32 protein-coding genes and 2 pseudogenes are annotated in these 40,739 nt (G+C 73.4%); 16 read left to right on the top strand and 18 right to left on the bottom strand.

The window, feature by feature from the left end:
* The 5 genes and pseudogenes from OJ962_RS29915 to OJ962_RS29895 all read right to left on the bottom strand — a co-directional run.
* Positions 1 to 766, bottom strand: a pseudogene (locus OJ962_RS29915) (hypothetical protein); the annotation flags it as partial.
* The gene (locus tag OJ962_RS29910; protein ID WP_202953235.1) at positions 754 to 1,101 is read right to left on the bottom strand and encodes a response regulator; all 348 of its coding nucleotides are present in this window, start codon (positions 1,099 to 1,101) and stop codon (positions 754 to 756) included. The gene OJ962_RS29910 and the pseudogene OJ962_RS29915, both read right to left, overlap by 13 nt.
* Positions 1,102 to 1,224: a hypothetical protein gene (locus OJ962_RS29905; RefSeq protein ID WP_255525664.1), complete on the bottom strand. Its 123-nt coding sequence runs from the start codon at positions 1,222 to 1,224 to the stop codon at positions 1,102 to 1,104.
* Positions 1,225 to 1,234: 10 nt separating this feature from the next.
* Positions 1,235 to 2,407, bottom strand: a complete 1,173-nt coding sequence (locus tag OJ962_RS29900) for a murein hydrolase activator EnvC family protein (protein ID WP_202953236.1) — start codon at positions 2,405 to 2,407, stop codon at positions 1,235 to 1,237.
* A 44-nt stretch (positions 2,408 to 2,451) separates the two neighbouring features.
* Positions 2,452 to 2,931: an anthrone oxygenase family protein gene (locus OJ962_RS29895; RefSeq protein ID WP_202953237.1), complete on the bottom strand. Its 480-nt coding sequence runs from the start codon at positions 2,929 to 2,931 to the stop codon at positions 2,452 to 2,454.
* A gap of 201 nt (positions 2,932 to 3,132) precedes the next feature.
* Between OJ962_RS29895 and OJ962_RS29890 the strand changes: the two genes are divergently transcribed.
* A complete protein-coding gene (locus OJ962_RS29890) occupies positions 3,133 to 4,407 on the top strand; it encodes a branched-chain amino acid ABC transporter substrate-binding protein (RefSeq protein ID WP_202953238.1) in 1,275 nt (424 codons plus the stop codon).
* On the opposite strand, the gene OJ962_RS29885 is transcribed toward OJ962_RS29890, so the two are convergent.
* Positions 4,404 to 5,201: an aldose 1-epimerase gene (locus OJ962_RS29885; RefSeq protein ID WP_238931304.1), complete on the bottom strand. Its 798-nt coding sequence runs from the start codon at positions 5,199 to 5,201 to the stop codon at positions 4,404 to 4,406. The two genes, OJ962_RS29890 and OJ962_RS29885, sit on opposite strands and share 4 nt — an antisense overlap.
* A gap of 270 nt (positions 5,202 to 5,471) precedes the next feature.
* Here OJ962_RS29885 and OJ962_RS29880 point away from each other — a divergent pair, with 270 nt between their 5' ends.
* From OJ962_RS29880 to OJ962_RS29855, 6 genes are all read left to right on the top strand, one after another.
* Entirely contained in the window at positions 5,472 to 6,125 is a 654-nt protein-coding gene (locus OJ962_RS29880; RefSeq protein WP_202953240.1) for a hypothetical protein, read from the top strand.
* Positions 6,126 to 6,161: 36 nt separating this feature from the next.
* Entirely contained in the window at positions 6,162 to 7,043 is an 882-nt protein-coding gene (locus OJ962_RS29875) for an inorganic phosphate transporter (protein WP_202953241.1), read from the top strand.
* Entirely contained in the window at positions 7,013 to 7,159 is a 147-nt protein-coding gene (locus OJ962_RS29870) for a hypothetical protein (RefSeq protein ID WP_202953242.1), read from the top strand. Before OJ962_RS29875 ends, OJ962_RS29870 begins: the two co-directional genes overlap by 31 nt.
* Entirely contained in the window at positions 7,156 to 7,398 is a 243-nt protein-coding gene (locus OJ962_RS29865; RefSeq protein WP_202953243.1) for a hypothetical protein, read from the top strand. The genes OJ962_RS29870 and OJ962_RS29865 overlap by 4 nt, the downstream gene beginning before the upstream one ends.
* Positions 7,395 to 7,892 (top strand): hypothetical protein, encoded by a 498-nt coding sequence (locus OJ962_RS29860; RefSeq protein ID WP_202953244.1) that lies wholly within the window; start codon positions 7,395 to 7,397, stop codon positions 7,890 to 7,892. Before OJ962_RS29865 ends, OJ962_RS29860 begins: the two co-directional genes overlap by 4 nt.
* A gap of 116 nt (positions 7,893 to 8,008) precedes the next feature.
* On the top strand, positions 8,009 to 10,771 hold the full coding sequence (locus OJ962_RS29855; protein ID WP_202953245.1) for an alpha-amylase family glycosyl hydrolase: 2,763 nt from the start codon (positions 8,009 to 8,011) through the stop codon (positions 10,769 to 10,771).
* On the opposite strand, the gene OJ962_RS29850 is transcribed toward OJ962_RS29855, so the two are convergent.
* The 8 genes from OJ962_RS29850 to OJ962_RS29815 form a co-directional block, all read right to left on the bottom strand.
* On the bottom strand, positions 10,772 to 12,379 hold the full coding sequence (locus OJ962_RS29850) for an urease subunit alpha (RefSeq protein ID WP_202953246.1): 1,608 nt from the start codon (positions 12,377 to 12,379) through the stop codon (positions 10,772 to 10,774).
* Entirely contained in the window at positions 12,372 to 13,031 is a 660-nt protein-coding gene (ureA, locus tag OJ962_RS29845) for an urease subunit gamma (RefSeq protein WP_202953247.1), read from the bottom strand. Before ureA ends, OJ962_RS29850 begins: the two co-directional genes overlap by 8 nt.
* Positions 13,032 to 14,012, bottom strand: coding sequence for an agmatine deiminase family protein (locus tag OJ962_RS29840; protein ID WP_255525766.1), 981 nt, complete (start codon positions 14,010 to 14,012; stop codon positions 13,032 to 13,034).
* A 51-nt stretch (positions 14,013 to 14,063) separates the two neighbouring features.
* Positions 14,064 to 16,478 (bottom strand): hypothetical protein, encoded by a 2,415-nt coding sequence (locus OJ962_RS29835; RefSeq protein ID WP_202953249.1) that lies wholly within the window; start codon positions 16,476 to 16,478, stop codon positions 14,064 to 14,066.
* The gene (locus OJ962_RS29830; RefSeq protein ID WP_202953250.1) at positions 16,475 to 18,451 is read right to left on the bottom strand and encodes a caspase family protein; all 1,977 of its coding nucleotides are present in this window, start codon (positions 18,449 to 18,451) and stop codon (positions 16,475 to 16,477) included. Before OJ962_RS29830 ends, OJ962_RS29835 begins: the two co-directional genes overlap by 4 nt.
* Before the next feature lie 6 nt (positions 18,452 to 18,457).
* Entirely contained in the window at positions 18,458 to 18,688 is a 231-nt protein-coding gene (locus OJ962_RS29825) for a hypothetical protein (RefSeq protein WP_270006801.1), read from the bottom strand.
* Positions 18,689 to 18,974: 286 nt separating this feature from the next.
* Positions 18,975 to 19,685 (bottom strand): ABC transporter permease, encoded by a 711-nt coding sequence (locus tag OJ962_RS29820; RefSeq protein ID WP_202953252.1) that lies wholly within the window; start codon positions 19,683 to 19,685, stop codon positions 18,975 to 18,977.
* Complete coding sequence (locus tag OJ962_RS29815; protein ID WP_202953253.1) at positions 19,682 to 20,563, bottom strand: ABC transporter ATP-binding protein; 882 nt, start codon at positions 20,561 to 20,563, stop codon at positions 19,682 to 19,684. Before OJ962_RS29815 ends, OJ962_RS29820 begins: the two co-directional genes overlap by 4 nt.
* A gap of 98 nt (positions 20,564 to 20,661) precedes the next feature.
* Here OJ962_RS29815 and OJ962_RS29810 point away from each other — a divergent pair, with 98 nt between their 5' ends.
* Entirely contained in the window at positions 20,662 to 21,798 is a 1,137-nt protein-coding gene (locus OJ962_RS29810; protein ID WP_202953254.1) for a sensor histidine kinase, read from the top strand.
* Positions 21,795 to 22,397 carry a response regulator gene (locus OJ962_RS29805; RefSeq protein ID WP_202953255.1) on the top strand — a complete coding sequence of 201 codons (603 nt, stop codon included), beginning with the start codon at positions 21,795 to 21,797 and terminating at the stop codon, positions 22,395 to 22,397. Before OJ962_RS29810 ends, OJ962_RS29805 begins: the two co-directional genes overlap by 4 nt.
* Here the strand turns inward: OJ962_RS29805 and OJ962_RS29800 are convergent.
* Positions 22,394 to 24,871, bottom strand: a complete 2,478-nt coding sequence (locus OJ962_RS29800; RefSeq protein WP_202953256.1) for an alkaline phosphatase D family protein — start codon at positions 24,869 to 24,871, stop codon at positions 22,394 to 22,396. The genes OJ962_RS29805 and OJ962_RS29800 overlap by 4 nt on opposite strands.
* Positions 24,872 to 25,019: 148 nt before the next feature.
* On the opposite strand from OJ962_RS29800, the gene OJ962_RS29795 reads away from it, so the two are divergent.
* Both OJ962_RS29795 and OJ962_RS29790 read left to right on the top strand, forming a co-directional pair.
* Complete coding sequence (locus OJ962_RS29795) at positions 25,020 to 27,794, top strand: helix-turn-helix transcriptional regulator (protein ID WP_202953257.1); 2,775 nt, start codon at positions 25,020 to 25,022, stop codon at positions 27,792 to 27,794.
* A gap of 59 nt (positions 27,795 to 27,853) precedes the next feature.
* Entirely contained in the window at positions 27,854 to 28,462 is a 609-nt protein-coding gene (locus tag OJ962_RS29790) for a hypothetical protein (RefSeq protein ID WP_202953258.1), read from the top strand.
* Between the two features lie 11 nt (positions 28,463 to 28,473).
* On the opposite strand, the gene OJ962_RS29785 is transcribed toward OJ962_RS29790, so the two are convergent.
* Both OJ962_RS29785 and OJ962_RS29780 read right to left on the bottom strand, forming a co-directional pair.
* Entirely contained in the window at positions 28,474 to 29,397 is a 924-nt protein-coding gene (locus tag OJ962_RS29785; protein ID WP_202953259.1) for an alpha/beta fold hydrolase, read from the bottom strand.
* Positions 29,378 to 29,986, bottom strand: a complete 609-nt coding sequence (locus OJ962_RS29780) for a sigma-70 family RNA polymerase sigma factor (RefSeq protein ID WP_202953260.1) — start codon at positions 29,984 to 29,986, stop codon at positions 29,378 to 29,380. Before OJ962_RS29780 ends, OJ962_RS29785 begins: the two co-directional genes overlap by 20 nt.
* Positions 29,987 to 30,152: 166 nt before the next feature.
* On the opposite strand from OJ962_RS29780, the gene OJ962_RS29775 reads away from it, so the two are divergent.
* Entirely contained in the window at positions 30,153 to 32,861 is a 2,709-nt protein-coding gene (locus OJ962_RS29775; RefSeq protein WP_202953261.1) for an ATP-binding protein, read from the top strand.
* Here the strand turns inward: OJ962_RS29775 and OJ962_RS29770 are convergent.
* Positions 32,797 to 34,206 (bottom strand): DHA2 family efflux MFS transporter permease subunit, encoded by a 1,410-nt coding sequence (locus OJ962_RS29770; protein ID WP_202953262.1) that lies wholly within the window; start codon positions 34,204 to 34,206, stop codon positions 32,797 to 32,799. The two genes, OJ962_RS29775 and OJ962_RS29770, sit on opposite strands and share 65 nt — an antisense overlap.
* A 193-nt stretch (positions 34,207 to 34,399) precedes the next feature.
* Here OJ962_RS29770 and OJ962_RS29765 point away from each other — a divergent pair, with 193 nt between their 5' ends.
* The 4 genes and pseudogenes from OJ962_RS29765 to OJ962_RS29750 form a co-directional block, all read left to right on the top strand.
* Positions 34,400 to 35,095 (top strand): DoxX family protein, encoded by a 696-nt coding sequence (locus OJ962_RS29765; protein WP_202953263.1) that lies wholly within the window; start codon positions 34,400 to 34,402, stop codon positions 35,093 to 35,095.
* A gap of 65 nt (positions 35,096 to 35,160) precedes the next feature.
* Positions 35,161 to 35,745, top strand: a complete 585-nt coding sequence (locus OJ962_RS29760) for a transposase (protein ID WP_202953264.1) — start codon at positions 35,161 to 35,163, stop codon at positions 35,743 to 35,745.
* Positions 35,746 to 35,881: 136 nt separating this feature from the next.
* The gene (locus OJ962_RS29755; RefSeq protein ID WP_202953265.1) at positions 35,882 to 38,980 is read left to right on the top strand and encodes a DUF6603 domain-containing protein; all 3,099 of its coding nucleotides are present in this window, start codon (positions 35,882 to 35,884) and stop codon (positions 38,978 to 38,980) included.
* Positions 38,977 to 40,739 (top strand): annotated as a pseudogene (locus tag OJ962_RS29750) (hypothetical protein); the annotation flags it as partial. The gene OJ962_RS29755 and the pseudogene OJ962_RS29750, both read left to right, overlap by 4 nt.

Genomic DNA, 40,739 nt, shown 5'->3' with positions numbered 1-40,739 from the left:
CCCCCCCAGAGCCCCCCATCCCCCCCGGCGGCGCGGCGGCGGCCTCGCCCCGTTCCCCCGCGGCGGTGCCTTCCCCCGCGGCGGTCGCGGTCACTCGCCAGCCGTCCTCGTCGGGCTCGATCGTGAACGCGGCGAGGCGGTCGGCGGCGGCGAGCACGCGGGCGGCGGCGGCCCAGCCGGCCCCGCCGATGCGCGTCCACGGCGCCTCGTCGGCCGCGACCGTCACGGTCGCGTCCCGGCCAGCGCCCTCGAGCTCGGCGCGCAGCGTGTCGTCGATCCGCTCCGGCGCGCCCGTGGAGCCCGCGGCGAGCACCGTCGCGACCTCGCGGGCCGCGGTCATGCGGCGCTGCGCCTCCTGGCTCGTGCGGCGCAGCTCGGCCGCGACCTCGGCGGACTCGTCGGCGAACACGCCGGTCAGCGCGCCTTCCGCGACCGTCCCGAGCGTCATCACGTCCGTCCGCAGGCGGTGGGTGAGGCGTTCGATCAGGTCGGCGTCGAGCGCGGCCAGCGCCCGCGCGTGGCGCTCCCAGGCCGCGGCGGTCCGGCGCGCGACCTCGACCTCGAGCCACGCGCGCGCGCCCGCGACATCGGCGGGAGCGTGCGGCGCCAGCAGCCAGCCGGCGGCCGCCCCGCAGCGCGCCTCGATCATCCACGCCGCGGCCGGCTCGGCCTCGACGTGGCGCTCCATCACGTCCCCGCCGGCACACCGCACCGCGACGTGGCCGAAGCGGTCGTAGCGCAGCTCGAACGCCGTCAGGCCGAACACACGCGTTCCAGCGCGGCGACCGCGTCGGCCGGGTCCGTCTTGGCCGCGACGGCGTCGACCAGCCCGCGCACCGCGGCGGTGTCCTCGGTCGCGGTGTACAGGATCAGCGGCGTCTCCCCCGCCCGGTCGCGGAACGCGCGCACGAGCTCCGTCCCGCTCGCGTCCGGCAGGTTGAGGTCCAGCAGCACGGCATCGAAGCCACCTTCGAGCAGCCGCAGACCCTCGGCGGCCGTCGTGGCGCCGGCGGCCACCTCGAAGCGCCCGTCGCGCTTGAAGTAGAGCTTGAGCGCGAGCGCCACCGCCGGGTGGTCGTCGACGACGAGGACCCGCTTCATCTACAGCGACGAGCCGTCGTTCTCGTCGAGCCAGCGCTTCGCGAAGAAGCGCGCGATCACGACGAACAACGCGGTCACGAGACAGACGAAGCCGACCCCCGCGAGGACGACCAACAGTTCCATACCGCTCAGGCTACAGGTAGCTCATCGGGTTGACCGGGTTGCCTCCGACCCGCGTCTCGAAGTGCAGGTGCGCGCCGGTCGAGTTGCCCGTGTTGCCGACGTAGCCGATGACTTCGCCCTTGGAGACGTTCGCGCCCAGCGAGGTGCCGTAGCGCGACTGGTGCGCGTAGCAGGTGGACAGCGCGCCGCCGTGCTGGATGCAGGTGTAGTTGCCGTAGCCGCCGGTCCAGCCCATCAACACGACCTTGCCCGACAGCGCGGCGCGGATCGGCGTGCCCTCGGGCGCCCCGATGTCGATGCCGGCGTGCAGGCGGCCCCAGCGCTGGCCGAACGGGGACGTGAACGCGCCGTTGGTCGGCCAGATCATCTCGCCCGAGCCCTGGCGGACGGGGCCGGCATCCACCGAGGAGAAGCCGGCCAGGCGGGCGCGGACCTTCGCCTCCTGCTTTTGCAGGGAGACGAGGTGGCCCTGCAGCTCCTTGCGGTCCGCGCGGGTGGACACGAGCGACTGGCGCTTGTCGGAGCGGACGGACTCGTACTGCTGGCGCCGGTCGACAAGCCGGTTCTTGATCGCGAGGACCTCGAGCCGGCGCTGGGACACGATCTTGGTCACCTTGCGCTGGCGGGCCTCGAAGCGGTCCAGCCGCGCCTCGGCGGCCGTGGCCTCGGCCTTGGCCTTGCGCACGCGGTCCAGGATGCGGGCGTCCTGCTCGGACACGCGCTGCATGAACTCCGTGCGCTGGAGCAGGTCCTCGAATCCGTTGGACTCGAGCACCACGGTGACGACGTCCGGCTCGTCGGCCTTGTACAGGTACAGCAGCCGCTGGCTCAGCGCCGCGCGCGACTCGGCCAGCCGTGCGCGCAGGCGCGTGATCCGCGCCCGCTCCTTGCGCAGGTCGTCCTGGATGCGGTCCAGCTCGGCGCGCTTGGCCGCGAGATCGGCCTCGATCCTGACCTGGCGTTCCTGGAGCGTCGTGATGTCGCCCTGCAGCACGTCGATGCGCTGCGAGTAGCGCTCGATCGTCGAGGTCAAAGTGCGCTCACGCCGCTTCTTGGCCTCGATCTGCCGCTCCTTCTTTGCGATCTTCTCCTGCAGGCTCTGCCCGCTCGACGGCATCGGGAGGAACAACCAGACGGCGAACGGCACCAGGACGATCGCCAGCAGTAGGCGCGACTTAGACATGCGGCGGGCAATCCTAGGAGGCGACTACCAGGGGTTTTGCAGGTTTACGTGCGGTCGTGGACCAGCAGCGCCCACGACAGCGCGACGAACGCGCCGCCGGAGAGGAACGTGCGGACGAGATTCCACGCCACCCAGCGGCCTTCCTGGAAGCGCTCCCGGATGGCGGTGAAGTCGCTGCCCGTGGCGGCCTTGAGCGCGTCGTTGAGCGGGACGTTGACCACCATCGTGATCACGAACACCACGCCGTAGGCGACGAGCGCGGCCACGGCGAACGGGAACGCGTCCTCCCCCAGGTTCACCAGCGTCGCGGCGACGGTGAAGACCAGCGCGCCCAGGAACGCCGTCAGCATGAACCACGGGTTGATGATCGCGCGGTCCATGGCGGCGAAGGCGGTGACGAAGGTCCGGTCGTCGGTGGTCTTCAGGCCAGGCATGATCGAGTGGGCGTAGAGCGCGAAGGCGCCGGTGATCAAACCCATGGTGAGCGTCGCCGCGAGCAACGAGACCGCACGTAACGTGTTCATAACCGGAACTCAACCGGTCTCCGGCGAGCGCGTGAATAGCCCAGGCGCGCTCATCCATACGTGAGCGTCCACGATCTCCATCCGCAATGGTGACCTGGTCCAAAACGGTCCGGATACCGGTGGACCGTGGGTCCCAGATGGGTTGCACATCCGCGCCGGGCGCAAGAAGCTAGGCCCGGCAAACATCCCTGAGGAGGGGTCATGCGGTCACGTGGGATGGCAGCGGCGAGCTGCCTGACGTTGGTGCTGGCGCTGGGGGTCGCCGCCTGCGGAGGCGACGATCCGGAGACCGAAGGGCCATCCGGGAGCGCGCCCCAGGCCGAGGGCAAGACGCTCAAGATCTACTCCTCCGTACCGCTGCAGGGCGCGTCGCGCGTGCAGAGCGAGGCGCTGGTCAACGGCGCCAAGCTCGCACTCGAGCAGGTGGGCGGCAAGGTCGGCCCGCACACGGTCACCTACGAGTCGCTCGACGACTCGACCGCGCAGGCCGGCTCGTGGACGCCGGAGGCCGAGTCCGCCAACGCGCTCAAGGCCTCGCAGGACGACACGACCGCCGTCTACATCGGCACGCTCAACTCGGGCGCCGCGAAGATCTCGATCCCGATCCTCAACGAGGCCGGCATCCCGATGATCTCGCCCGCCAACACGTACGTGGGCCTGACCACGAACGACCCGGGCTCCGAGCCGGGCGAGCCGGACAAGTACTACCCGACCGGGAAGCGCACCTACACGCGCATCGTCCCGAAGGACACGATCCAGGCCGCGGCGCTCGTGACGCTGATGAAGACCGAGGGCTGCACCAAGGTCGCGATGACCAACGACAAGGAGGTCTACGGCGCCGGCCTCGCGCGCGTGGTCGAGCTCTCGGCCAAGGAGCAGGGCCTGACGCTGACCGCCAACGACGCGATCGACAAGAACGCGTCCAACTACCGCTCGCTCGCGCAGAAGGCCAAGCAGGCGGGCGCGGACTGCTTCCTCTACAGCGGCATCACGGCCAACAACGCCGTGCAGCAGTTCAAGGACTTCGCGTCCGCGCTCGGGCCGGACGCCAAGCTCTACGGCCCGGACGGCGTCGCCGAGACCGGCTTCGTGTCCGAGAAGGACGGGGGCATCCCGGCCGGCCTGAACAAGCAGGTCAAGGTCACGATCGCCACCCTCTCCCCCGACCAGTACCCGCCGGACGGCCAGCAGTTCTTCAAGGACTTCACGGCCAAGTACGGCGTCGACAACCCGGACCCGTACGCGATCTACGGCTACGAGGCGATGAAGCTCGCGCTGGACGCGATCGAGCGCTCCGGCACCGCCGAGCGTGACGCGATCACCAAGGCGCTGTTCGAGACCAAGGACCGCACATCCGTGCTCGGCACCTACTCGATCGACGAGAACGGCGACACGACGCTCACCGACTACGGCGTCTACGCCGTCAAGGACGGCGAGCTCGTGTTCGACCAGACGATCAAGGCCGCGGCGAACTAGGCGACGCGGATCGAGAAGGCCGCGCTGTACTGCGTGTGCAGCGCGGCCGTTCCGGTCACGAGCGCGTTCGTCGGCGCGGTCATCGGCTCGAACGCGATCAGCGGGTCCTGCGGCGGCGCGAACACCTGCGCGTACGGGAACCCGTCCTCGAAGGCGAGCTCGATCCGGCGGCCGCCGCCCTCGAGCGCGAACGGCGCAGAGGGCGCCGTGTAGGCGTCGTCAAACGCGCGGTCGCCGAGCGGGCCGGCGGGGACATGGGTCGCGCTGCGCTCGCCGGTCGGGAGCATGTTGTCGTCCAGCGCGAGCTGTTCCGTGACGGGGATCTCGACGTGCCAGTCGGCTCGCTCGACGTTCGGCAGCGTCAGGTACGGGTGCCAGCCGAACGCGATCGGGACCTCCCCGCGCACGATCGTCACGATCCGCAGCATGGTCTCGTCGAGCGTGACGTCGAGCTCCAGCGTGTGCGGGAACGGGAACGTCTCCAGCAGCGCGGGGTGGGCAGCGAAGTCGAAGCGCGCGGTGAGGCTCGTCGCGGTGGCCTCCGCCTCCCAGCCCGGATGCGCGCCGAGCAGGCCGTGCATCGGCAGGCCACTGCCGTCGAGCCGGATCGGCGTGCGCTCCGGGTCGATGTCGACGGTGCGGCCCGCGACCTCGAACCGGCGCGCGGACAACCGGTTCGCCCACGGATACAGCAGCGGGATGCCCATCGTCTTGCGCTCGGCGCGGTAGGCCTCCAGGCCGCCGCGCTGGCCGAGCACCTCCTCGCCGCGGTGCTTGAGCGAAGCGCCGATCATCCCCGCCTCGGGGAAGAACGTCGCCTCGAGGTCGCCGCTGGCGAGCGTGACGGACACGCCGCGAGATTGGCACAAAGTCGTTGCGAGTGCGTCTTGTTCCGTGTGCGGCCGTCGGGCGACCATCCGTTCATGACGAATACGTGGCGGGTTGTCGACGTGGCGGTGGAAACCCAGCAAGCGAGTGGCGGAGCGGGCGGCGCGGCAGCGCGGGGTGGTGACGAACGCCGAGTTGCGCGAGTGCGGCGTGACCTATCGAGAGACGCGCGATGGGTGAAGGACGGGCACCTGCACGAGAAGCATCGCGGTGTCTACGCGGTCGGGCACCGCGAGCTCACGGTCGAAGGGCGGTGGCTGGCGGCGGTGAAGGCGTGCGGCGAAGACGCGGCACTGAGCCACTATGCCGCGGCGGCACTGTGGGGCCTCGTGGAGTGGGACGGCCGGCGGATCGACGTGACCGCGCCGACGCGGCGCGAGCAACAGGGCATCAGCACGCACAGGACGACCAGGCCCGACCGCGTGCTCCCTCACAACATCCCGGTCACGTCCGTGCTGCGCACGCTGGACGCCCTCGCCTCGGTGCTGCCGTTCAAGCCGTTCCGCCGCGCGGTGCGAAACGCGTTCAACCATGACCTGATCACCACCGCCGAGACCGCGCGGGCGCGGTCGAAGGCACTGCGGCAGATCGCCGCCGACATCGTGCCCACGGAGTCCGTCCTCGAGGACCACGTGCATGACCTGATCCGCGCAGCGGGCTTCGAGGAACCGCTCGTCAACGTCCCGCTCGGCGACTACCGCCCCGACTTCCGCTGGCCGCAGCGCGCACTCATCGTCGAGGCCGACGGAGCCGGAACGCACGACAACGTCTGCACGACACGCAGCGCCGGCATCGTCGGCCACACGGCCGCGACGATCACCGCACCATGATGAAGCTCACTTCGCTCTCATCGTGGTGAAGGTTCGGTGACCGGCCGTCTGAACTTCGTCGGCGCGTTCCTGTCGATCTCGGTCGCGGCGACGATCGCCGAGGGCATCGTCGAGCAGGACCAGATCGCGTTGCCGATCATCTTCGCCGGCCTGCTCGGCGCAATCGGGTTCAACCTCACCACGTGGTACCTGGGGCTGCCCTCCTCGTCGAGCCACGCGCTGATCGGCGGCATGGTGGGCGCGATGCTGGCGGCGGTCGGGACGGGCGGCGTCAAGTGGTCCGGGATCGTGGAGAAGGTGCTCATCCCGGGCGTGTTCGCGGTGCTGATCGCGGGCGCGGTGGCGGTGATCGGCACGAAGGTCGCCTACCTGTTCCTGCGCAACGTCGGCAGCGACACGGCCACGCGCGGCTACCGGCTCGGGCAGATCGGCTCGGCGTCGCTGGTCTCGCTCGGCCACGGCACCAACGACGCGCAGAAGTCGATGGGCATCATCGTGCTCGCCCTCGCCGCCAACGGGAACCTCTCCGCGGGCAACTTCACGGTGCCGCTGTGGGTGAAGATCGGCTGCGCCACGGCGATCGCGCTCGGCACGTTCATGGGCGGCTGGCGCATCATCGGCACGCTCGGCAAGAAGGTGGCGGGCGACATCACGCCGCCACAGGGCTTCTCTGCGGAGGCGTCGGGCGCGACGCTGATCCTCGGCTCCTCCTACTTCGGCTACCCGCTGTCCACGACGCAGGTCGTCTCGGGCGCGGTCGTCGGCTCGGGCATCGGACGCGGTGGGAGCGAGACAACTGGGGCATCGCCGGTCGCATGGGTATCGCGTGGGTCCTCACCATCCCCGGCGCGGGAGCGGTCGCCGCCGGCGCCTACGGGCTCGTCTCGTTGCTCGGCGACACGGCCGGACCGATCGTGATCGGCGCGCTCGCGCTGACGGGATCGGTGGCGCTGTTCCTCAAGACGCGCCGCGAGGACGCCACCGACACCGAGCTCACCGACCTCAAGGGCTCCCCGGCCCCGGTGGCGGCATGATCTTCGCGGAGCTGATCGCCTGGGGTGACCTCGGCAAGGTCGTGCTCGTCGGGCTCGCGGGCGGCGTCGGCCTGGTCGTCACCTGGGGCCTGCTGCTGCTCGGCCTCGAACGGACGCAGGAAGTCCGGTCGGGCGCCCGCTCCGGCGGGCTCGCCGCCTATGGCGCGATCGCGCTGGTGGGCGGCCTCTGCACCCTCGCGCTGCTGGTGCTCGGGCTATGGGCGTTGACGCAGAAATGAACGCGCGCGTCCTGCGCCGTCTGCACGAGGTGTACGAGCGCGAGCGCGCGCTGGTCCCGGAGATCCAGGCGCAGCTCGCGGCCGCGCCGCCCGGCGGCTACCGGGACCAGCTCCAGGAGCACCTCGACGAGACGCGGGCGCACATCCGGACGCTCGCTCACCGGCTGGACGAGCTCGGCTACCGCAGCGGGTCGCTGCTCACCGGCCTCGTCTCGCTCGTGCAGGGAACCGTGGCGCAGGCGAACGCGCGCCGCCTCACCCCGCTCGATCTGCTGCGCCCGCGCGACCCGGCCGAGCGGATCCTCCAGCGCGCGCGGCACGCGGCCGCCGCCCACGCGGCGAACATCGCCGACTACCGGGCGCTGGACCGCATCGCCCAGACCGCGGGCGACACCACCACGCAGGCGCTGGCCGCGCGGCTCGGCGCCCAGGAGCAGCACCGCTTCGACGCGATCATCGCCGAGATCCCGACGCTGACCGACGCGCTGCCGTAACAGGAGGCGCGGCGACGGTGCTGGCGGCCTGAGCCGTCGCAGCGGCCGCGTCGAGGAGGTGGTATCACTCGTCTCGGGCCGTGGCTCGGGAGGCCGCGGGAGAGGAGAGACGCGCTATGTCCGCCGTTCGTCGCATGGTGCTCGCAAGCCTGTTCGCCGCGCTGCTGGCCGGCACCGCCCAGGCTCACGACCGTGGCCTGGACGGGCACCCGAGCCTGCGTAACGCCGTCACGGACCAGACCTTCTACTTCGTGATGGCGGACCGCTTCGCGAACGGGTCGACGGAGAACGACCACGGCGGCCTGCCGCCGGGCAAGGACGCCGGGCAGTCGGGCTTCGATCCCACCGGCAAGGGCTGGTACCACGGCGGTGACCTGCGTGGGCTGCTCGGCAAGCTCGACTACGTCCAGGGCCTGGGCGCGACCGCGATCTGGCTCACGCCGTCGTTCAAGAACAAGGCGGTGCAGCCGGAGGACAACTCGGCCGGCTACCACGGCTACTGGATCACGGACTTCACGCAGATCGACCCGCACCTCGGCTCCAACGAGGACCTGCGCGCGCTCGTCGACGCCGCGCACCGCCGCGGCATCAAGGTCTACTTCGACATCATCACCAACCACACGGCGGACGTCATCAAGTACGTCGAAGGCGCCCGGATGCCGTACCGCTCGAAGGATCAGGCGCCGTACCGGACCGCGTCCGGCGCGCCGTTCGACGACCGCGACCACGCGGGCACGAGCTTCTTCCCGCCGCTGTCGGCCACGACCAGCTTCCCGTTCCGGCCGTTCGTGCCGGAGGCCGAGCGGACCGTCAAGGTGCCCGCGTGGCTGAACGACGTGACGCTCTACCACAACCGCGGGGACACGACGTTCGTCGGCGAGAACTCGCTCTACGGCGACTTCTTCGGCCTCGACGACCTGTTCACCGAGCACCCGCGCGTGGTGGACGGGATGGTCGAGATCTACAAGACGTGGATCCGCGAGTTCCGCATCGACGGCTTCCGGATGGACACGATGAAGCACGTCAACGACGAGTTCTGGCAGACGTTCGCGCCCACGATCGAGCGCTACGCACGCTCGCAGGGCATCCGCGACTTCTACATGTTCGGCGAGGTGGCCGAGGACAACAGCCGGCCGATCCTGTCGCACTTCACGACCCACGACCGCGTGCAGGGCGTGCTCGACTTCGCGTTCCAGACGGCCGCGATGCGCTTCGCCGCCAACTCGGTGGGGACGGACGACCTGCGCAACCTGTTCGTCGACGACGACTGGTTCACCGACGGCGACTCCAACGTCTACAACCTGCCGACGTTCCTGGGCAACCACGACCGCGGGCGGGTCGGCATGTTCGTGCGGGACGCCAACCCGGGAGCGACCGAGGCCGAGCTGCTGCAGCGTGACCGGCTCGCGCACGCGCTGATGTACTTCTCCCGTGGGAACCCGGTCGTCTACTACGGCGACGAGCAGGGCTTCACCGGCGCGGGCGGCGACCAGGACTCGCGTCAGGACATGTTCCCCTCGCAGTCGCCGCAGTACAACAACGCCGCGGATCCGATCGCTGGGGACGACGGGGCGGGCAAGAACGACAACCTCGGCTCCGACGAGACGCCGATGGACGACAACTTCGACCCCGGGCATCCGCTGTACCGCGAGCTGGTGCGGCTGGCCGAGCTCACCCGCCGCCACCCGGCGCTGCGCAACGGCACCCAGCAGCACCGGTACTCCTCGCCCGCGGCCGGCGTCTACGCCTTCAGCCGCTTCCACGACCGCGAGTACGTCGTGGCGCTCAACAACGCCGAGACGGCAGCGAGCGCCGCGATCCCGACGTTCATGGCGCGCGGCGACTGGGAGCGGGTGTACGGCGACGGGCCGAAGTGGGCCCGCAGCGGGCGCGACGCCCGGCTGACGCTGACCGTCCCGCCGCTCTCCGCCGTGGTGTACCGGGCGCGTGACCGGATCGAGCGCAGCCGCCGGGCACCCAACGTGTGGCTGACGGCGCCCGCGAGCGGCTCGGACCGGTTGGAGGTGCGCGCGAACGTCGCCGGCAGCTCCGCCTACCACGTCACCTTCTTCGCGCGGGTCGGGCACCGCTGGGTGGATATCGGCACCGACGACAACGCGCCGTACCGCGTCTTCCACGACGTGGCCGACCTCGCCCCCGGCACGCGGGTGAAGTACCGGGCGGTGGTGCTCGACAACGCCCGCCACGAGCGGCGGAGCCAGACCGTGCGGTCGACCGTCGCGCCGCCCACGATCACGCTGGAGGCGCCGACCGAGGGCCAGCGCGTGCGCGGGACGGTCGAGGTCCGCGCGACCGCGGTGCCCGAGCACGCGCACCACGTCGTCGCGTTCGAGCGCTCGGTGGACGGCGGCCCGTTCACCCGCATCGGCAGCGACGACTCGTCGCCGGTCCACACGGCGTTCGACGACACGTCGAGCCTGCCGGACGGCGCGCGCGTGACCTACCGCGCCGTGCTCACCTACGCGCCCGGACGCACCGTCACGAGCGCCGCGCGCAGCGCGACGATCGTGCAGGCGCGCGTGGAGACCGCCGTCATCCACTACAAGGGCGATCTGGCCAAGTGGGGACTGCACCTGTTCGGCGACGGCCTGCCGGACAGCGAGAAGCCCGAGTGGACGAACCCGTTCCCGTTCGACGAGGCCGATCAGTACGGCGGGCTGCGCCGGATCGAGATCAGCGACGACACCAAGCCGGTCGGCTTCGTCGTCCACGGCCGCCCGCCGACCGACCCGAACGTCAAGGACACGGCCAACGACCGCTTCTTCACCCCGCTCGCGACGCCCGAGATCTGGCTCCGCGAGGGCGACGCGCGCATCTACACGTGTGCCGCGGCGAACGACACGTGCGTGGCGAGGTGATCAGCCGAGCAGGAAGCGGCCGGAGAAGGCGAGGCGCTCGACCGGCGGCGCCTCGACCGGCTCGCCGTCGAGCGTGACCGCGGACGTCCGCGGGTCGACGCGGACGTCGCCGCGGCGGTCGTTGTGGAGCATGTCGGCGGCGGTCAGGTCGCGGCAGCCCTCGACGCGGGCGCGCTCGCGGACGGTCGGGAGCTCGGCGTCCATCGCGCAGCCGGCCAGGAACGCGAGCGAGGTGCGGGCGGGCGCGCCGCCGATCCCGCCGACCTGCGGCTGGACGCGCACGGGCTCGGCCAACATCGTGGTCGCGTTGCCGTCGCCGGACGCGCCCCACGCGGCCATCCCGGCCTTGAGCACCAGCTCCGGCCGCACGCCGAACAGTGTGGGCTGCCAGAGCACGGCGTCCGCGAGCCGGCCCGGGGTGAGCGCGCCGACGTGGCCTGCGAGCCCGTGCGTGAGCGCCGGGTTGATCGTGACCTTCGCGATGTGGCGCAACACGCGCGCGTTGTCGTGCGCGCCCTCGCCGCCGCGGACGACCTTCATCCAATCCGCGTTCTGGAACGCGCGGCGGACGACCTCGCCCGCACGGCCCATGCCCTGCGAGTCCGAGGACATCATGTGGATGACGCCGAGGTCGTGCAGGACGCCCTCGGCGGCCATCGTGCGGGCGCGGACGCGCAGGTCGAGGATCGCGAGGTCGCCGCTGCGCCTGCCCGGTTGCAGCAGGTGCACGGCCTCGACCATCGCGCGGCCCTCGGCCTCGGTGCCCGCGCCGAACGGCAGCCCCGGGTTGGTGGAGGACGTGAGCACGCGCTCGCGGCCCGCGAGCGCGAGCAGGTCGGGCGCGTGGCCGCCGCCGCAGCCCTCGATGTGAAAGGCGTGGATCGTCCGGCCGCCGAACGCGCGGTAGGTGTCCTCGACCGACAGCGCCTCGTTGAGCCCGTCGGTGTGGATGGCGAGCTGGACGTCCTCGGCGTCGCAGACGTCGAGCGCCGTCCGGATCTGCTCCGGCCCGGCGGCGACGTCCTCGTGGATCTTCAGCCCGGCGCCGCCCGCGCGCAGCGAGTGCAGGATCGGGTCCTGGCGGGCGGAGGAGCCGCGCACGAGCAGGGCGGCATTGAGCGGGTAGGCGTCGAGCGCGGCCCAGGCGGCGTGCAGCAGCTCGGGTGGGTTGCAGCCGAGGTTCCAGACCGGGCCGGGGTCCTGGATGACGAGCGTCGTGAGCCCGCCCGCGAGCGCGGCGTTCGCGACCTGCGGCGAGAGCCAGTGCACGTGCGTGTCGATGCCGCCGGGCGTGACGATCAGCCCGCTCGCGTCGTGGACGGCGGTCGCGGTGTCGAGCACCACGTCGATGCCGTCCTCGGTGTCCGGGTTGCCGGCCCGGCCGACGCTCACGATCCGGCCCCCGCTCACGCCCAGGCTGGCGAACCGCACCCCAAGCACGGGGTCGATCACGAGACCGCCCGTGATCGCGACCTCCACCCCGCCGCGCTCGGCGCGCGCGGACAGCCCGTCGCGCATCGTGCCGCCCCATCCGGGGACGATCGCGTCCGGCTCGCCCTCGGGCTCGAGCCACAGGTCGCTGTCGGCCAGCCGCACGCGCTCAGGCACCGCGGTACCCCCGTTCCCGCGCGAGCTGGAGCGCCGCGTCCCGCGCGCCCGGGTCGTCCAGCGGCCCGTCCACCAGGCCGCCGTGGCCGCGGACGACGCGCGCGCCGGCGATCGGGACGAGCCGCACGGTGAGCGGCTCGCCCGGGTTGAACACGACCTTGGCGCCGGGGGCGATCGCGAGCCGGTGGCCGTAGGCGGCGGCGCGGTCGAAGCGCAGGACGCGGTTGGTCTCGAAGAAGTGGAAGTGCGAGGTGACGCCGACCGGCACCTCGCCCTCGTTGACGACCTCGAGCGCCAAGCCCTCCGCCAGCCACTCCGGCTCCACCGCCACGGGCTCCGGCGGCGCGCCGCGGCGGATCGGGTCGTGCAAGACGACGAGCCGGTGCCCGTCCTCGAACAGCGGCTCGACCTCCACGCGCGGGATCGCATCGGCCACGCCGTCGAGCACGTCGGCCGGCCCGAGCACCGTGTAGCCGAACGCCTCGACGTCGGCGTAGGAGCGCCCGTCGCGCGCGGCCTCGCACACCTCGTCGGCGATCAGCGCCACCGCCTCGGCCTGCGTGAGCTCCAGCCCGCGCGCGCGGCGCTTGCGAGCCAGCTCGGCGGCCAGGTACAGCAGCAACCGGCTCTCTTCGCTGGGCAGCAGATGCATCTAGGCCGCCGGTTGTTGTTGCGTGATGCAGTGGATGCCGCCGCCGCGGGCGAACAGCGGGCGCGCGTCGACGAGCTCGACGCGCCGGCCCGGGTAGGCGTCGGCCATGATCGCGGCGGCGCGCGCGTCGGCCTCCGGCTCCCCGAAGCCGCACAGGATCACGCCGCCGTTGACGACGTAGTGGTTGATGTAGCTGTAGTCCACCGGCCCGTGCTCGTCGTGGGTGGCGCGCGGCGCGGGGACCTCGACCACCGTCAGTCCTGCCTCGCGCAGCAGCTCGACGATCGTGCGCGAGACGTCATGGTCGGGATGTTCCGGGTCGTCCTGGCGGTGCGCGAGCACGGTGCCGGGCGCGCAGAACGTCGCGACGATGTCCACGTGGCCGCGCGTGCCGAACTCGTCGTAGTCGCGCGTGAGGCCGCGCTCGAGCCAGATGATGCGCTCGGCCCCGAGCGTGCGCCGCAGCTCCGCCTCCACCCGGGCCTGATCCCAGTCCGGATTGCGCCCGGGATCGAGCTGCACCGTGCGGGTGACGAGCACGGTGCCCTCGCCGTCGACGTGGATGCCGCCGCCCTCGTTGACGAGCGGGGAGCTGACGACGGGCACGCCGGCCTGCTCGGCCACGAAGCGGGCGACGTTGGCGTCCTTGTCCCACTGCGCCCACTGCTGCCCACCCCAGCCGTTGAACACCCAGTCGACCGCGGCCGGCGCGTTGCCGTCGAGGACGAACGTCGGCCCGATGTCGCGCATCCAGGCGTCGTTGAGCGGCGCCTCGACAACCTCGACGCGGGGATCGAGGGAGCGCGCGGCCTCGTCGGTCGCATCCGGGTCGACGACCATCGACACCGGCTCGAACTCGACGACCGCGCGCGCGACCGCCGCCCACGTGGCGCGAGCCTCGTCCGGCTGCTCGCCGAGCGTGTAGCCGGACGACGGCCACGCCATCCAGGTGCGCTGGTGGGGCGCCCACTCGGGCGGCATGCGGTACTCGGGCACCGGCGGAGCGTAGTGCAGCGGGCGTCCGCCGCCGTGTCAGGTGTGGAGGGCGGCCGCCAGGACGGGGCGCAGGTCGGGTGGGGCGTCTGCGATCGCCTGACGCAGCACGCCCTGTCCGCCATGGGCGGCCGGTTCGCCCTCGTCGACGAGCCCGAGGAGGAGGCGGACAAGCCCGTCGAGATCGGGGACAGTGGACGTCTCGCGGCCAACGTCGATATCGACAGTCATAGACACCGGCGGGCCCGCCTCCGGGCGCGCGAGCAGCTCGCCGCGCAGCGCCTCGAAGGCGCGCGCCGCGTGCGGCGCGGACTCGTAGGCGAGCGCCAGCGCCGGCAACCACCCGCGTGTCCACTCGCGATGCATGTACGGCCGGACGATCGTGGCTAACGCCTCACGGACCGCGGCGTCCGAGGGCGCACGGCCGCCGGTGGCCAAGTCGACGATGACCTCGCCGCGACGGAGCTCCGGCGGTGCCAACACGCCCGTCTCCCTCGCAGCGGCGAGGTGCCGGCGCGCGCGGGCCGGGTCACCGAGCATCAACGCACAATCTGAGGCCATCCGGTGCCGGACGGGCTCGGTGCTCGCCTCCTCCAGGACCGCTTCGTACAACGGCCGCGCGCGCTCCATGCCGTAGGCAATCGCCGTGCACTGGGCGACGAGCTCTCGCGCCCAGCGCGAATCCGGGCTCATCTGGTCTGCGAGCAGCTCGCGCAGGCGGGCGTGGTCGCCACGGTGCAGAGCGTCGGCGGCGCGCACGGTCGCCGCCCAGGAGGGGTCCCCCACCGAGTCGATCACCTGCTCGCTGCGCTCGTCCAGCACGCCGTACCAGTTCATGCGCATGACCACGTACGTTTCCTGCAGCCACGGGTCGGCTTCGGCCTCGGCGAGCGCGCGCGCCGCGAGCGTGCACGCGGGTCCGGAGAGCGCGGCCGTGTCGCATCCCCACGCGAGATGCGCCGCGCGGTACGGATCGCCGGCGTCGTACAACGCCGCCGCCAGCAGCCACGGCAACGGCGCCCATCGCTCCGGCACCGGCTTGATGTCCGTCGCGGCACGCCGCGCGAGCAGCAGTCCGCGCATGTACCCCGACTCGACGCACTGACTTGGGGCCACACGGAGCCCGTCGGACCCGATCCGGTCCAACGCCGCGAGCCCGTTGGCGACGGCCCGGTCGAGGGCCGTCTCCGGGGCACTGAAGGATTCGCTCCACCACGCTTCGGCGAGCCGGATCAGCCCGCCCACGGAGGGCCGCAACCGCTGCGCGGCCTCCTGAGCAGCCAGTGCCCCGCTGAGGTCCTCGCTCTCGGAGGCGAAGAACTGCGCTCTTTCGTAGAGGTCAGCCGCCTGCTCGACGCGATCCACGGAGCGTTGCGCCTCGGCTGCGAGCTCCGCCGCCGCGGCGTTCTGGAGCGCGGACGTGTCCGCGAGCGGCAGGTCCGCTGGGCTCAGCATGAGCAACCCGTCAGTGCGGTTGCAGGCCGCTGACACCTCGAGCGTCACGTAGCGGAACCGGCCGTCGGTTCGGACGTGCTGCTGGAGCCGCCAGTACCGCGAACGCTCCGGCGTGGCTTCGAGGCCGTCGAGCGCGTGATGGAGCAGGTCGCGAGCGCTGCTGAGGTCCCGCCCGAGCTCGAACTCGACCTGGGCGCGCAGCAGCAGCGCCTCGGGCTGCGACGGATCCAGCCGAGCGGCGACGCTCGCCGACCGTTCGGCCTGAGTGAGCGCGTCGGTGGCTTGATCGTGCGCGACGGCAACCCGAAGCCAGATCACCGTCTCAGCCATCGCGGTGTCGATCATGCCGCCCTCCCGCCGCGTGCACGCCAGGGCTTCCTCCAAGCGTCCGCCGCCGTACAGCGCGAGCGCGCGGGCCGCCGCGACGCCCGGCACGTCGTCGTCGAGCCCGGCCAGCGCGTCGAGCGCGGCGTCGAAGCCGCCGTCGTCAATTGCCGTCAGCGCGTCCGCGACCGCGCGGGCCGCATCCGCCGTGCCGCCCGTGTCCGGCGCGGCGTCGAACAGGCGTCCCGCCTTGTGGGCGTCACCGCGCAGCATCAGGATGTGGCCCGCCAGCATCAGCAGCACGGAGCCGCCGTCCAGCGTGAGCGCCCGTTCGACGAGCCGGTCGATCGTGGCGTCGTCGATCTGCGTGACCGCTCGCCGCACACTGCCGCCGCGGAGCAGATCGAGCGCAAACTCGGCCGGTTCCTCCGCTTCGTCCGGTGGAGCGGCGAGCGCGGCGGCGAACGCCTGGCCGAACGCGGCGTCGGGGCGGCGGTTCGCGCGCGCGCTCAGCAGCGCGAGGTGCCAGTGCACCTGCCAGCGGAGCGTGTCCTCGCCGGGGTCCTCGAGCGCCCGGCCGAGCTCGGCGATGGCGTCGTCGAGACGGCCTTCCTGGTCCGCGAGGGCCAGCGCGAGCTCGACACGCGCGGCGCGCACGCTGAGTCGAGCGCTCACGGTTTGACCTCACGTCGCAGCGGGCCCGCCCGGCCCACGGTCCTGCGACCAGCGGTTCGCGGCTCGGACTCGAACTCCGGCTCGGGCTCGGCCTGCGCGTTGGCGTCCTCGATCACGTAGTAGCCGGGGACCCCGAAGGTTCGGCGCGACTCCTCGCCCACGCGGCTCGCGACGCGGTCCTTGGCGTAGTAGACCGCGTAGTCGAGCCGCTTGCCCTGGGTGACCGCGTCCATCAGCAGCAGCGTGAAAGTGTCCTTGCCGAGCGGGGGCACGAGCCGGGCGTGCGCGGCCGAGTGGCAGACGAAGATGACCGGTCCGAGCCCCGCCCGGGCCAACTCGCCCGCCACCTCGTTCGTGGCGCGGTAGGAGTCCGTGGACGGCCGCGCCGCGAAGGCGCTGAAGAAGATCAGGTCGAACTTGAGGTTGCGGCGCCGCAACTGGACGATCAGGTCCTGCACGCGCCGCCAGTCGGGGGCGTCTTCGCGCTCGGGCCAGAACGCCACCTCCACGCCGCCGGGCCGGCGTCGGACGGGCAGGCACATCAACAGCAGCTTCGGCCGTTGCGCGCCGAGGGAATCCAGGACGCGTCCCCACTGCGCGTCCTCCGCGCGCGCGTCGAAGACGACGTTCAGCCCGACCATCTGCGTCAAGCCGTCCGCGACCCGACCCGCGGCATCCCCGAGCTGACCGCGTTGCGAGTTGACCAGGCCGACGGCGACCGGGCTCTTGATCTCCGACGGCGGGGTCCCGACGATCACCCGCTCCACCAGCAACCCCGGCTGCAGCGCCATGGGCTGCGGTTCGGGGCGGATGTCGTCGTCGTAGCCCGGATCTGGCTGGTGATACAGGTACTCCCACGGATACCGCTGCATTCCACTCTCGTCCCGACCGTCGCCGAAGTGCAGCCGCAGCTTCAACAGGCTGCGGCTGGCCTCGGTCTCGTCGAGCGCGCGGATCCGCTCCTGCACGCCCGGCGGAAGCGCTCGCTCGAAGAGCGTGCTGCCGACGCAGTTCCAGGCGCGCCGGACCGCTCGCTGAGCCCACCGGTCGCTGTCGTAGTCAGGCACACGCACGACCGCGTCCGCGAGCTGGCTCATCCGCCGGACCGCCGACCACTGGTGGTCGTCGCGTCCCGACAGATCGATTGATTCCGGCTCGCCGGCGCTCGATTGAGCGACGACGGAGGCACGGTCGAACCGCAGCGTGATGGGGTCGATCCTCGGCTCCTCGTAGTCCACGAGCTCAGGACGGGAGACGCGGCTCGGGATCTCGCGTTTCGCCAGCGGCAGGGACCCCTGACTCCTGACGTTGCGCTGTGGGAGCGGGTCCAGCCGCGGCTGATGCTCGAGCAGCCGCGTGTAGACGGTCTCGAGCGTGACCATGCCATCGTCGGGACGGCCGGGTACCTCGGGGTCGAGGAGGATCGAGGCGAGCGCCGCTGTGAACGGGCTCGGCTCGTTGACGTCCTGGGAGTCCTTGGCGGGCTGGTTGCCGCCGCTGGCGAGGACGCCCGTTCCGGCGCCGAGCGAGTCGCTGATCTCGAGCGTGGCGCTCTTGTACGCGCCCGCGTAGCAGCAGTCAAGCACCACCACCGTGGAGCGCGCGCGGTTGCGGACCTGCAGCCACTCACGCAGCTTCGCGGTGTCGAACCCGCGATAGGACTCCTGCTGGCTCGGCGTGTCGACGCCGCAGAGCGCCAACCGTCCCTCCTCGATTCGCGCGCCGTGGCCCGAGTAGTAGAGGACCATGTGATCGTCGGGGCCGTTGTGATCGATGAACTCGGCGATCGACGTCTGCAACTCGTTCCAGGTGGCGTTGCAGAGGACCTGAATCTCTTCGCACAGTCCGAACTTCGGGTCCTCGAGCGCCTCCTGCATCAACCGCACGTCATGGCGCGGCCCGTTCAACGGGGCGTACACGCCGGTCGGGTCCGCGTACTCCCAGTTCCCGATGATGAGCGCGCGGTGCGGCACGCGGCCTCACTCGCCGTTGAGCGTGTTTGCGACGACCGCTTCGAGCACCGCGTCGTCGACGTTCTCGGCGTCGATCGACAGCTTGCCCGAGCGGCTGGGCGCACCGTCCTGCTCGACCTCGTACTCGACATCCAGAGAGCGATGCTGGGGGCGCTTGTTGAGCCACGCCTTGAAGACCTCGGTGGCGGCCGTCAATGCGCCGCTGGATGCCAGTGGGATCACGATGTCCGTGATCACGCCCTTGTCCGAGGGTCCCGGACGGAGCTCAGCGTGATTCGGCAGCTCGCGGGCGAGCTCCCGCTCGACCTCGCCCGCTTCTTCACGGGCACGATCGTCGTCCTCAGCGAAGAACCTGCTCCGAGGCTTGACGTGGAGTCGAATGGTGCCCGTCTCGGGCGCGCCGGACATGCCGTACCTCCCTCTCGACGATCCGCTGGATGCGGATGAGGCCATCCTCTCCGCGCTCGAGGCTGTTTGTCAAGACTTCGCGTTTGATACAGAGATCCGGAGCGACAGTTGCGTCTCAGCGGCGCGGCTCCCAGCGGAAGCAGCGCCTGCTGACCTCGTAGCCGATCCCGGTCCACACGATCAGGCCCGCGGCGGGCGCGACGACGCTGCCGCCCTGCTCCCAGCCCTGGCGGACGAGGTCGGCGAGCCCGCCGCCGGGCGTCAGGTGCATCACCGTCGTGACCGCGTCGGCGGTGACCGACAGCGCCCACGCGGCGCTCGTGATCGCGGCCAGGAAGACCGGCGCGACGGTCACCTGGGCGAGCTCGGCGCTGGCCGTGAACGCGGCGGTCGCGAGCGCGAGCGAGGCCGACATCACGCTGCCGAGCACGTACGCGGGCACGAGCGTCAGCGGCCGCTCGGGTAGCGGCGCGCCGAACGCGACCGCGCACGCCAGCAGGAGCACCGACTGCGCCCCGGCCAGGACCAGCAACGGCAGCAGGAGCCCGGCGAGGATCTGCGGGTCGCTCAGCTCGCCGCTGCGCAGCCGCTTGAGCACGAGCTGGCGGCGACGGGCGGCGAGCGAGGTCGTCGCCGTGGCGTAGACGCAGAACAGCATCACGAACACGAACTGCATCGCGACCACCCCGCCCCAGCTGCCGTCCTCCCCGTCGGCGGCGATCATCGCGCCGAGGGCGAGCGGGAGCAGCAGCGCCGTGGCGAGCACGAGCTTGTTGCGGCCGAGGATGCGGACTTCGGACAGGGCGAGGGCGAGCACGCGGTTCATGCGATCACTCCGAGAAAGGCGTCTTCGAGCGTGCCGCCGCGGGCGTGCAGGCGCTCGAGGGTCAGGTCGTGGGTGTCCGCCCAGTTCAGGAGGCGGCGGAGGTCGCGCTGCAGGTGGTGGGTCTCGAGGACGAGCTCGCCGAGGCGGCCGTGCGTCCGGAGCGCGGCGAGATCGTCGGGGAGCGGGTGCGGCGGCGCACGGAAGGAGATCCGCGCGGGGAGCGCGGCGGAAACGTCGCCGAGCGAGCCGGCGCGGACGATCCGGCCGTCGCGCAGGATCGCCACGCGGTGCGCGAGCGCCTCCGCCTCCTCCAGGTAGTGGGTGGTGAGCAGGATTGTCGTGCCGGCGTCCACGAGCTCGCCGATCAGCTGCCAGGTACGGCGGCGCGACTCGGGGTCCAGACCCGTGGTGGGCTCGTCCAGGACGAGCAGGTCAGGGCTGCCGTGGATGGCGAGCGCGACCTCCAGCCGGCGTCGCTCGCCGCCGCTGAGCTGCTCCACGGCCACGTCGGCGCGGGCGGTCAGGTCGAGCCGCTCGAGGTCGTGGGCGACGTCGCCGGCGCGGCTGCCGAGCCGCGCCCACAGCTCGGCCGTCTCGCGCACGGTCAGCTCCCCCGCGAACCCGCCGTCCTGCAGCATCACCCCGGTCCGGCGGCGCACGGCCCGGCGCTCGGCGCGCGGGTCGTGCCCGAACACGCGGACGCGGCCACCCGCGGGCGCGTGGTGGCCCTCCAGCGCTTCCAGCGTGGTCGTCTTGCCCGCGCCGTTGGCGCCGAGCAGCGCGAACACCTCGCCCCGCTCGACGCTGAAGTCGACGCCGTCGACGGCGGTGTGGGCGCCGTAGGTGCAGCGCAGGTCGGTCACTTCGATCACGGCCATGTCCAGCAGCCTGCCTGCGCGGGCGGGTCCTCGTTAGTGCCCGGTTGTCACCGGATGTCATGCGCTTGTCATCCCGCGCGCGAGCTAGGTTGCCCGGGATGGACCGGACCGAGAACGGCCTGCAGTGGATGCGGCGGCTGACCCAGTGGACGCTCGCGAGCGTCGCGGGCCTCGTCGTGCTGATCCCGGCCGCCGATCTGTTCGCGCGTGACGACCTCGAGCCCTGGGCCGTGTCCGCCGCGTTCGTGGCGCTGGCGTTCGTGGGCTACGTGCAGACGCGGCTGCTGCTGGGCGGGATGGCGGGCCTGGACGCGGCACGGCGGTCGCTGCCGGTGGTGCTGGCCGCCGCGGCGGTCGCGCTCGTGCTGTGGGCCGCGCTGGTCGACGAGACGCGCTGGATGTGGGTGCTGCCGTTCTCCGGCGTCGTGTGCGGGGTGACGTTCGGCGCCGGGCCGCGCGGGCGCTGGCTGGTGATCGTGGCCGGGCTGGCGGCCGCGTTCGCGGTCGGCTGGGCCGCGACGGGAACGCCGGACGCGGGGCTCAGCGGCGTGTTCGTGCTGGCCTCGTTCGCCCTGGCCTGCCTCGCGCAGGTGTGGGTGTGGGACGTGACGCTGCGGCTCGACCAGGCGCGCGAGCAGGCCGGCGAGGTCGCCGTGCTGCGCGAGCGACTGCGCTTCGCGGGCGACCTGCACGACATCCAGGGCCACCAGCTGCAGGCCATCGCGTTGAAGGCGCAGCTCGCCTCGCGGCTGATCGGGCGCGACGACGATGCCGCGCGCCGGCACGCCGACGACGCGCACGCGCTGGCGCTGCAGGCGCTCAGTGAGACGCGCGAGCTCGTCCAGGGCTACCGGCGTGTAGGCCTGGCGACCGAGCTGGCCAACGCCGTCGGCATCCTGAAGGCGGCGGGCGTCGACGCCGAGGTCGAGGGCGCGCCCGAGACCGTCCCGGTCGCGCTGCAGCCGCTGTTCGGGTCGCTGGTGCGCGAGGGCGCCACGAACCTGCTCCGCCACACCCGCGCCGAACGCTGTGAGATCGCGGTCGAGCGCGACGGCGACGACGTGGTCGTGCGCGTGATCGACGACGGCGTCGCCCGCGTGGTCGTGCCCGACGGCGACGGGACGGGCGTCGCGGGCCTGCGCGAGCGCTTCGCGGCGGTCGGCGGCCGCGTGGAGGCGGCGCCGCTCGCGCCGCGTGGCTTCGAGCTCTGCGGCCGCGCGCCGCACCGGCCGTGATCCGGCTGCTGCTCGCCGACGACGAGGATCTCCTGCGCGAGGCGCTCGCCACGCTGCTCGAGCTCGAGCCGGACTTCACGGTCGTGGCGCAGGCCGGGAACGGGCGAGCGGCGGTCGAGCTCGCCGCCCAGCACGAGCCGGACCTGGTCGTGCTCGACCTCGAGATGCCCGAGCTCGACGGCGTGTCGGCCACGGAGGCGATCCTCGCGCGGCGGGCGGTCCCGGTCGTGCTGCTCACGCGGCACGCGCGGCCCGGCGTGCTGCGGCGCGCGCTCACGGCCGGCGCCCGCGCCTTCGTGCCCAAGACGACGCCCGCCGACCGGCTCGCGCGGATCCTGCGCGACGTGCACGGCGGTGGCCGCTATGTGGACTCCGAGATCGCGGCCACCGCGCTCACCGAGGGCACGTGTCCACTCAGCGAGCGCGAGCTCGACCTGCTGCGCCACGTCCACGCCGGGCGCAGCGCGAGCGCCATCGCCGAGGTCGCGCACCTCGCCCCGGGGACGGTGCGCAACTACCTGTCCTCGGCGATGGCCAAGCTCAACGCGCCGACCCGCGCCGAAGCGGCGCGGATCGCCTACGAGGAGGGCTGGATCTAGACCCGGCTGTCCAGCACCGCCCACGGGTCGCCGAAGCCGTTGCTGACGGCCACCAGGTCGCGCACCAGCTCGAACGACGCACCCGGCGCGAGCGTGATCTGTCGCTGGGACTGGATCCAGTTGCCGTTGCCGTACGCCGTGAAGCCGGCCTGCGCGTAGACGAGCCCGTACGTCTGGCCGTCGGTGCCGGTCATGCCGATCCACGGCTTGGACGGCGGGTAGAACGCCTGCTCGGCGTACGGGGTCGCGATCGTGCCGTGCCCGGCGACGCCGCTGCGCTGGCCCGTGCCGTCGTGGTCCATGGCGTCGCCGAGCCAGAACGTGAGCGCGGTGGCCGTCGTGTTGGTGAACACGGACGCGATCCGGACGAAGTCGCGGTCGGCCTCCAGCGTGTACGTCGTGACGACGCTGATCCCCGTCGGGTTGCTCGCCGTCCCGGTCGCGCGCACGACGCCCGGCGAGACCACCTCGACCGTCGTGTTGCGCACCGTGCGCATCTGCCAGGCCTCCGGGCCGGTCGGCTGCGCGACCGACGTGTACGGCAGGTTGATCCAGTCGAGCTGGTCGACGTGGCCGACCGCGGCCAGGTCAAGCGGCTTGCCACGCGTGGTCGGGGTCAGCTGACCGTCCTCGAACGTGAGCGAGAGCCCGAGCGCGAGCTTGGCGTTCTCCAGCACCAGGTCCGTCGCGCGGGCCTCGGCCCGGGCGCCCGGCAGCAGCCGCCCGCTCGCCGCGCGCAAGCCGACCGGCGTGAGCGCGAAGTCGAGCTTCGCGATCGAAGCGCCCGTGACCGTCGCCGGCTTGGTCGCCACCTCGTAGCCGACGCCGTTCGCGGTCACCGAGTAGCTGCCGGGTGCGACGAACAGGCTGAACTCGCCGTCGGCGTCGGTCGGGCGCTCCACCACGAGCGCCCCGCTCGCGTTGCGCACCTCGATCTCGACGTTGCGCAGCGGCGCGCCGCCCGTGCCGGTGACCTTGCCCGCCAACCCGGTGCCCGCGTCCAGCCGGCGCGCGCCCGGGGTGCCCGCCGCCACGTCGAACGCGGCCAGCGTGTAGGCCGGCGACGCCGCGTTGTTCGGCGCGGTGACGATCCGCAGCGTCGTCTCCCAGCGGTCGCGGTCGACCTCGCACTTGACGTAGCCTCGGTAGCCGCCCTCGTAGAACTTCACGTGCGGGTTCGCGTCCAGGCCCTCGCGCACCGCCGCGTCCCAGCCGATCCCGGACGAGATCGACGTGCCCGCGAACTCGGTGGCGACCAGCCGGTCGTCGAGCTCGACGTCGTTGACCCAGTTGGAGTGCCAGTCGCCGGCGAGGATCACCGGGTTCGACACGCGCTCGCCCTCGAGCGTGCGCAGGATCCGCTCGCGCGCTGCGGGGTAGCCGTCCCACTGGTCGAGGTTGTAGACCTCGCCCGGCCCGAGGTCGTAGTCGAACGGGGCCATGATCGTCTGCTGGGCGATCACGTTCCAGCGCGCCTTTGACTGCTTGAGCCCGCGGAGCAGCCACTGCTCCTGCTCGGGGCCGGTCATCGTGCGGGCGGGATCGTAGACCTCGTCGCAGGGGGCGCGCATCCCGTCGCCGCATGCTTGGTCGGAGCGGTACTGGCGCGTGTCCAGCACGCTGAACTCGGCCAGCCGGCCCCACTGGAAGCGCTTGTAGAGGTACAGGTGCTCGTCGCGCGGCAGCGACTGGTAGCGCAGCGGCAGGTACTCGTAGTAGGCCTTGTAGGCGTTCGCGCGCCGCTCCAGGTGCGGGCGCGCGTCGTTGGCCGTGCCCGGGACCTCGCCGGCGTAGTTGTTGGAGACCTCGTGGTCGTCCCACGTGGTGATGAACGGGAACTTGCGGTGCGCCTCGCGCAGCTCGGCCGAGGACTTGTAGAGCGCGTGCAGGCGCCGGAACTCCGCCAGGCTGCCGGTCGCGGTCTCGTAGATGTAGTCGCCCAGGTGCAGGACGAAGTCCAGGTCCTGCTCGGCCATGTCGCGGTAGGCCGGGTAGGCGCCGCCGACCCAGTTCTGGCAGGACGCGAACGCGAACCGCAGCGGCTCGTTCGCCGCGTTGGCGGGCGGCAGCGTGCGCGTGCGCCCGATCACGCTCTCCTGGCCGCCGGTGTTGAACCGGTACCAGTACCAGCGGCCCGCCTTCAGCCCGTCGACCTGCGCGTGCACCGTGAGGTCCCACGCCGGATCGGCGTAGTACGTGTCGCGCTTGACGACCTTCGTGAACGCCTCGTTCTCGGACACCTCCCAGCGCACCGGCACGAAGGCCATCGCGCCGGGGTCGACCCGCGTCCACAGCATCACCCCGGTCGCCGACGGATCGCCCGATGCGACCCCCAGGCTGAACGGCGCCGGGTCCAGCGCCGCCGAAGCGGCCCCGGGCGCGACCCACTGTGGCAACTGACCCAGCGCGGCCGCTCCGGCCGCGCCACCGGCGAGCTTCAGGAAGTGCCGGCGATCGAATCCCCGCTCTCTCATGGCGGGGATGAGAGCGGCGCCGAACCCTCGAGAGGTAGCCAGGGTGTTACGCGCAGTCGCTGTCACGAACCGCTGCGGTGGCCGGTCTCAGTCGACGACCCGTCCGAAAGGCAGCACCGATGAACCGCGATAATGCCGGTCCGCGCCGATGACCGACACGCAGATGCCACCGTCGGGCCTGTTGGGTCGACAGCAGGAGTGTGGAGCGCTCGATCGGCTCGTGTCCGCGGTGCGGGCGGGCCAGAGCCGCGTCCTCGTCGTGCGCGGGGACGCCGGCGTGGGCAAGACCGCGCTGCTCGAGTACCTCGCCGGGGCGGCGACGGGCTTCCAGCTGCACCGCGCCGCGGGGATCGAGTCCGAGATGGAGCTCCCGTTCGCCGGCCTGCACGCGCTGTGCGCGCCGCTGCTCGGCCGCCTGCGCCGGCTGCCCGAGCCACAGCGGGCCGCGCTCAGCACCGCGTTCGGGCTGGACGCCGGCCCGCCGCCCGACCGCTTCATGGTCGGCCTCGCCGTGCTGAGCCTGCTCGCCGACGCCGCCGAGGAGGAGCCGCTGGTGTGCATCGTTGATGACGCTCAGTGGCTCGACCGCATCTCCGCCCAGACGCTCGCGTTCGTCGCCCGGCGGCTGCTGGCCGAGCGTGTCGGGCTGGTGTTCGGGCTGCGCGAGGACGGGGACGACCACGAGCTGGGCGGGCTGCCCGAGCTCCGCGTCGAGGGGATCGGCGCCGTCGAGGCGCGCGTGCTGCTCGACAGCGCGATCCCCGGTCCGCTGGACGAGCGGGTGCGCGACCGCATCCTCGCCGAGGCGTCCGGCAACCCGCTCGCGCTGCTGGAGCTGCCGCGCGGGCTGTCGCCCACCGCCGTGGCCGGCGGCTTCGGGCTACCGGGCGCGATGCCGCTGACCAGCCGGATCGAGCAGGGATTCGTGCGCCAGCTCGAGCCGCTGCCGGGCGAGACGCGCCGGCTGCTGCTGCTCGCGGCCGCGGAGCCCGTCGGCGACGTGACGCTGCTGCGGCGCGCCGCGCAGCTGCTCGGGCTCGAGCCCGAGCGGGCGGCGCCGGCCGAGGCCGCGGGGCTGATCGACATCGGGGCCAGCGTGCGCTTCCGGCATCCGTTGGTCCGCACCGCGGCCTACCGCGCCGCGAGCGTGCCGGACCGGCGCGATGTGCACGGAGCGCTGGCCGACGCCACCGACCCGCGGCTCGATCCCGACCGGCGCGCCTGGCATCGCGCGCACGCGGCCGCGCGGCCCGACGAGGCGGTCGCCGACGAGCTCGAGCGCTCCGCCGGGCGCGCGCAGAAGCGCGGCGGGATCGCCGCCGCGGCCGCGTTCCTGCAGCGCGCCGCGGAGCTGACGCCCGATCCCGTCCGCCGCGGTGCCCGCGCGCTCGCGGCCGCCCAGGCCCAGTTCGAGTCGGCCGCCCCCGAGGCGGCGCTGGAGCTGCTGGCCGTCGCGGAGGCGAGCCCGCTGGACCCGCTCCAGCGCGCTCGCGTCGCCCGGCTGCGGGCGGAGATCGCGTTCGCCGCCCGGCGCGGGCGGGACGCGCCGCCGTTGCTGCTGGCCGCCGCCCGGGAACTGGAGGCGCTCGACCTCGCGCTCGCGCGGGAGACCTACCTGGAGGCGCTGGGCGCGGCCGTGTTCGCCGGGCGCATGTACGCCGACGCCGGCGTCCGGACGGCGGCCGAGGCCGCCCGCTCCGCGCCCGCGGTCGCGACGCCGCGCGCGCTGGACCTCGTGCTCGACGGCATGGCCGAGCGCTTCACGGAGGGCCACGCCGCCGGCGTGCCGCCGCTGCGCGCCGCGCTCAGGGTGTTCTCGGACGAGCCGCTCGACGACCACCAGGCGGTCATGCGCTGGTTGCTGCTGTGCCCGGTGTTGCAGTCGATGGTGGTGTTCGAGCTGTGGGACGACGCGGCGTTCGGCACGCTCGCCACCCGGGCGGTCCGCCTCGCGCGGGAGGCGGGCGCGCTCACGATGCTCCCGGTGACGCTCACCTACCTGGCCGGCGTGCGGCTGTTCGCCGGCGAGTTCGGCGCCGCCGCGACCCTGCTGCAGGAGGCCGACGCCATCACCGCCGCGACGGGCAACGTGGGCCTCGTCTACGGGCGCCTGCTGCTCGGGGCCTGGCGCGGCGTCGAGTCCGAGGCGCGCCGGCTGATCGACGCCGGGCTGGAGAGCGCGACCGCCCGCGGCGAGGGTCGCGTCCTTGCCCTCGTCGGCCACGCCACCGCCGTGCTGCACAACGGCCTCGGACGCTACGACGCCGCCGCCGACGCGGCGCTGTCCGCCACCGAGGACGACGATCAGGGCTACGCTGCGCACGCGCTCGTCGAGCTCGTCGAGGCCGGCGTGCGCTCCGGCCGGGCGGAGCTCGCCGCCAGCGCGCTGCCGCGGCTGGAAGCGCGTGCCCGAGCGGCGGGCACGGACTGGGCGCTCGGGATGCTCGCCCGCTCACACGCGCTGGTGACCGACGACGACGCGCGCTACCGCGAGGCGATCGACCGGCTCGAACGCACCCGCATGCGTGTGGAGCTCGCGCGCGCCCGGCTCGTCTACGGCGAGTGGCTGCGCCGCACGGAGCGGCGCGCCGCGGCGCGCGAGCAGCTGCGCGAAGCCCACGCCGCGTTCAGCCGGTTCGGCGCACAGGCGTTCGCCGAGCGGGCGCGCCGCGAGTTGCAGGCCGCGGGCGAGACGGTCGCCCGCCAGGCCGCCGCCACGCGCGAGGTGCTGACCTCGCAGGAGGCGCAGATCGCCCGCCGGGCCGCCGACGGGCAGACCAACCCCGAGATCGGCGCGCAGCTGTTCATCAGCCCGCGCACCGTCGAGTACCACCTGCGCAAGGTCTTCACCAAGCTCGGCATCAGCTCTCGCAAGGAGCTGCGTGCGGCGCTCGCGACCGGGGTGCCGGGCGGCGACGACTAGGGGGCACGTTCGGGGGTTGCCCGGACGCGACCGCGGCGGCGGGCGAAAAGACTCGCCGCATGACCACGCTCGAGATTCTCCGGCCGTCCGAGGTGTTCCCGACCTGGCGGCGCGCCCAGCTCGTCGTCGACCAGCACGCGTACGAGCTGCCGCCGTCGCCGCACGTGCTGCGCACCACCGGCCAGCTGGAGCCGGAGCACGCCGCGCGCGTGACCGACTGGTTCCTGACCGCGCCCGCACCGCCCGTGGAGGCGGTCGCCCACGCCTACCGGGCGCTCGAACGCGACACCCGGCGGCTGTTTGCGCTGGTGCGCAACCTCGGCGTCCGCGTCGTGCACGTCGACGCGGACCCGGGCGTGAGCGCGGCCGAGCTGTGCTCCGACGTGCGCGACCACGGCCTGCTGACGCTCACGCGCGACGAGCCGCACCCGCTCTTCGGCGCGTTCGACGAGCTGCGTGCCCTCCACGACGTGTTCGGCCACGCCGCGCTCGGGCTGGGGTTCGACCTGCAGTCGGAGTTCGCGACGTGGCTGCAGTGCCGCACGCTGTTCTCCAGCGCGGCGCGGCCGGCGGCGTTCTGCGAGCTCGTCGGCGCCGTCACGGCCTACGTCAGCACGGGGGTCAAGCCCGGGCTGCGGGCCAAGCTGCCACCCGCGGGCTGGGCCTGATTCCCTGGCGCTCACGCGCCCAGGAACGCCAGCAGGTGGCCGGCCGTCTCCTCCGGGCGATCCTCGGCCATGAAGTGGCTGGCGTCGACGGCGGCGCCGCGGACGTCCGCGGCCCACGGCCGCCAGACGTCGAGCGGATCGCCGTAGAAGCGCGGGAGGCTGCCGTGCGCCGCCCACAGCACGAGCAGCGGGCAGGCGATGCGGCGGCCCTCGGCGCGGTCGAGCTCGTCGTGTTCTACATCGATCGTCGCGCCGGCGCGATAGTCCTCGCACATGGCCTCGACGGCGCCGGGGTCCGTGAGCGGGCGGCGGTAGGCGTCCAGGAGCTCGAGTGGGTAGCGCTCAGGGTCCTCGCCCAAGCCGAGCTGGCCGCGGACGTGGAGGTCGAAGAACGCGTCGGGGTCCCCCGCGATCAGCCGCTCGGGCAGCGGCGCGGGGAGCGCGAGGAAGGACCAGTGCCAGTAGCCGCGGGCGAGCGCGGCGTCGGCGCGGGCCCAGACGTCGCCCGTGGGGACGATGTCGAGCACCGCAAGCCGGCTCACGTGGCCGGGGTGGTCGAGCGCCATCCGGTAGGCGACGCGCCCGCCGCGGTCGTGCCCGGCGACGGCGAAGGTGTCGAACCCGAGCCGGTCCATCACCTCCACCTGGTCGAGCGCGAGCGCACGTTTGCTGTGGGCCTCGTGGCCGAAGGACGGCGCCGGACGGAAGGAGTCGCCGTAGCCGGCCATGTCGGTGACGACGACCGTGTGGCGGCGGGCCAAACGCGGCGCGGTGGCGTGCCACATCAGCAGCGACTGGGGATAGCCGTGCAACAGCAGCAGCGGCGGTCCGCTGCCGCCGACCACGGCGTTGATCGTGCCGCGCCTGGTCGTGAGCCGGTGCGCCTCGAAGCCGCCGAACGCGGCGGGAAGACCGTTACGCCGCGAGCCGTGCATCCGTCGCTCCCACGAGCCGCTGCTCCAGCCGGTCCAGGTCGCCCGTGCGCGCCGCGGCGAGGAACGCCTCGACGAGGTCCGCGTGCTCGGCGGGATCGACCGTCCAGCGCGGCTCGCCGGCGAGGTGCCGGCGGGCCCGCGTCACGAGCTGACGCGCGTTGGCCTCGCTGCAGCCGACCGCCCGCGCGACCCGGCGGTGCGGATAGTCGAACGCCTCGCGCAGGACGTAGACGGCGCCTTCGGCCGGCGACAGGCGCTCGAGGATCGTCCAGAGAGCGCGGGCGAGGGCTTCGCGCCGCTCGGCGTCGCGCTGTGGGTCGGCGGCCAGGTCGACGAGGTCCGCCTCACGCGCGCCGAAGGCGGTCTGGTGGCGCACGCGCGCGGAACGGCCGACGTTGAGCGCCAGCCGGGTCGTCGTCGTGGCCAGGAAGGCGGCCGGGTCGCGGACCTCGGCCCGGTCGCCGGCCTGCCAGCGGATCCACGCCTCCTGAACGATGTCGTCGGCGTCGTCGGCGCTGCCCAGCACACGGCGGGCGATGCCGACCAGGCGCGGGCGGGCGCGCACGAAGGCCACGTCGGAGGCGGTCATGACGCCACCCGGGCCGGCGTCGCGCGGAGCGGGGTTTGCGTCTGGGTTCGGGGCATGCCGCGAGCCTGCTCCGCGGCGGGCGTGCGGGCGTCCGTGTCCCACCCGCGTCCGGGCCCCAGTCCGCGTGACCGGGGCCCCAGTCAACTCGGCGATAAGGTGCGCCCTCGTGCTACAGGGTCGCCGTCGCGAATGCGAGGCGCTGGACGGGCTGCTGGAACGCATCCGGCGCGGCGAGAGCTCTTCGCTCGTGCTGCGTGGCGAGTCCGGCGTCGGCAAGTCGGCGCTGCTGAGCTATCTCGCCGGGCGGGCGTCCGGGTTCCGCGTCGCGCGCGCGACCGGCGTGCAGTCCGAGATGGAGCTCGCGTTCGCGGGCGTCCATCACCTGTGCGCCCCGCTGCTCGACGGCCTGGAAGCGCTGCCCGGCCCGCAGCGGGAGGCCCTGTCCGTGGCGTTCGGCCTGCGCTCGGGCGAGCCGCCGGACCGCTTCCTGGTGGCGCTGGCGGTGCTGAACCTGCTCGCCGAGACGGCCGAGGCGCGCCCGCTGGTGTGTGTGGTCGACGACGCGCAGTGGCTGGACCAGACCTCCGCCCTCGTCCTGGCGTTCGTGGCCCGGCGCCTGCTCGCCGAGCGGGTCGCGATCGTGTTCGCCGTGCGCGAGCCGGTCGAAGCGGACGTGCTCGCCGGGGTGCCGGCGTTGCGCATCGACGGACTGGCGGCCGACGACGCCCGTGCCCTGCTGGCGACCGCGGTCCCCGGGCGGCTCGACGAACGCGTCCGCGACCGCATCGTCGCCGAGACGCGCGGCAACCCGCTCGCGCTGCTGGAGCTGCCCGCCGGCCTCACGCCGGCCGAGCTCGCGGGCGGCTTCGCGCTGCCCGACGCGCGCCCGCTGGCGAACCGGATCGAGCGCAGCTTCCTGCAGCGCACGCAGGCGCTCCCGCACGACACGCAGCGCCTGCTGCTGCTCGCCGCCGCCGAGCCGGTCGGCGACCTCGACCTGCTGTGGCGCGCCGCCGAGCGCCTGGGCGTCGGCGCTGACGCGGGCCGTCCCGCCGAAGCCGCCGGGCTGATCGAGCTCGGCCTGACGGCGCGCTTCAAGCATCCACTCGTGCGCTCCGCCGTCTACCGCGGGGCGGCCGTGTCCGACCGGCGCGCGGCGCACGCCGCGCTGGCCGAGGCGACCAACCCGGGTGCCGACCCCGATCGGCGCGCGTGGCACCGCGCACACGCCAGCGCCCGGCCCGATGAGGCGATCGCGGCCGAGCTGCTGCGCTCCGCCGACCGCGCGGCCGGGCGCGGCGGCCTGGCGGCGAAGGCCGCGTTCCTGGAGTGGGCGACCAAGCTCACGCCCGACCCCGGGCTGCGCGCCGAACGGGCCCTGGAGGCCGCGCAGGCCAAGCTGCTGGTGGCCGACCACGCCGCGTGCGCGGACCTGCTCGCCGCCGCGCGAACCGGGCCGCTGGACGAGCTTCGGCGCGCGCGGCTCGATCGCCTGCGCGGGCGGTTGACGCTCGTCGCGCAGCGGGGCGGCGACGCCGCGCCCCGCCTGCTCGACGCCGCACGGCGGCTCGCGCCGTTGGACGGGGACGCGGCGCGCGAGACCTACCTGGAGGCGATCAGCGCCGCCGTGTTCGCGGGCCGGCTGGCCGAGGGCCCGGGCGTCGAGGACGTGGCGCGGGAGGCGCGCACGGCGCCGCCGGGAACGCAACCGCGTGACGCGCTCCTCGCCGCGGTGGCCGTGCGCTTCGCCGACGGCTACGCGAGCGCGATCCCCGCCCTTCCCGATGCGCTCCGCGGACTCGACGACGGGCGCTGGCTGTGGCTCGCGTGCCGGCTCGCGCAGGACCTGTGGGACGACGAGCTCTGGCACGCGCTGGCCACGCGCGGCGTGCGCGAGGCCCGCGAGAGCGGCGCGCTGAGCACGCTGCCGATCGTCGCCACGCATCGCGCCGCGCTGCACGTCCACGCCGGCGCGTTCGACGCCGCCGCCGTCCTGCTCGACGAGATCGAGGCGGTCACGCTCGCGACGGGCGTGGCCCCGGTCCGGTACGGCGCGCTGGTGCTGGCCGCGTGGCAGGGCGACCTCGACCACACGCACGCGCTGCTCGAGCGCAACGTCCAGAACGCGGTGGCGCGCGGCGAGGGCTCGGGACTGGGCGTGTTCCACTGGGCCACCGCGCTGCTCCACAACGCCGCCGGCCGCTACGAGGACGCGCTCGCCGCCGCTCAGCGGGCGTGCGAGCACGAGGACATGATCTCGTACGGGTGGGCGCTCGTGGAGCTGGTCGAGGCCGGGGTGCGCGTCGGACAGCGCGACGTGGCGGCCGCCGCGTTCGCGCGGCTGCGGGAACGGACCCAGGCGAGCGGGACCGAGTGGGCGCTCGGGGCGGAGGCGAGCGCGCACGCGCTGCTCGCCGACGCCCCTGAGCCGCTGCACCAGGAGGCGATCGAGCGGCTGGGCCGCAGCCGCGGCGCCGTCCACCTCGCCCGCGCGCAGCTGCTCTACGGCGAATGGCTCCGACGCGAGCAGCGGCGCACGGACGCCCGCACGGTCCTGCGCGGGGCGCACGAGCGCTTCACCCGCATCGGCGCGCGGGCGTTCGCCGAGCGGGCGTGGCGCGAGCTGCGAGCCACGGGCGAGAGCACGCCGCGGCTCACCGACGCCACGCGCGACGCGCTCACGCCGCAGGAGGCGCAGATCGCGCGCTTCGCCCGCGACGGGCACACCAATCCGGAGATCGCCGAGCGGCTGTTCATCAGCCCGCGCACGGTCGAGTACCACCTGCACAAGGTCTTCCGCAAGCTCGGCGTCAGCACTCGGCGCGAGCTTCGGACCGCGCTCCCGGACGCACCGTCGCCGCTGGGCTGCTCGTAGGGTCGCGGATCCCCCACAGGCCGGTGAGGCCGCCCAGGAGCAGCAGCGCCCCGGCGGCGACCAGGGCCGTCCGCAGCCCGGTGAGGTCGAGCGTGCCGCCGACGATCGTCCCGACCGCGGCTGTGGCGAGCAGCCCCGCGACGCGCGCGACGGCGTTGTTGACGCCCGACGCGATCCCCGCGTTGTGCTCGTCGGCGTCAGCCAGGACCGCGGTCGTGAGCGGTGTCACGAGCGTGGCCAGGCCGAACGCGAACAGCGTCATCCCGGGGAGCACGTCGACGACCAGGTCGGGCGAGCGGTCGACCGCCGCCAGCAGGTAGGCCACGCCGGCGGCGGCGATGACCGGCCCGGCGGCCATGAAGCGCCGGGGGCCGAAGCGGTCGGCGAGCACGCCGAAGCGCTGCGAGAACAGCAGCATCACGAGCGTCGTGGGAATGGTCGCGGCGCCCGCTTTGAGCGCGCTGTAGCCCGCCACCTGCTGCAGGAACACGACGAGCACGAAGAACAGCAACCCGAGCGCGCCGTAGACGCAGAACGTCTCGAGGTTGCCCCAGGCGAAGTTCGGGCGCCGGAATAGGCCGAGCGGGAGCATCGGGTCACGCGCGCCCCGGCGCTCCCAGGCCACGAACAGCGCGAGCAGCACCGCTCCGGCCACGAGCGGGCCGGTGACCAGCGCGTCGGCCCAGCCGTGGCCCGGCTGGCGGACGAGCCCGAACGACACGCCGGCCAGGCCGAACGCGCACAGGCCGGCTCCGAGCCAGTCGGGACGGCGGCCCGCTCCACCCGGCGCCCGGGCCGGCATCCGGGTCGCGAGCACGAGCGTGAGGGCGACGAACGGCAGGACGATGCCGAAGATCCAGCGCCAGCTGAGGCTGTCGACGAGCCAGCCACCGGCCAACGGGCCCACGACCGCGGCGATCCCGCTGAACGCCGTCCACGTGCCGATCGCCCGGCCGCGCTCCTCGGGGGCAAACGCAGCGACGATCACCGCCAGCGACGCCGGTGTCAGCAGCGCCGCGAACACGCCCTGCAGCCCGCGCGCGGCGATCAGCGTCGCGGCGGTGGGTGCCGCCGCGCAGGCCGCGGACGCGATGCCGAAGCCGGCCGTGCCCGACACGAAGACGCGCCGCTCGCCGAACACGTCGCCGAGCGAGCCGCCGATCAGGATCAGCGATCCGAGCGCGAGCAGGTAGGCGTTGACGATCCACTGCTGGCTCTCGAGCCCGCCGCCGAGGTCGGCGCCGATCGCCGGCAGCGCCACGCCGACCACGGTCGAGTCGAGCAGTGCGACGAACGAGCCGAGCGTCGCGGCCGTGAGCGTGAGCCGCTGATCGCGGGTGCTCATCGGCCGGCCGCCGCCGCGGCGTGCTCGTGTGTGGGTTCCATCCGGCGTGTCCCTTCGGTTGCGATGCGGTTTCATCGCTGATGACCACACGGCGGCGCCGATCCGTGACGGGGCGCCGGAGCCCAGTGACTGGTGTGCGGACCGGGGACTCTCCCGGACGCCACGCACACGCCCGCGGCGGAGAGTTCGGCACATGACCGATCCCACCGCCACCCGCCCGGTCGCGATGCAGCGCGGGCGCCACGCCAACCGGATGCGCTTCGCCCGCCTGCGCGCGGCCTGGTCGTCCCGTCCTGAGGACCGCGCCGCGGCCGGGCTCCTGCTCCTGCGCATCGCCGTCGGCGCCACGTTCCTGGCGCACGGCCTGGACAAGCTCGCCGACCTGGACGGCACGGAGCGGTTCTTCGACTCGCTCGGCATCCCTTGGCCGGCGGCCATGGCCCCGCTGGTCGGGGTGACGGAGACCGTCGGCGGTCTGCTGCTGATCGCCGGCGCCGCCGTGCCGTGGATCGCCCTCGCGCTCGCCGGGGACATGGCGGTGGCCTTCTTGACCGCGCACCTCGGCCACGGCTTCTTCGCCACCGAGGGCGGCGGCGAACTCGTGCTCCTGCTCGGCGCGGCGTGCCTGGCGCTCGCGCTCAGCGTCCGCGGAGCTCGCCGCCGCGAGCAGCTCCGCGGGCGTGAGCGGGCCCCCGATCGTCACCACCAGCTCGTCCGCGGCCTGTCGCCGCGCGGGTCACACGACCACGCTGGCGTCACGCCGCCCAGCGTCCCCGCGGTGAGCCGGACGCGTTCAGGTTCGACGCGGTGCCACTCGCGGATCGAGCCCTCCCACGCGCCGTGGGCGCCCGCCCGGTGCTCCCACGCTGCTCGCCCCACGCCTACTTAAAGGGGGACTGTCCCTCTTTAAGTAGCAAGGGGGCGAGTCGGACGCCGACGCGGCCTATCGAGACCATGCCTCGTGTTGCCCGCTCGGAGTTCGAGCCCGGTCTGTACCACGTGTATGCCCGCGGGAATCGGAAGCAGCCGATCTTCGGCGACGACCGCGATCGCCGCCGCTACATCGCGATGCTCGCGCTCGCCGTCGGTAGGACCGGCTGGCGACTGCTCGCGTACTGCCTGATGAACAATCACGTGCACCTGGTCATCGAGACGCGGCAAGCGAACCTTGGAACCGGGATGCACCGGCTTCACGGCTCCTACGCGCAGTACTTCAATCAGCGCCACGATCTGTCGGGACACTTGTTCCAGGGTCGCTACGACGCTGTGCCGATCGAGAATGACGCGCAGTTGTGGGTCGCGGCGGCGTACGTCGCACGGAATCCCGTGACGGCCGGCCTCTGCAAGCAAGCCGCGGACTGGCCATGGAGCAGCCACGCGGATGTCCTTTATGACTGCGCACCCGAGTGGCTCGACGTCGACCGGCTGCTCGCCTACTTCGGCACGGACGGTGGTCAGGCGCGACATCGATACAGAGCGCTGGTGGCGCTGCCCCCGGCCGCCCGCACTCCATCGCGGCGTCGCATTGCCACCACATGAAATCTAAAGAGGGACAGTCCCTCTTTAGATTCGTCAACACCGCTTGAGGGTTGATGGCACGAAAACTTCGGGGTGGGGTCCCGATTGTGCGTGTGCCGTGGGCGCGGGAGGATCGCCTTCCTCCCCGCTCCCGCTCATGACTGCACTTTCAACCTCCCTGAGGCAGGAACTCACGCGCCTGCTCGAGCCGCTCGTGGCCGCGTCCGGATCGCCGGACCGCTGGGCGCAGCTGCTCTCGCTCGTGGGCCGGCCCGAGGCCGCGCGCACGCCCGCGGTCACGGCCGCGCTCGACCAGCTGAGCACGCTGGCGGACCTCGACGGCCTCGACCTCGAGTCGTGGGACGGCCTCGAAGCGATCCTGGCCCGCAGCGGCCAGGCGCTCGGCGCGGTCCGGCAGCTCGACGCGGTCACGGGCGCGCCCGCGCAGCTCGGCTCCGACCTGGCCGAGCAGCTCACGGCCATCTACCTGCGTCGATACCGCGCGCGGCTGTTTCAGGCCGCGGCGCTGCTGACGCTGATCGAGCCGGCCGAGCCGCGTCAGGCCGGCACGGCCTGGCTCGGCGACGACCTCCATCCCGAGCGGCTCGGACCGCTGCTGGCCGACCCGTGGGGCACGCTCGAGGCTGCGTACCTGCCGAACGGGCTCGCGACCGCCGCGGACGCGTTCGCGGCGGGCGAGAAGCTGTTCCCGGTGCTGGAGGCCGCGCTCGGCGCCCTCGGGCTGCCGGTCACGCGCGAGCTCACCACGCTGCTGCCCGCGGTGGCGGACGGCGAGCTTGGAGGCAGCCACGTCGAACGCGACTTCGTCGCCCCCGAGGACGCGCCGCCGTCGCCGGCCGCCGACCTTGCGCCGTACTTCAAGACGACGCAGGCGCGGCTGGAGGCGCGGCTGTTCGACGCGGCGACGCTGTCGATCACCACGTCCTCGCCCGAGCATCCCGGCGGGCTGCCCGGGTTGATCGTCGAGCTGGCCGGCGCGCTCAACCGCACGCGCACCGCCGGGCCGTGGACGTTCGCGCTCTCCAGCCAGGGCACGCTGCCCAAGCTCGCCGTGACGCCGAGCGGCCTGAAGGTCGTCGGCGCCGCCGGACCCGCCGCGAGCGCGAAGCTGCAGGCCAGCCGCGCCGGCACGCTGCGCCTCGGCTCCTCCGACGGCACGCGCGTCGAGCTCGAGCACCTGCAGGCGGCACTGGAGCTGACGTCGGCGCCCAACGCGGCGCTGTCGGTCAAGGCCGGCAAGGGCCGGCTCGTGATCGCGCCCGGCGACGGCGACGGGTTCCTCCAGCACGTGCTGCCCGAGGACGGGCTCACGGTCGAGTTCGATGCGGGCGTGTCGCTCTCCAGCGCGCGCGGCTTCGAGCTCAGCGGCGGCGTCGGGCTCGACGCCACGCTGCCGGGCAACGTCAAGGTCTCGCCACAGGGCGTGACGGCCGGGCTGGGCGTGCAGCTCGGTCCGGTGGCGGTCGACATCGACGGCGTCGGCGTGCGCACGGACTTCTCCCCCACGCCCGGGAACCTCGGTGTCGCGAACGTCGACATCGGCTTCAAGGGCCCGGACCGGCTCGGGCTCTCGATCGACGCCGGCCCCGTGACCGGCGGCGGCTATCTCGCGCACGACGCCGCCACGGGCGAGTACGCGGGCGAGGTCCACCTCACGTTCGAGAAGATCGGCGCGCGTGCTGTCGGTTTGATCACGACCGAGCCCGGCTTCTCCCTGCTCGTGCTCGTCTCCGCCGACTTCCCGCCGATCCAGCTCGGGCTCGGGTTCCGGCTCGTCGGCGCGGGCGGCCTGCTGGGCATCAACCGCACCGTCGCCGTCGAGAAGCTGCGCGCCGGGCTCAAGACGGGCGCGCTGGGAGCGGCGCTGAGTCCGCCCAAGGCCGGCGAGCCCGCGGGCCAGAAGGTCGCCGCGCTCGCGCAGCTGTTCCCGCCCGCGGCCGGCCGGCACGTGTTCGCGCCGACCGCACGGATCGTCTGGGGCGCGCCGACGCTGATCACGATCGACCTGGCGCTCGCGCTGGAGCTGCCGTCGCCGGTCCGGCTGGTCGCGCTCGGCCGCCTGAAGGCCGTGCTGCCGAACCCGGAGAACCCGATCGTCAAGCTGCAGGTCGACGCGCTCGGCGTGATCGACTTCGACCGCCGCGAAGCGGCCGTGGACGCGACGCTGAGCGACTCCAAGCTCGCCCAGTTCGCGCTCACGGGCGACATGGCGCTGCGGATGGGCTGGGGCGAGAAGTCCTCGTTCCTGCTCGCGATCGGCGGTTTCCACCCGCGCTTCGCGGCGCCCGCGGGTTTCCCGGCGCTCGAGCGCGTCGCGGTCGCGCTGGCCAAGGGCGACAATCCCAAGCTGCGGCTGGAGGCCTACCTCGCGCTGACCTCCAACACGGTGCAGTTCGGCGCGCGCGTGGACCTGTCCGCCAAGGCCGGAAGCTTCAGCCTCACCGGCTTCCTCTCCTTCGACGCGCTGCTGACGCTGGCGCCGCTCGGCTTCATGGTCGACATCGCGGCCAAGCTCGCCGTCAAGGCCGGCGGCAAGACGCTGCTGTCGGTCTCGCTGGAGCTGTCACTGAGCGGCCCGCGGCCGTGGCGGGCCCGGGGCCGCGCGTCCTTCTCGATCCTGTTCTTCGACGTCTCGTTCGCGTTCGACGTCACGATCGGCGAGGCCGCGCAGCCCGCGCTGCCGGCGCCGGTGGACGTCGCGCCGCTCGTGCACGACGCGCTCAAGGACCCGCGCGCGTGGGAGGCGCAGCTGCCCGGCCCGGCGGTGGCGAGCTTCCGCGCGCTGGAGCCGGGCGCGGCGGTGCTCGCCCACCCGCTCGCGACGCTCAACGTCCGCCAGCGCGTCGCGCCGCTGGAGCGCACGCTCGACCGCTTCGGCACCGCCGTGCCGAGCGGCGCGCGCAAGTTCCGCATCACGACCGCGACCGTCGGCGGCGTCCGGACGACGCTCAAGCCGCTGACCGACCGCTTCGCGCCCGCGCAGTTCACGGCGCTCAGCGACGACAAGAAGCTGTCGGCGCCGTCGTTCGAGGAGATGACCTCGGGCGCCGCGCTCGGCGCGGACGGCTTCGTGACCGGCAACCACGTCACGGTCGGGCTCGTCTATGAGCAGCAGGTCGTGGCGGCCGCGGGCGTGACCGCGCCCGCGGCGCAGAAGCTTCCGCTGCCCGGCGACGTGTTCCTGAACCTCACCAAGACCGCGCCGGAGCCCACCCCGGCGTTCGCCCTGCGATGACCACTGCCTCCTACGCCTTCGTGCCGTGGGTCCAGAGCGGCATCGCCCGCTCGATCACCGCGGCCGACGAGGCCGGCGCGACCCTCGCGTCGACCGTCACGCTGCCCGTCAGCCTGACGGTCGACGGCGCCGGCACCGTCCCCACCCCCGTGCGCCTGTACGGCCCCGGCGACGTCACCGGCCTCGAACCGGGCCAGATCAGCCGCCGCGATCCCGCTCCGAACACCACGCACTTCGAAGCCGGCTACATGCCGCACGTGCAGTTCCGGCGCGGCGACCTGCCATGGCTGTTCACGCCCGCGGCGCCCGGCGCGGCCAAGACGCGGCTGCGGCCGTGGCTGGTGCTCGTGTGCGTCCGCAAGGACGCGTCGACGCTGACGCCTTCCGTGCCGCTGCCCGTGCTCACCGTGAGCACGCCCGCCGCGGAGCTTCCGGACCTGTCGCAGTCATGGGCCTGGGCGCACGGCCAGATCACCGGCCTGCCCGAGGGCAAACGGCCCGCCGAGATCCTCGCGGCCGACCCGGGCCGCGCGTGCTCGCGGCTCGTGTGCCCGCGCCGGCTGGAGCCCGACACCGCGTACCGCGCGTGCCTGGTGCCCGCGTTCGCGGCCGGCGTCCAGGCCGGGCTCGGCCTGCCGATCAGCGCGCAGCTCACGCCCGCCTGGGGTCCGGGCACCGCCGGCCCGCTGGCGTTGCCCGTCTACGACAGCTGGGAGTTCTCGACCGGCCCGGCCGGGAGCTTCGAGACGCTCGCCCGGCGCCTGCACCCGAGCCCGTTCACGCCCGCCCCGCTCAGGCTCGACCTGACGACGGCCGGCAGCGGCCTGCCGGACGGCGGCGTGGTCGAGCTGCAGGCCGCGTTGCGCCCGGTCGGCCCCGACACGCCGCCCCCGGGGGCGCCGACCGCGTTCACGGCCGCGCTCGACGGCGCGCTGAAGGCGCCCGGCCTCGCACCGCCGCGCTACGGGTCGCTGCAGGGCGACACCGCGCCCTGGGTGAGCACGCTGAACCTCGACCCGCGGCTGCGGATCGCGGCCGCCGCCGGAGCGAAGGTCGTGCAGGAGCGCCAGGAGTCGCTGATGGCCCGCGCCTGGGAGCAGGCCGGCCCGGTCCAGGACGTCAACGCCGTCCTGCGCCAGGCGCAGCTCGCCCGCGAGCTCGGCACTGTGCTCATGGAGCGCCACCTCGCGCCGCTGAGCCCGTCCGCGCTGCTGGCCATGACCCAGCCCGCGCACGCCCGGATCGCGCTCGCCGCCGGCACGGTGGGCGACGAGCTGCGCGCGAGCCGCGTCCCCGCGGCCGCGACGTCCGGCGCGATGCGCCGGCTCGCGAGCGGCCAGGGCCTCGTCGCCCGCCGCGCCCAGGCGAGCCGGTCGGCCGACATGCTGGCCGCGACCGACGCCGCCGCGATGCGCCCGCCCGCCCCGATCCCGGGCGGCATGGTCGTGATGATGCCGCCCACGGGCGCCGCCACGGTGACCCAGGCCGCGTCCTTCGCCACGCCGGGCGACGGCGACACGCCGCCGGCGAACGGCGAGAGCGCGACGAGCCGGGGCGCGGCGACGACGGCGCACGGCGACGGCACGACGGCTCCGCACGGCGAGGGCGGGACGACCGCGCACAGCGAGGGTGTGACGAACCGGCGCGCGGCGACGACCGCGCACGGCGAGGGCACGACGGCCCCGCACGGCGAGGGCGCGACGACCGCGCACGGCGACGCCGCCACGACCGCGCGCGCCGCGACAACGACGGACGGCGG

This window comes from Solirubrobacter deserti (assembly GCF_027587175.1).
Lineage (GTDB): Bacteria > Actinomycetota > Thermoleophilia > Solirubrobacterales > Solirubrobacteraceae > Solirubrobacter > Solirubrobacter deserti.
This window is presented reverse-complemented; position numbering and strand designations above follow the sequence as displayed.

What these genes read in the sequence shown, in the direction of transcription:
- ureA (WP_202953247.1), bottom strand. Translation starts at nt 13,031, where the DNA reads ATGCATCTGCTGCCCAGCGAAGAGAGCCGGTTGCTGCTGTACCTGGCC.
- OJ962_RS29910 (WP_202953235.1), bottom strand. Translation starts at nt 1,101, where the DNA reads ATGAAGCGGGTCCTCGTCGTCGACGACCACCCGGCGGTGGCGCTCGCG.
- OJ962_RS29785 (WP_202953259.1), bottom strand. Translation starts at nt 29,397, where the DNA reads ATGCACGGCTCGCGGCGTAACGGTCTTCCCGCCGCGTTCGGCGGCTTC.
- OJ962_RS29855 (WP_202953245.1), top strand. Translation starts at nt 8,009, where the DNA reads ATGTCCGCCGTTCGTCGCATGGTGCTCGCAAGCCTGTTCGCCGCGCTG.
- OJ962_RS29890 (WP_202953238.1), top strand. Translation starts at nt 3,133, where the DNA reads ATGCGGTCACGTGGGATGGCAGCGGCGAGCTGCCTGACGTTGGTGCTG.
- OJ962_RS29800 (WP_202953256.1), bottom strand. Translation starts at nt 24,871, where the DNA reads ATGAGAGAGCGGGGATTCGATCGCCGGCACTTCCTGAAGCTCGCCGGT.
- OJ962_RS29795 (WP_202953257.1), top strand. Translation starts at nt 25,020, where the DNA reads ATGACCGACACGCAGATGCCACCGTCGGGCCTGTTGGGTCGACAGCAG.
- OJ962_RS29790 (WP_202953258.1), top strand. Translation starts at nt 27,854, where the DNA reads ATGACCACGCTCGAGATTCTCCGGCCGTCCGAGGTGTTCCCGACCTGG.
- OJ962_RS29770 (WP_202953262.1), bottom strand. Translation starts at nt 34,206, where the DNA reads ATGAGCACCCGCGATCAGCGGCTCACGCTCACGGCCGCGACGCTCGGC.
- OJ962_RS29755 (WP_202953265.1), top strand. Translation starts at nt 35,882, where the DNA reads ATGACTGCACTTTCAACCTCCCTGAGGCAGGAACTCACGCGCCTGCTC.
- OJ962_RS29815 (WP_202953253.1), bottom strand. Translation starts at nt 20,563, where the DNA reads ATGGCCGTGATCGAAGTGACCGACCTGCGCTGCACCTACGGCGCCCAC.
- OJ962_RS29885 (WP_238931304.1), bottom strand. Translation starts at nt 5,201, where the DNA reads ATGATCGGCGCTTCGCTCAAGCACCGCGGCGAGGAGGTGCTCGGCCAG.
- OJ962_RS29860 (WP_202953244.1), top strand. Translation starts at nt 7,395, where the DNA reads ATGAACGCGCGCGTCCTGCGCCGTCTGCACGAGGTGTACGAGCGCGAG.
- OJ962_RS29820 (WP_202953252.1), bottom strand. Translation starts at nt 19,685, where the DNA reads ATGAACCGCGTGCTCGCCCTCGCCCTGTCCGAAGTCCGCATCCTCGGC.
- OJ962_RS29895 (WP_202953237.1), bottom strand. Translation starts at nt 2,931, where the DNA reads ATGAACACGTTACGTGCGGTCTCGTTGCTCGCGGCGACGCTCACCATG.
- OJ962_RS29760 (WP_202953264.1), top strand. Translation starts at nt 35,161, where the DNA reads ATGCCTCGTGTTGCCCGCTCGGAGTTCGAGCCCGGTCTGTACCACGTG.
- OJ962_RS29865 (WP_202953243.1), top strand. Translation starts at nt 7,156, where the DNA reads ATGATCTTCGCGGAGCTGATCGCCTGGGGTGACCTCGGCAAGGTCGTG.
- OJ962_RS29840 (WP_255525766.1), bottom strand. Translation starts at nt 14,012, where the DNA reads ATGCCGCCCGAGTGGGCGCCCCACCAGCGCACCTGGATGGCGTGGCCG.
- OJ962_RS29905 (WP_255525664.1), bottom strand. Translation starts at nt 1,224, where the DNA reads ATGGAACTGTTGGTCGTCCTCGCGGGGGTCGGCTTCGTCTGTCTCGTG.
- OJ962_RS29810 (WP_202953254.1), top strand. Translation starts at nt 20,662, where the DNA reads ATGGACCGGACCGAGAACGGCCTGCAGTGGATGCGGCGGCTGACCCAG.
- OJ962_RS29900 (WP_202953236.1), bottom strand. Translation starts at nt 2,407, where the DNA reads ATGTCTAAGTCGCGCCTACTGCTGGCGATCGTCCTGGTGCCGTTCGCC.
- OJ962_RS29765 (WP_202953263.1), top strand. Translation starts at nt 34,400, where the DNA reads ATGACCGATCCCACCGCCACCCGCCCGGTCGCGATGCAGCGCGGGCGC.
- OJ962_RS29780 (WP_202953260.1), bottom strand. Translation starts at nt 29,986, where the DNA reads ATGACCGCCTCCGACGTGGCCTTCGTGCGCGCCCGCCCGCGCCTGGTC.